Source organism: Myxococcus sp. CA005 (assembly GCF_006518205.1).
GTDB lineage: Bacteria > Myxococcota > Myxococcia > Myxococcales > Myxococcaceae > Myxococcus > Myxococcus xanthus.
Window position 1 is genome coordinate 115343 of the sequence record NZ_SRLV01000004.1, and the last position, 57671, is coordinate 173013.

The following is a 57671-nucleotide window of genomic DNA, read 5'->3' on the forward strand; positions in this document are numbered from 1 at the left end:
CATTAGATGACGGAAGCGAGTCGTCCACCGGTGGCGGCTCACAGGCAGCCAGAAGGGTCAACAGCACCGGGGTCGCACGCCAGGACTTCGTCATCAGCAGCTCCGTGAGGTCGAGAGCATCTTGGAGCGTCAATCTGTGGATGGTGGGGGCTTGCCCCACCTGCCCATGGGTCCTGAACGCCGTTTGTAACGTGACGCTTCACACCGACTCACCGTGTGACGCCTGTCTGTTTCACTTTCTAAGAATAAGTTGAAACAATTGAAAAACAGGACACGCTCCTGGTACTTCGAGTGCACCTCCCCGCGGTACCGGAAAGGTGCACTGTATGCAGCGATGTATCGGAGCAGCCCCACGGCGTTTCCTGTCCCTCTCCCTCCTGTCCGTCATGGCGCTGAGCCAGGGGTGCCAACCCACGGATGAAGACTTGTCTGTCGAGGAGTCCGCGACGGGCGAAGTCGCACAGCCCGTCTCGGTTCCTGGCTTCGCGGAGATGCACCACCACATGTTCGCCGAGGAGGCGTTCGGCGGTGGTTGGTTCCACGGCAAGCACAACGGCTCCCTGGTGAGCTGTGACGGTGGCTTTCCGGAGAGCGACCACGCGCGCGTTCGCATGGACCTGGGCTCCATGCTCAACGTGTGCCCCAACGCAGGCGGAATCAACCTGAGCGGCGTGCCGGTGCTGTCGCAGATGTTCGGGGTGGGCGGCGCGGTGGCGTCGGAAATCATCGGCGAGGTCGAAGGAACGGAGGGCGACACCGGTCTCCACCTGGGGCGGATGAGCGTGCCCACGCAGTGGCCGCGATGGGACACCATCGCGCATCAGCAGGCCTGGGAGGGCTGGCTGCAGCAGGCGCATCAGGGTGGCATGTCCCTGGTCACCATCTCCCTGGTGAGCAACGAGTTCCTCTGCAGGGCGCTGCCGTACCAGAACATCAAGCGTCCATGTGACGAGATGGTGGACGTGGACGTGCAGTTGCAGATGGCGCGTGACTTCGACGCTCGCACGCCGTGGGCGGAGATCGCGCTGTCGCCGGCGCACGCGCGGCAGATCATCGCCTCCGGCAAGCTGGCCATGGTGCTCTCCATCGAGTCGAGCAAGCTGTTCGGCACCAAGAACTGGCAGTCCGAGCTCAACCGCGTCTACTCGCTGGGCGTGCGCTCCATCCAGCCGGTGCACCAACTGGACAACCGTTTCGGCGGCGCGGCGCCCCACAACGCCATCTTCCAGGTCTCGCAGTTCTTGGAGAACTGCCACGTGGACACCGACTGCGGCCTCACGGGCAACGGCTTCACGCTAGGCTTCGATGTGGACGCCAACTGCAAGAACACCAAGGGCCTGACGTCCGAGGGCCGGGCGCTGGTCGCCGAGATGATGAACAAGGGCATGCTCGTCGACGTGGCGCACATGTCCGAGCGCTCCGTGGACGACACGTTCGCCATCGCCCAGAGCCGCAACTACTACCCCATGTACATCTCCCACGGTCATTTCCGTGAGGTGATGCACCCGGGGCTCGCCGCCAACGAGAAGACGACGCCCGCGTCCATCATCCGCTACCTGCGTCAGACGGGCGGCATGTTCGGCCTGCGCACCGCGCACGATGAGACGCGCGACTACACCCGCACGCCGGTCGCCAACAACTGCCAGGGCTCCACGCGCTCGCTGGCGCAGGCCTATGAGTTCGGCCGCCTGGGCCTCAAGGTGAACATGGGCTTTGGCGCGGACCTCAACGGCTTCATCCAGCAGACCCGCCCGCGGTTCGGCCCCCACGGCGCCTGCTCGGCCGGCTTCGCCGCGGAGGCGGCGTTCCAGGCGCAGCAGCAGCTCACCGCTGGCCCGCCGCCGCTGGGCACGGACTTCGACAACTACGGCCTGGCCCACGTGGGCCTGCTGCCGGACGTGGTGCGTGACCTGAAGCAGCTCGGCGTCAACACCACGGGCCTGGAGGGCTCGTCCGAGACGTTCATCCGGATGTGGGAGCGGGCCACCGGAACGCGCACCGGCATGGCGGACAGCGCGGCGAACATCGACACCAGCGGTGTGGCGGCCTACGTGCCGAAGGAGACCCGCGCGGCCCAGTATCCGACCAGCTCCACCTGCACCAACGACAGCGACTGCGCCAGCACCCAGTACTGCGGCTGGGGGCTCAACGCCGGCAAGTGTCAGAACAAGAAGGCCAAGGGCGCCATCTGCGGCAGCGCGCGGGAGTGTCTGTCCAACAACTGCCGGTGGACCCTGACCTGCGGCTGAGGTCGCTAGCTGGCATGTGAGCAAGCCGTGTCAACCCACATGCCAGACCTCCCCGCGGCTGGCCGTTCGCTGAGCGGCGGCCACCGCGGGGCTCCTTCATTCGTTGCCCGCCTGGGGGGCTTCATGGTATCGAAAATGATATTCAATATCGATACCTGGAGCATTCGTGACGACGACGACTGAGCGTGTCTATCGGCGGGGACCGTTCCCCGTGAAGTTCCGCCTCTTGGAGGTGAAGCGGGTGACGCGGGTGACGCCGCAGATGGTCCGCATCACCCTTGCGGGCGAGGACCTGGAGGGCTTCTACAGCCCCGGCGCGGACGACCACGTGAAGCTGCTGTTCCCGGAGGAGGGCAAGCGCATGCCTGTCATCCCCACGGTGACGCCCACGGGGTTGGTGCTGAAGGAAGGCGAGCGCAAGCCGGACGCGCGTGACTACACGCCGCGCCGCTATGACGCCGCGGCAGGCGAGCTGGACATCGACTTCGTGGTGCACGGCACGGGGCCCGCGACGACGTGGGCGAGCAAGGCGCAGGTGGGTGACCTGCTGGCCGTGGGTGGGCCGCGCGGCTCCACGTTCGTGGCGCAGGATTTCAGTTGGTACCTGCTCGCGGGCGATCAGTCAGCGCTGCCGGCCATTGGCCGCATCCTGGAGGAGCTGCCGGAGGGGACGCGCGCCATCGTGTTCTGCGAAGTCCCGGACGCGTCCGAGGAGCAGCACTTCACCACCCGCGCCAACGCGACAGTGACGTGGCTGCACCGCAACGGCGTGGAGGCGGGGCACTCGGACGTGTTGCAGCAGGCCATCCGCGGGCTGGAGTTCCCCGCGGGGGACTACTTCGCCTGGGTGGCGGGTGAGGCGCACACCGTGCGCCCCATCAAGGACCACCTCATCAACGAGCGTGGCGCCAACAAGAGCTGGGTCCGGGTGACGGGCTATTGGAAGCGCGGCACCTCGGACCACCACGACGCGAAGGGCTAGGCCGCCGCCGGCTGCGCGAGGGAGCGGAGGACTTCGCCCGTCATCTCGATGGCGTAGTCAATCTGCTCCTCCGTGTGCGCCGTGCTGAGGAAGGTGACGTCGCGGCGCAGCAGGATGCCCCGGCGGGCCATGCCCGCCTGGAAGGGCTGCATCTGCTTCGCGTGCTCCGTCGGGTCCTTGGCGAACAGGAAGAAGGGAATCGCGTCGTAGCCAATCACGCGCAACGATGAGCCCGCGGCCTCCGCCTGGGCGTTGACGCCCTCGCGCAGCTTGCGGCCCAGGTGGGCCAGGTGCTGGATGTAGGCGCCATCCCGGTAGCCCTTCAGCACCGCGTCGCACACGTACAGCGACAGCAGCTCACCGCCGAAGGTGGTGGACACCTGGAGCTCGCTCAGGCGGCTCAGGTGCTTCGCCGGACCGGCGATGGCCGACAGCGGCATGCCGCCAGCGATGCTCTTGGACAGCGTGACGAAGTCCGCGCGGACGTCGAAGAACTCCTGGGCGCCGCCCACGGCGAGCCGGAAGCCGGTGACGACTTCGTCCAGGGCGAACAGGACGTTGTTCGCGGTGCACGTGGCGCGCACCTGTTGCAGGAAGGCCGGGGTGAGGGGCCGGTTGTAGGGCACCGACAACAGCACCAGGGCGAGCTCGCTGGCGTTCTTCTCGATGCTGGCCAGCAGGGCCGGTTCGTCCGGGGGCGTGAAGAGCGGCATCCGAAGGGTCAGCGCCGCCAGCGCGGCCGGGACGCCCGGCGTGTCGAACATGAAGTGGTCGTGCCAGCCGTTGTAGCCGACGGTGATGATCTTCTGCTTGCCGGTGATGTGGCGCGCCAGGCGCACGGCGGCGGACGTGGCATCCGCGCCCGTCTTGAAGAAGCGCGCCATCTCCGCGCCGGGGATGAGGTCCACCAGCGTCTGGGCGGCGGAGACCTCCACGGGCGTGGGCAGCGAGTGGAGGACCCCTTCCTCCAGGTGCTCCCGGATGGCGTTCACCACGGCTGGGTCATTGTGGCCCAGCATGTTGGCGCCCAGGCCGCCGATGAAGTCGATGTACTCCTGGCCGTCCACGTCCTCCACCAGCGCGCCCTTGCCCTTGGCCAGGAACACGGGGAAGGCGCCGAGCGCGAACATCTCCGGGCGCTTCATCATGGACTGCGTGACGCCGGGGACCAGCCGCCGCGCCTCGGCGAGGAGCTGGTTGGAGCGGTCGAGCTTCAGCTCGCCCTGGATGGGACGAGGCAGGGAAGGGTGCTTCTTGACGGGAGTGTCCATGGACGTTTCCTTCTGTGGGTCGAGACGGAGACTGCGATTCACCGAGGCGTGGGCGCCGCGTTGAGCGGGACGGCGCTACGGCCAAAGGTCCAGAGGATGAAGAGCGAAACGGTGGTGACGCCCACGGCGAGCCATCCGGCCAGCCCGAAGCCCACCAGCGCACCGCCAGGCGTGGTGGCCAGCATCAGGCCGCTGGCCCACGCCGCGAGCCCGGAGGCACCGTCGCTGGCGGCCATGTTCATGGCCATGTACCGCCCGCGCAGCGGCGGCGGCACCTTCGCGGAGATCAACGCGATGGTGGGGATGGGCCGCGTGGACGTCAGGGACATGAAGAGGACGAAGGCGACCATCACCACCGGCAGCGGAGCGGCGGGAAGGTGCGTGAAGCCCAGGTGCGGCACCATAGTGCCCACCAGCAGCAGCCCGAGCACCCGGGCGGGGCCAAACCGGTCCACCCAGCGGCCCACCTGACGCGCCGCGAGCAGCGTGGCGGCGCCGCCAGCCAGGTACACCCAGGGCAGGTCGGTCTGCTTCAGTCCGAGGTTTCCGACCATGAACGCGCTCAGGTACGGAATCAGCAAGAAGCTGGAGAAGGCGACGCTGAACGTCAGCAGCCAGCCCAGCGCGAAGCCCGGCGTGAAGAGCGCCGTGACGGAAGGCGCCTGACGATCCGAGTCCGTGGTGACATGCGCATCCAGTCGCGGAAGCACGGCGAGCAGCCCGAACCACAGGAGCGCCCCAAGGACGCCAATGGCCCAGAAGGGCGCGCGCCAGCCGAGCATGTTGGCCATGCCCAGGCTCAGGGGAACACCCGCCACCGCAGACAACCCGAGCGATGACATCACCGTGCCAATGGCCTGGCCCCGGCGTTCACCGGGGATGGTGTCCGCGATGATGGACATGATGACCGCGCCCATGAGGCCCGCACATCCTCCCGCGATGCTTCGGGCCACCAGCAGCCACGCGTGGCTCTGCGCCGCGCCGCAGGCCAGCGTGGCTGTGATGAACCCTCCCAGGATGACCAGCAACGTGCTTCTGCGGCCAAACCTGTCGACCCACGCGAGCCCCAGCACGCCCATGGCGGCGGAGGCCAACGTGTAGGAGGACACCAACGTTCCGAACTGCGCGGCTGACAGACTGAACAGCCGCATGAACTCCGGCCCCAGCGGCAGGACGATCATGAAGTCCAGCAAGTGGGTGAACTGCACGCCCGCCAGCAGCAGGATGAGCAGACGCTCCTGTCGCGGTGAGAACGAGGCGGTCACGAAAGGCTCCTGCGATTCAGGCCGCACGGGCTTCGTGCGTGCGAAGGGACGGCATGGATTCGGCGACGAGGAAGGCCAACTGAAGGGCCTGGTCCGCGTTGAGGCGCGGATCGCAGTGGGTGTGGTAGCGGCTGGAGAGGTCGTCTTCCGTCACGGGCTGTGGGCCGCCCAGGCATTCGGTGACGTTCTGCCCCGTCATCTCCAGGTGCAGGCCCCCGGGGTGGACGCCTTCCGCGGCGGCCGCGTCCATGAAGCCACACACCTCCGTGAGGATGCGGTCGAAGGAGCGCGTCTTGTAGCCATTGCCGGCCTTGTGGGTGTTGCCGTGCATCGGGTCGATGGACCAGATGACCGGGCGCCCGTCCCGGCGGGTGGCGGCCATGAGCCGGGGCAGCCGTTCCGCGACCAGGTCCGCGCCAAACCGCCCGATGAGGGTGATGCGGCCCGGGATGCCCTGGGGATTGAGGAGGTCCATCAGCCGGAGCACTTCGTCGGGCTCCATGGTGGGGCCACACTTGATGCCAATGGGGTTCTGGATGCCGCGCATGAACTCCACGTGGCCGCCGTCGAGCTGGCGGGTGCGCTCGCCAATCCACAGCATGTGCGCGGACGAGTCGTACCAGCCGCTGCCGTCGGGCTCGGCGCGCGTCATGGCCTCCTCCACGTTGAGGAGCAGGGCTTCGTGGCTGGTGAAGAAGTCGATGGCATTGGAGCCGCTGCGAGGCTCGGGGCTGACACCCAGCGCCCGCATGAACGACAGGGATTCGAGGATGCGGTCCGCCAGCAAGCGGTTGATGCCGCCCTGGGGCCAGCGCTGGGGCTCGGCGAGCTCCTCGTAGCCGCGCTGGGCGAAGGCTCGCAGCAGGTTCAGCGTGGCGGAGGACTGGTGATAGGCCTTGAGCAGCCGGCGCGGGTCGGGCGTTCGCGCCTGGGCGTCGAACTCCATGCCGTTGATGATGTCCCCGCGGTAGCTGGGCAGGGTGACGCCGCCCAGCGTCTCCATGGGGCTGGAGCGCGGCTTGGCGAACTGCCCGGCGATGCGGCCCACCTTCACCACCGGCCGGTTGCCGGCGAAGGTCAGCACCATGGCCATCTGCAACAGCAGCCGGTAGGTGTCCCGGATGTTGTCGGTGGTGAACTCCTTGAAGCTCTCCGCGCAGTCACCGCCTTGCAGCAGGATGGCCTTGCCTTCGGCGACCCTGGCGAGCCGGGCGGTGAGCTGGCGCGTCTCGTCCGCGAAGACGAGCGGAGGCAGGCGGGACAGCTCGGCTTCGGTCTGGACCAGGGCCTGCGCGTCCGGATAGTCCTCCGGCATGTACTTGACGGGCTTGTGCCGCCAGGAGTCTGGCGTCCAGGTGGGGTTCGTCACGGGAGTGCCGTTTCGGTTGGAAGGCGGGTTGCGGGCACGGGCGGCAGCAGGCCCCGCGCAATGCAGTAGTCGAGGTATCGGTACAGCAGCGCACGGTCCGTGGGCGGGCAGGTGATGCCCGTTCCCTCGAGCGCTTGATGGACCCGCTCACAACGGATGGGGCCCAGGCCAAACGCGGGCACGTCCGTGCCCGAGCGCAGGTCGAAAAAGGCGAGCGTGGATTGGTTCTCCCCGGTGCCGGCGCGCTCCGCCACGCGGTTGCGCCACTCACCCACGGGGCAGTGCTCCACGAGGTAGCCGTAGTCACGGACCCAGGCGAACAGCTCACGGAGCTTCACCTCGGGCGTGGGACACAGATTGAACACCGTGGGCGGGCGGGCATCGCGCGCCATCCGGACGATGGCTCCCGCCACGTAGTCCACGGGCGTCCACACCTCGGCGACGTCGAGCTGGGGCAGCGCGCCCACGGGAATTCCCGCCAGCAGGATGCGCCACACCAGGTCCTGCGGATTGACGATGGCGCTGTCGGGCGCACCCACCACGCGGCCCAGTCGATACACGGCCACGGGGAGTCCGCGCGCTCCGGCCTGCTCGACGAGCCGCTCGGCGATCCACTTGCTCTGCTGGTAGCCGTCGCGCAGGCCCGGGTGCGCGGGCACGAAGGCCTCCGGCACGTCGGGGCTGAGGTCGGTCTGCGGCGCCACGGCCAGGGTGGAGACGTAGTGGAAGGGCTTGGCGCGGACCGCGGCGGCCAGGCGCAGCAGCTCGCGGGTGCCGCGCACATTCACGGCCTGGAGGCTGCCGTATTCGCGCACCACGCTGACCACGGCGGCGTTGTGGATGACGGTGTCACACTCCGAGGCCAGCCCGTGGAAGCGCGCCTGGCTCAGGCCCAGCCAGGGCTGGGTGAGGTCCGAGGGCAGCGCCACCACGCGCTCCGTCAGGTGTTCGGGGGAGAGCTGCTGGGACGCCAGCGCGGCCTGGATGCGCTCCAGGGCGTGCGCCTCGTCGCGAGCGCGGACCAGGCACACCACGCGCGCGTCCGTCTGGCGCAGGAGCTGGTGGAGCAGGTGCGCCCCGACGAAGCCGGTGGCTCCGGTGAGGACGACCTGACGCAGCCGCGGAGACTCGGCGGAAGCCACCGTGAGCTTGGGGACGACGTCCTCGGACAGCACGGCGTCGGCGAGCATGCTCTCGGTGAGGCCCCCGGCGTCGGAGGCGCCGTCGGTGCCTTGCTCCAGCGCCTGGGCCAGTCCGGCCGCCGTCGGGTAGCGGAAGACGGTGGCGACGGGAATCTCGCGGCCCAGCTCGATGCTGAGCCGGTTGGCGACCTGGATGCTCTGGAGCGACTGGCCGCCCAGGTCGAAGAAGTCATCCTGCGCGGACGTCGTCGTCACGCCCAGTACCTCTTCCCAGACCTTCAGCACCACACGCTCCAGGGCCGTGGTTCCCGCTGTGGTGGTCGCGGCCTCTTCGGTGGGCAGCAGGCGGCGCAGCTCGGCGCGGTCCAGCTTGCCGGTGCTGGTGCGTGGCAGCCGCTCCGTGAACACGAACGTACCGGGCACCATGGGGGCAGGCAGGCCGTTCAGCAGGTGCTGCCGTAGCTCCGCCACGGTGGGCGCGGGCTGCGTGGTGACGACGTGCGCGCACAGCCGGCGCGAACCGCTGGGGAGCACCTGGCCGACGACGGCCGCCTCGCGCACGCCCGGGTGGCCGAGCAGCGCCGTTTCGACCTCGGACGGGTCGATGCGGTGGCCGCTGATCTTGAACTCGTCGTCGACGCGGCCCACGAAGACAAGTTGGCCGTCCTCGCGCAGTCGGGCCTTGTCACCCGTGCGGTAGGCGCGGGGGCTTCCCGGCAGGGCGTCGAGCGTGATGAAGCGCGTTGCCGTCAGCGCCTCGCGGCCCAGGTAGCCCCGGGCGAGCGCGCCGCCCAGCAGGTGGAGCTCGCCTTCCTCACCCGTGGGGACGATGCGGCCCTTCGCGTCGGCAATCGCCGCGCGCACGCCAGGCAGGGGGCGTCCGATGGGCACGTCTTCCCCGGCGGGCGTCACGTCGGGACCGCCGCTGAGCGTGGCGACAGTGGCCACCACGGTGGCTTCGGTGGGGCCGTAGGTGTTGAGCAGCCGGACCTTGGGACCGGCGGAGGCCCGCCAGCGGGCGACGCGCTCGGGCAAGGCGGCCTCACCGCCGATGATGACGGTGCGCAGCGAGGGCGGCAGCCGGGCCGCGCCCGTGGACATGCTGTAGGCCAGCTCGTGCCAGAAGGCCGTGGGCAGGTCCAGCAGGGTGATGCCATGTGTGGCGCAGGCTTCGAGCAGCCGGGGCACCGACTGGAGCATCTCGTCCGTGCGCAGCACCAGTGTGGCTCCGGCGCACAGGGAGACGAAGATTTCCTCCACGCTGGCATCGAAGTGCAGTGGCGCGAACTGCAGCACCCTGTCTTCGGGCGTCACCTCGTAGCGGAACGTCGCGCCCGCCACGAAGTGGGCCAGTGCGTCGTGGTCAATCTGCACGCCGTTGGGCTGGCCGGTGGAGCCGGACGTGTAGATGACGTACGCCAGCGGCGCGCCCGGCTGGGTCGCCGTGGTCGGCAGCTCCGGGTCGGCGCGCCGGTGCACCGCGAGCTGCCCGGGTGTCTGCGGAGGCATGCCGGCCGTGAGGTCCTTCACGGCGCTGCTCACCGTCAGTCGTGGCGCGGCGTCATCCAGGATGGCCTTCGTCCGGGATTCGGGGCCGAACGGGTCCACGGGGAGGTATCCCGCGCCGGAGAAGAGGACACCCAGCGTGGCCACGATGGCGTCGATGCTTCGGGGCAGTGAGACGGCCACCAGCGTGTCGGGCCGCGCGCCGTCGGCCCTCAGCCGCTCCGCGAGCGCCTGTGCGGACTGGAGCAGCGCCGCATAGGTGAGGTGGTGCTCGCCATGCTCCACGGCGATGGCATCCGGCCGCGCACGGGCCTGCTCCTTGAAGAGCTCCAGCACGGGCCGTTGCGGAATCGGCAGGGGCCCGCCATCCACGACGGAGGGCCGCGCGGGGGCAGGTGCCGCGCGCACGGGCTGCTCGGGCGAGGCCACCAGTGACTCCAACAACTGGAGGAAGCCGAGCTGGTGGGCGTCCAGGACGTCGGGGCTGTAGCAGGCGGGGTTCGCGTCGAAGTCCACGCGCAGTCCGCTGCCATCGGAGCGGGCGTACATGCCGATGGACAGGTCCTCGACGGGACCCGCGGAGAGGTTGTGGGCGAAGGCCGGCATCCCCGCGAAGCGCAGGGCGTAGTCGAACGGCATGATGTTGACCACGGGGCCGAACAGCCGCCGCTGGCCGCCCACGCGCTTCAAGTCGCGGCGAAGCTGCTCGTAGCGGTAGCGCAGGTGCGGCCTCATGGCGCGCAGCTCTGCCGCCACGTCACGGGCCATGGCGAACAAGCCGGCGTCCGGACGCACCGGGACGCGCAGCGGAACGATGTTCATGGCCATGCACGGCACGCGGATGGCGGCCGAGCCCAGGCGGGCCATCACCGGCAGACCCAGCACGATTTCGGGCGCACCGGTGTGCTGGTGCAGCCAGGCCGCCGTCGCCGCGAGCACCAGGTCCGGCCACGTGAGCCCGGCCTGCTTCGCGGCGGCCTGCATCCGCTCCAGGTCCGCGGGCGACAGGTGCCGCGTCTGGCGCACGAATCGCGGCGTCATGGGCGCGGGCTCCGCGAGCGTCACCGGCGTGGGGCCATGGGTGAAGCGCTCCACCCAGAAGGCGTGGTCCGCGGCGTGCTGCACGCCCCCCTGGTAGGCGGCGTCCTCATCGATGACGGCGCGGAGGGAGCCGAACCCGTTCGTGGCGGGCTTGCCCGTCACCCGGGCCGTGTAGAGGTCCGCCACGCGGCGGGCCACCAGCGAGAAGCCGAAGCCGTCCAGGGCGATGTGGTGGGCCCGCTGGAACCAGAAGTAACGGTCCGGCGCCGCCTTGAACAGCGCCTCAGCGAACAGCGGGCCCTGGCCCAGGTCCACCGTGCGCGTCAGGTCCTCGTGCATCCAGATCTGGGCCGCGGCCCAGGGGTCGGGCGTGTGGCTGACGTCGGCGACGTGTAGCTGCCACGACGCGCGGGGCTGCACGAACTGCACGGGGCCGGAGGCGCCGGGGACGAAGCGCGCGTGGAGCGCCTCCGCCTCGTCGATGGCCTGACGCAAGGCAGACTCGAAGTGCTCCACGACGAGCGGCCCGCGGATTTCGATGCACTCACCCGCGTTGTAGATGGCGCTCGTGAGGTCGAACTGCTGGCCGACCCAGATTCCATGCTGGGCCGCGGACAGCGGCCAACCTGCTTCGTGTGTTTCGCCCATCGCCAGGGACTCCCGTGTGTTCATGCGTCAGGGGCGCGAGGTGACTCGCGCACGGCGGAGCTACGCGGCGTTCCGGGAAGCGGGCGTGTTGCCCAGGGAGAGCAGCGTGAACCAGTCGGCGAGCGTCGGCCGTTCGGCCAGCTCCACGAAGGTGGTCTCCGCGCCAGCGGCCCGCCACTTCTCCACCAGCGTCATCAGCCGGATGGAGTCCATTCCGCGCTCGAGCAGGTTGTCGTCGTCACCCAGCGCCTCCGGCGACTCCTGGAGCAGCTCCGCCACCTCTGCGCGCACCTGCTCGCGGGTGAGTGTGCTGGACGTGGAGACGGGGCCCAGCGCGTCGAGCACCTGCTGCGTGGTGGTGGTGACGGCGCACAGCTGGGCTGCGTAGCTCAACGCGAGCTGGTGGTGCGCCAGGGAGAAGTCACCCAGCGCGTCGGCGATGAGGAAGGGCCGCACGTCGCTCATGAAGGCGTCGCTGGCCGTCTGCAGGCAGCCGATGTGCGCGTAGATACCGGAGATGAGGATCTGATCGCGGCCCAGCTTCTTCATCTGGTCCATCAGGTCCGTCTTGCGGAACGCGCTGTAGCGCCACTTGGTGAGCTGGATGTCGCCTTCGGCGGGCGTCAGCGCGTCGATGATGCGCTTCTGGTCCGGTCCGCCGTTGATGCCGCCGCCCCAGAAGTCCAGCAGCAGGCCGCGCTGCTCGGGCGTCTGGCCACCCGGTTGGGCCGAGTACACGACGGGGATGCCCAGCGCCGTGCAGTGCTGCCGCAGCCGCTGGATGTTGGCGACCAGCTCCGTCACGGGCGACTGGCCCTGCGTGAAGGCCTCCACGAAGTAGCGCTGCATGTCGTGGATGAGCAGTACGGCGCGGCTCGGGTCCGGCGTCCAGGAGACCTTGTTCTTCGGCAGGTCGGTGGTGCCGGGCATGGGATAGGGAGCGATGGCGGGGAGCGCCATGGGGAGTTCCTTTCAGCGCGTCGCGCGCGAAACCGGAGTGGGGGAGGGAGCGCCGGCGAGCACGTCGCGCAGCGCCTTCTTGCTGACCTTGCCGACGCCCGTCTTGGGGAACGCCTCGACGAACTCGACCCGGTCGGGAATCTTGAAGGCGGCCAGACCACGCTGGCGCAGGAAGGCCGTGAGCACATTGGGCGCTGGCGGCGTGCCGCGCGCGATGACGAAGGCGCAGGTGCGCTCGCCGAGGAACGCGTCCGGAACGGCGACCACCGCGGCGTCGTGCACGTCGGGGTGGGCCAGCAGATGGTTTTCCACCTCCTCGGCCGCGACCTTGTCGCCGCCCCGGTTGATCTGATCCTTGGCGCGGCCCTCCACCACCAGGTAGCCCTGGGGCGTCACGCGGACCACGTCACCGGTGTGGTAGAAGCCGTCGTCGGTGAAGGCCTTCGCGTTGTGGGCCTCCGCCTTGTAGTAGCCGCGGATGGTGTACGGCCCGCGCGTCAGCAACTGGCCCGTCTCGCCCGGCGCTACGTCTTCGCCGTCCTCGTCCACCACCCGGATTTCGTCGTCCGGGGAGATGGGCCGGCCCTGGGTGCTGACGATGACGTCCTCGGGGTCATCCAGGCGCGTGTAGTTGACCAGGCCCTCGGCCATGCCGAACACCTGCTGGAGCGTGCAGCCCAGCGTGGGCTTCACCCGCATGGCCGCCTCGGTGCTGAGGCGCGCGCCACCGACCTGGAGCACCCGCAGGCTGGCGAGCTGGTGCCGGCGCGTCTTGGCCGCGTCCATCCAGACCATGGCCAGTGGTGGCACCACCGCGGTGATGGTGACGCGCTCACGCTCGATGATCGGGAACACCGTGTCCGGGCTGGAGTTGGGCGCCAGCACCGCCGTGCCGCCCGCGTAGAAGGTGCCCAGCACGCCCGGCGAGCTGAGCGGAAAGTTGTGCGCCGCGGGCAGCGCGCACAGGTACACGCTCGTCTCGTCGAGCTGGCAGATGTCCACGCTGCCGCGCAGGCTGTAGATGTAGTCGTCGTGCGTGCGCGGGATGAGCTTGGGCACGCCCGTGCTTCCGCCGGAGAGCTGGAAGAAGGCCACGTCGCTGGGCGCGGGCCCTGGCGGCAGCGCCGTGGGCGCGGCGTACAGGCTGCTCAGTGCCGTGAAGGGGCCTGCGTCACCGGCGACGATGACGTGTTTCAGCGTCGGGCAGGTGCCGCGCACCTGCTCAGCCAGGGTGCGGTAGTCGAAGCCGGCCTGCTTGTCCGCGATGACGTAGGCCACCGCCTCCGTGAAGGCGCAGAAGTAGCCAATCTCCGAAGCGCGGTGCGCGGGAAGCGCGAACACCGGCAGCGCGCCCAGTCGGAAGAGGGCGAAGATGACCTCGAAGAACTCGGCCACGTTGGGCAGCTGCACCACCACCCGGTCCCGAGCCTGGATGCCCAGGGCATGGAAGCCGGCGGCCAGCTGGCTGACGCGGGCGTCCAGGTTGGCGTAGGTGAGGCGACGCTCTCCGGCCACCAGTGCGGTCCGCTCGCCGTGACGCTGGGCGCGTTCGTGGAGGAGCTGGCCGAACGTTTCACTGCGCCAGTAGCCAGCCTCGCGGTAGCGGGCGGCGTAGGCCTCCGGCCAGGTGGGGCAGCCAGGGAGGGCGGGGGACGTCATGACTGCACCCCGGCACCGTGGCCCAGGCCCATGGCGTGGAGCATGGTGCGGAACTTGGCCTCGGTCTCCGCCAGCTCGGACTCGGGCGTGGAGCCCACCACGATGCCCGCGCCCGCGAAGATGCGCAGGGTGCGCTCACTGGCCTCCGCGCAACGGATGGTCACCGCCCACTGCCCATCACCCGTGGCGTCGCACCAGCCCACCGTGCCGGTGTAGTAGCCGCGCTCGAAGGGCTCGATGGAGCCAATCGCCTCGTGCGCCAGCCGTGTAGGATAGCCGCACACCGCCGGCGTCGGGTGCATGGCCGCCGCCAGCGTCAGCGAGGAGATGGAGGGGTCGGCCAGCTCACCGGTGATGCGGCTGGACAGGTGCCACATGGTGGCGGTGTTCACGAGCGACGGACCGGCGGGCACGTTCAGCGTCTTGCAGTACGGCCGCAGCGCCTCCGCGACGGCGTCGATGACCACCGCGTGCTCGTGCAGGTCCTTGGGCGACTTCAGCAGCGCGGCGGCGCGCTCCTGGTCCTCCAGCGGATCCGCGCTGCGGGCCGCGGAGCCGGCCAGGGGATTGGCGACCACCTGGAACCCGGAGCGGGACACGAGCAGCTCGGGGCTGGCGCCAATGAGCGTGCGAAGTCCCGCGCCGCGGGTCCCATCCTGCTGGGGGAGGTCGGCGGCGAAGGTGTAGCCCGACGGGTTGCGCTGCGCGAGGTTGCGCAGCAGCTGCCGCAGGTCGATGGGGGCGGCGGCGTTGAGGTGCAGCGAACGTGACAGCACCACCTTCTGGAGCGGCCCGCTCTGCATCAGCTTCAGGGCCTGCGCGACGCCGTTCAGGTACGCGGCGGGCTCCGGCACCGGCTGGACGGTGTAGCTGGCGCTGAACGGCCGCTGCACCGGGACGTCCTTGTCGAACACCAGCGGCCCGGCGCGCTGGAGCGTCAGCGGCACCACGAGCTGTGCGGGTACCGAGCCGTCGAAGGGCACCGCGCCCACCGCCACGGGGATGTCGTGGTCGGCCTGGCGCGCGTCATTCAGCACCGCCGTCACGCGCACGGGGAGCCGCGCCAGGGCATCCGCGCCGCCCTGGTGTGGCACGGTAGCAAAGGTGCCGCGCGCCAGCAGCGTGCGGCGCGGCGTGGCGAAGAAGAACGAAGAGCCAGCCTCGTAGCTCTCGAGCAACTGCGCGGCGAGTGTCTGCGGTCCCATGGGGTGTTCCTGTTCCTTCGGCTCAGCGGGCGTCATGCACAGGGCGCCACATGGCGGCGCCTCGGTGGTAGTTGGTGAATTGGATCCTAGTAATCATTATCAACTCCGTGGCGGACGAGGGCCTGGGCGGGCCGCACGAGGGTGGGGTCAGGCGTCGAGTGTCGCGCCCCCGTCGACGCGGAGGTCGTGCAGGGTGATGTGGCGTGCCGCGTCCGAGACGAGGAACCGCACCGCGTTGGCGATGTCCTCGGGGGTGGCGATGCGTTGCAGGGGGATGCCCAGGCGATAGGCCTCGGGCGAGCCGGCAATCACCGCCTGCGCGCCGGAGTCATCCGCCCAGAGCGCGCGCTGCATGGCGGTGTCCGTGGAGCCGGGGGACACGACGTTGCAGCGGATGCCGTGCGGGGCCAGCTCCAGGCCCAGGCACTTGGTGAACATGCTGGAGGCGGCCTTGGAGGCGGCGTACGCGGCCATCTGCGTGCGGGGCACGGCGGCGGCGTTGGAGCCCACGGTGACGATGACACCGCTTCGGCGGGGCACCATGCGCCGGGCCACGGCGCGGGACACCTGGAACACGCCCAGCGTGTTGACGGAGAAGGTGAACGCCCAGTCCTCGTCGCTGTAGGACAGGATGGGGCCCGTGCGCAGGACGCCCGCCACGTTGGCCAGCACCTCGATAGGGCCCAGCTCCCGCTCGATGCGCTCCACCACGGCGTCGACCGCGGCGACATCACTCACGCTGGCCGGGTAGGCCACCGCGTGTTGATGCTTCTGCCGGAGCTCGGCCACGAGGGCGCTCAGGCCGTCCGCGTTGGTGTCGACCGCGGCGATGAGGGCTTCGCCCGCCAGCGCACGTGCCACTGCCGCGCCAATACCTTGTGCGGCACCTGTGACGAGTGCCACCCGGGTGGGCGTTCCCATGTCCCTGCTCCTCCTTCTGGATGCCTGCGCCCGCTTGTTGCGTCCGTAAGTAGATAATGAGAATGATTTTCATTATCGAGTCGGCGCAGATATGTGCCACGCAGCGTCAGGGGTGTCAAGAAGGGAAGTAAGGGATTGCGGGTAACGCATATTGCAATGGCCGCGCGGTCGGGCTGTCACGCATCGGGTTCCACCGTGGCGCCACGCTTCTTTTGGCCGCGTTGGAAGCGGACCGGGCTCTTGTCCGATGATGGGATTTCGCGTGCCACAGGCGAACGCGAATCACGTCCCGGCCGGGTGTACGAAGGGCCCTGTCAGGCGCGACGTTGGATGGCGTTGGAGTTGCAGTGGAGTCTGTCCTTCATGTCCCAGCTTCTTCAGGACGTTCGATTGTCCCTGCGTCGCATGCGGCGCGAGGCCACATTCACGCTGGTCATCATCACCACGCTTGCGCTGGCCATTGGCGCCACCACCGCCGTCTTCAGCGCGGTGTACCAGGTGTTACTGCGGCCGTTGCCGTACCGGGCGCCGGAGCAGTTGGTGTCGCTGTACCAGTCGACGCCCCAGCGCGAGCGGCTGGGCGTGTCGCTGCAGTCACTCCAGGCCTGGCGCGAGCGTGCGTTTGCGCTCCAAGGACTGGAGGGGCTGTCGATCCGCGACATCACCTTGGCGGGTGACGGCGAGCTGGAGCGGGTGCGGGCGGGGCGGGCAACAGCGGGCTTGTTCTCGCTCCTGGGCGTGCGGCCCTTGCTCGGACAGGACTTCCGCGCGGACAGGGACGCCAATGGCCTGCTCCTGTCGCATGCGCTGTGGCAGCGGCGCTTCGGTGGCCGCCCGGACGTGGTGGGACAGACGTTGATGGTGGATGACCAGCTCCACACGGTGGTGGGGGTATTGCCCGCGGGTTTCCGCTTCGCACCGGACGTGGAGGCGTGGAAGCCGTTGGTCCTGGGGACGGATGAGTCGGCCGGAGGGGTGTGGCTGCGCGTGGTGGGGCGCCTGCGCGAAGGCGTGTCCGCGGAGCAGGCACGCACGGAGATGACGGCCCTGGGCGCCGCGCTGGTGCGCGAGCCGGGCTTCACGGAGGAGCCTGCTGGGGTGCGGCTGGTGCCCTTGCACACGCAGGTGGTGGAGGGCTCCCAGGCGCGGCTGTGGCTCCTGGCCGGCGTCGTGGCGTTGGTGCTGCTGGTGGCCTGCGCCAACGTGGCCAACCTGTTGCTGGCGCGGGCTTCCGCGCGGGAGCGCGAGGTGTCAGTGCGCGCCGCCCTGGGCGCGGGCCGAGGGCGGCTGGTGCGGCAGTTCCTGGTGGAGAGCGGGATGCTGGCGCTCGTGGGCGGCGCCGCCGGACTGGTCCTGGCGATGTGGGGCATGGATCTGCTGCGCGCGCTCATGCCGCCTCAGTTCGTGGATGCCGAGGCTCTCCGCCTGCAGCCGCATGTCCTGGGCATCGCGCTGGTTCTCTCGGTGGTGACCAGCCTGCTCTTTGGCCTGGTCCCCGCGCTGCGGGTGTCGCGCGCGGATGCGCGGGGCGCGCTGGGCGGGCTGCGAGGTGGCGCAGGGGCCACGCGGGGCGAAGGCGGGCGCGTGGTGCTGGTGGTCGCGCAGGTGGCCTTGGCACTGATTCCGCTGGTGGGCGCGGGCCTGATGCTGCGCACCGTCCATGCCTTGAGCGTGGTGCCGCTGGGCTTCAATCCCCAGGGCGTCACCGTGGTGGACCTCTCCCTGCCATCGGCGAAGTACCGGGACGAGACCGTCCAACGGGCCCTCTTCTCCAGCGTGTTGGAGCGGGTGCGCGCGCTTCCAGGCGTGACGTCCGCGGGCATGTCCAGCACGGTGCCCCTGTGGGGACGCAATGGTCTGGCGCCGGTGCTGCTGCCGGGCGAGGCGGCATCACAGGCGGACTCCCGGGAGTTGGTCCACTTCCGCACCACCAGCGACGGCTACTTCAACACCCTGGGCATCCCGCTGAAGGAAGGGCGCACCATCGAAGCCTGGAATGGGCCGGGCACCGCGCCGGTGGTCGTGGTGAACGAGACGTTCGCCCGGCGCTACTTCCCCGGGCGGAGCGCGGTGGGACAGCGCGTGCAACTGGTGCTCGACGGTGAGGCCTTCCGCGAAATCGTGGGCGTGGTGGGGGATGTCCAGCACAACAGCCTGGATGCGCCCCCGGTCAGCGAAGCCTTCGTCCCCATGGGACAGCTCTGGGGACTGCACATGCTGCTCACCGTGCGAGCCTCGCAGGACGCTGTTGCGCTTGTCCCGGTGCTGCGCGAGCAGCTTCGCGCCGTGGCCCCCGAGCTCCCGAGAGTCTCCGTGCGCTCTCTGGAATCGGTCGTGGACGCCAGCCTGGGCCACACGAAGGTGCTGGGTTCGCTGCTGGTGGCCCTGGCGGTGCTGGGGCTGGTGCTCGCGGGCGTGGGGCTCTACGGCGTGTTGTCCTATTCGGTCAGTCAGCGGACGCGCGAGCTGGGCATCCGCATGGCATTGGGCGCGACCGGGCAATATCTGGTGTGGCGCGTGGTGGGGCAGGGGCTTCGGATGGCCGTGGCCGGCGTCCTCCTGGGGCTTGTCGGCGCCGCCGTGTTCGCGCGCAGCCTGTCCAGTGTCCTGTATGGCGTGAGCGCGTTCGACATCGTCACCTTCGCGGCCGTGCCCGTGCTGCTCGCCGCAGTGGCGTTGCTGGCCAGTTGGCTGCCCGCGCGCCGCGTCACCCGCGTGCCGCTGCACGAGGCGCTGCGCTCGGACGACTGAGGAAGTCTCCGGGACGTTCGATGCACGCTATCGGCGATTCGCGAGCCGGCTTAGGACTGGGGACAACCTGGCTGGAGGTGCCGCGCGATGAGGAAGGTGAGTCCCACCGGAAAGCCCGTGCCGGGAAACCGTGGTGCCCTGGTGGCAGTCTTGCAGCGGGACTTGTCGGGCACCCTCCGGATGGGGACCGTCTTCGGTGTCCTCGGGCTGGTGGCCGTCGTGGCTGGCTGGACGTCCATGGAGCAACTGATTGACGCCGGGCGTCGTGAGTTGGCGTATCGCGTGTTGCTCGTCTTCTTGGGGGTGCCCGCCATCATGGGTGGGCTGCTGTGCTGGTGGCTCGCGCCCCGCAAAACGCGCAGGCTCGTGCGAAGCGTGGAATCGGACGAGCGGACCCCGATGCTGATGTCGGTGGAGCGCAAGGTCTTCGGGAGTGGAAGCGACGAAATCGTCCACTTCGTGGCCACGCTGTACAGCCTGAGCGCCCATCATCTGGTGTTGAGGGACGTGCGCCTGCGCCACGGGAACAATTGCCTGGCGTATCCCTACGACGAAGGTGTCTCCAAGGTGCCGGTGGATGTCTATGGAAGGCCTGGCGAAGGGCCGGTCGTCATCGATGCGGGCTGGGGATTCCTGCTCCCCTCCAACCGGACCTATCCCTGGTTCTAGGAGCCCGCGGGCCCGCCTTCCTCAGTCGTACTTGAGCGCGATGATGGGGTCCACGCGCGAGGCACGCAGCGCGGGCACCCAGGTTGCCACCAGTCCCACGCCCAGCAGCACCAGCGGCGCGGCGACGAAGGACAGCGGGTCCAGGGCGCTGACGCCGTGGACGAAGCCGGACACCACCCGCGTCAGCGCCAGCGCACCCGCGCACCCCAGCACCACCCCGCCCGCCACCGAGCCCAGGCCCTGTCGGAGCACCAGCCTCACCACATCGCCCCGCGTAGCGCCGAGCGCCAGTCGCACGCCCATCTCCCGCGTCCGCTGGCTCACCAGATAGGACAACACGCCGTAGATGCCCACTGCGGCCAGCGCGAGCGCCAGCGCCGCCATCATCCCCAGCAACATCATGTTGAAGCGCTCGGAGCCGAGCGAGCGCGCGACGTGGTCCTCCAACTTCAGCGTCTCCATCACCGGTTGCTGCGCGTCCACCGCCCACACCTCGCGCTGGGCGGCCGTTACGATGTCCGCGTGGCCGCCCCTGGCGCGCACCAGCAGGTTCTGCGGAATCATCCGCACGATCATCGACGCGACGCCCTGCGACATCTGTCCCGGCGGCAGGTACAGCACCGGGGGAGCCTCGTCATTCAGGCCGTCCTCGCGCACGTCCCGCACCACGCCCACCACGACGCGGGGCACCACGTCCCGGAGGGACGGCACCGAATGCGCCACCCGGATGCGCTGGCCGAGGGGGTCCTCGCCCGGCCAGAACCTGCGCGCCGCCGTCTCGTTGATGACCACCACCGGCTCCGTGCCCGCCACGTCGTTCTCCGCCAGCAGCCGCCCGCGGACGAGGCCGATGCGCATCACACCGAAGTAGTCCGGCGTCACCGGGCGGTACTGCCCCCAGCCCGCGCCGGGGCCGTTGTCATCCCCCGTGTACTTGCCCTCGATGGAGAACGACATGCTGGGGCCCCGGTCCATGGGCAACGACGTGGCGAACCCGACCGCCTCCACGCCAGGCAACGACCGCACGCGCTCCACCACCTGCGTCTCGAAGCGCTCCAGTGCCTGCAACGTGCCGTAGCGTCCCTCCGGGAGCGACAGCCGCAGCACGTGGACGCCGTGCGGGTCGAAGCCCGGCTGCACGCGCTGGAGCGCGGAGAACCCGCGGATGAGCAGCGCCGCGCCCACCAGCAGCATCACCGCCAACGCCACCTGACCCACCACCAGGAACGCGCGCGTGCGCCCACCCCCTGGGCCCAGGGTCGCCCGCTGGCTGCCCTCGCGGAGCGCCATCTGGAGGTCCGTGCGCGACGCTTGCCACGCGGGCAACAGCCCGAACAACAGGCCCGTGAGGAGCGACGCGGCCAGCGAGAAGCCCAACACCGTGCCATCGATGCCCACCTGCGCGCCCGCGAGCCCTCCGTCCCCGGGCAGCAGACCCGAGGTGTCCGGCGCCAGCGACAACAACCCGGGCATCACCGCCATGGCCAACAGCACCCCGAGCCCTCCGCCGGCCACGGAGAGCAAGAGGCTCTCCGTGAGCATCTGCCGCGCGAGCCGCCCCGGCGCCGCGCCCAACGCCGCGCGCACCACCAGTTCGCGGTTGCGCGCCGCCGCCCGCGCGAGCTGGAGGTTTGCCAGGTTGACACATGCGATGAGCAACACCAGGCTCACCGCGCCCATCAGCACCCAGAGCGCCAACCGCGTGTCGCCCGCGAGGAACGCCCGCAGGTCCACCGGGGCGAACTCCTGGCCCTCATCAAGCAGGGCCGGGTTCTCCGCGCGCACGCGTCCCCCCAATGTCTCCAGCGCCGCCGCCGCGCCGTCGGTCGAGATGCCCGGGCGCAGCCTGCCGGTGACGAAGAGGAAGTGGGAGTTGGTCCGGTCCGTGAGGTCGAGCTGGAGCGGCGTCCACAGGTGCACGCCCGTGGGGTACGCGAACGACGCGGGCGCCACGCCCACCACCGTATAGGGCTCGTCGTTGAGGACGATGGAGCGGCCCACCACGTCCGGCGCGCCGCCGAAGCGCCGCCGCCACAGGCTCTCGCTGAGGACGACCACGCGAGGCCCGCCCACCACATCCTCCTCCGGCAGGAAGCCGCGTCCCAGCCTCGGCCTCACGCCGAAGGTCTCGAAGAAGTCCGCCGTCACGCGCATGCCCGGCAATCGCTCCGGCATGCCGTCGCCCACGGCGCTGAAGCCCGAAGGCAGCACCTCGTAGGCCGCGACGCGCGAGAAGGGCGACCCCTCCGCGGACATCCACACGTATCCGGCGATGGACTGCGACGCCGACCGCCCGTGGTCCTTGGTGACTCGCACCACCTGCATCAGCCGGTCTGGCTCCGGGTACGGCAGCGGCCGCAGCAGCACTCCGTTCACCACGCTGAAGATGGCCGTGTTCGCCCCGATGGCCAGGGCCAGCGTCAGGAGACAGACCAGCGTGAACCCACGATTCTTCAGCAAGAGCCGGAGAGAGAAACGGACATCCTCGATAAGGGCGGACACGGGGGAACCTCGGGGGGCGTGTGTTTGCCCTACGGCGCACGATGAGGGCCATTGCACTGGCGGCTGGACAAGCGGTGGACCCGCAACTTACCTGAGTGTGGCGCTTCCCTCTTCGCGGAAGAGGAAGGTCACCTTGCCATTCGGTTCGAGGAATGCCGCGTGTACGGCACTCAGGTCGCCACGGCCATGCGCGCGCAGGTGGCTGAGAAGCTCCTTGTGGGAGATGCGCGTCTTGCGCAGGTTGCCGTGCACCAGGGCAAGGTCGAAGCTTACGTAGCGGCTCAGCTCCTTGCGTCCAACCAACCGCAGGACGAACTGCACGAAGAGGAACACCAGCGAGACGCGGATGATGACCTCAAAGGGGTGCAGGTCCGGCACCCAGAGGCCATGCCAGTCAATAGGCTTCATGTTGGAATGCTGCCCACGCGCGCCCCCTCCGGTTGGCGTGGGAGCTCTCACCCAGACATCCCCAGGGCAGCCGGAGCGGGCAAGGACTCTCTCAAGGATGATGGGGGCGGGGGCTGATGCACGGGGAGAGACCATGGTCCAGAGGCTCAGCGAGGCGGTGCCCATCGAGCGCTGCGAGGTTTCTGCGTACGAGGTCCCAACGGACGCGCAGGAGGCGGACGGCACCATCGAGTGGGACAGCACGACGCTCGTGGTGGTGGAGTTGACGGCGGGAGGCACGCGCGGGCTCGGCTACACGTACGCGGACGCGTCGGCGGCGAGCCTCATCCGCTGCTCGCTCATCCGGGCGCTTGAGGGACACGACGTGATGGACGTGCCGGCGCGGATGCGCTCATTGCTGAGGCAGGTCCGCAACAAGGGGAGGCCGGGGCTGGTGGCCATGGCGCTCTCCGCGGTGGACGTGGCGTTGTGGGACACGAAGGCGCGCTTACTGGACGTGCCGCTGGTGCGGTTGCTGGGCGCCTCAAGGGATGCGGCACCTGTCTACGGCAGCGGGGGCTTTACCTCGTACTCCATCGAGCGGCTCCAGGCGCAGCTCGCCGGCTGGGTGGAGCAGGGGATTCCACGAGTGAAGATGAAGGTGGGCAGCCACCCCGAGGAGGACCCAGCCCGGGTGGAGGCCGCGCGGCGCGCCATCGGGCCACGCGCGGAGCTCTTCGTGGATGGCAACGGTGCATACACGGTGCCGCAGGCCCTCTTGCTCGCGGAGCGCTTCGTAGCGCACGGCGTCTCCTGGTTCGAAGAGCCCGTCTCCAGTGATGACCTGGAGGGGCTCCACCGCCTGCGAGCTCGCGTCCCCGCCGGCATGGCCGTGGCGGCGGGCGAGTATGGGGACAGCGGCCTCTACTTCCGGCGCATGCTGGAGGCAGGCGCGGTGGATGTTCTCCAGGCGGACGCCACGCGCTGCCTGGGCATCAGCGGGTTCCTTCAGGCAGACGCGCTGTGCGATGCGTTCGGCGTGCCTCTCTCTGCCCACTGCGCCCCCGCGCTCCATGCCCATGTGGCGTGCGCGGCGCGGCGACTGGTGCACATCGAGTACTTTCACGACCACGCACGTTTGGAGCGGATGCTCTTCGACGGCGTGGCTTCGGTCAGGCATGGGACGCTCGCGCCGGACCTGTCACGTCCGGGCCTGGGGCTGGAGTTGAAGCGGGCGGACGCGGCCCGCTACGAGGTGGGCGCCCCCTCCTGAGGCACGTCATCCTGGGCGGGCTGCTCGACGCTCTCTACCCGCTGTAGACACGGCTCAGACGGCGCCGTGGTGCCGGACGGGCGCGCGAGGTGCTCAGCCGCCGCAGGCCCAGGAGCAGCAGGCCCCCCAGCACCACCGCGGTGCGTGGGCGCCGAAGCGGCGGCCGCCCCAGCCCCTTCGTCACCCAGCCGCGCTCGGGGAAATCGCCCGAGGGGCCCGTGCTCCCGTACGCCTTGGCCATCTGCACCACCTGCGCGATGTGCAGCGCCCGGCGGTTCGTGTTCTGCGCAATCTGCTCCCGGCAACTGAAGCCGTCGGCGATGACGAGCGCGTCCCGGGGCGTGGCGCGCACCTTGGGCAGCAGCACGCGCTCGCCCACCTGCTGGGAGACCGTGAACTTCTCTCCAGCTTCAAAGCCGAACGAGCCCGCCATGCCGCAGCAGCCCGTCTCCGGGAATTCGTAATCCAGCCCCAGCTTGTCGAGCACGGCCTTCTCGTCCGTCATCTGGAAGAGTGACTTGTGATGGCAGTGGCCGTGCACCACCGCCTTCTTCGCCATGTGGGGCAGGGGCACGTCCTTCGCGTACCGGGTGAGGAACTCGCTGAAGAGGAACGTCTGACGGCGGAGCTGTGTGGCGAGCTCCCAATCCGGGAAGAGGTTGCGCAGCTCATCTCGAAAGACGGACACGCAGCTCGGCTCCAGACCCACCAGTGGCACGCCCGCCTCAATCTCCCGGCGGAGGCTCTCCAGCGTGCGTCGCAGCATCCACTTCGCCGTCGTCAGCATGCCGAAGTCGTAGAGCGGCCGGCCGCAGCACAGGAACCCCTGGGGAACCACCACCTCGAAGCCCGCGTCCTCCAGCACGTCCAGCGCCGCTGCCGCCGTCTCCGGAAAGAAGTGGTTGTTGAAGGTGTCCGGCCACAGCATCACCCGCTGGTGGCCATGCTGGTTCGACACCGGCCGGCGCGCCACCCATCGCTGGAAGGACTCGGGCGCGAAGCGCGGCATCTTCCGCTGCGTCGACATGCCGGCCAGCCTCTGGAGCAGCATACGGGTCGGTGGGAAACCGGTGAGGACATTCACCAGTCGAGGGGCCCGCATGGCTGCGCGGGCCCAGAGCATGATGAGGCCCATGGCGTAGGCGGGCCGCGGGCGCAGGTGCCCCTGGTAGTAGTGCGACAAGAACTCCGCCTTGTACGTCGCCAGGTCCACCTGCACCGGGCAGTCGCCCTTGCAGCCCTTGCACGCCAGGCACAGATCCAGTGACTCCTTCACCTTGTCGTCGCGCCAGCCGTTCTTGATGACCTCGCCCTGGAGCATCTCGAAGAGCAGGTGGGCGCGGCCGCGCGTGGTGTGCTTCTCCTCCTTCGTCACCATGTAGCTGGGGCACATGGTGCCGCCGCCGTCCCGCCGGCACTTGCCCACGCCCACGCAGCGCTCGGTGGCCCGGTACAGCAGGCCGTCGTCGTCCGGGTACTTGAAGTGCGTCCGCGGCTTCCAGGTGCGCGCCCGGAAGTCCCGGCCCAGGCGCAACTCCTGGTCGATGGGGTTCGGGTCCACCACCTTGCCCGGGTTCATCTTCCCCTGCGGATCCCAGATGCTCTTGAACTCGCGGAAGGCCTGCACCAGCTCCAGGCCAAACATGCGCGGGAGGAACTCGGCGCGTGACTGGCCATCGCCGTGTTCGCCGGACATCGAGCCTCCCATGGACACGCAGAGGTCCACCGCTTCCTCGATGAAGGCGCGGTACTGCTGGATGCCTCTGGATGAGGTGAGGTCGAAGTCGATGCGCGTATGGACGCACGCCTGGCCGAAGTGGCCATAGAGCGAAGCATCATACCCGTACTTGTCGTACAGCTTGCGCAGGGCGCGCAGGTAGGCCCCCAGCTTCTCGGGAGGCACCGCTGAGTCCTCCCAACCGGGACCGGAGTCTGGCTTGCCTGGCACTCGCGCGGTGGCGCCCAGTCCCGCCTCGCGAACCTTCCACGCGTGTTCGATGTGTTCCCTGTCCGAAAACAGCCGCATGTCCACGGGAGCGCCGCGGCCCGTGCGCAGCGCATCCATCAGCTCGCGGGCTCGCTCGAGTGCCTCCTCCCGCGTGTCGCCGCCGAGCTCGAGCATGAGGTAGCCCTGGCCCTGTGGGAGGATGTCGAGGAACTCGGCGTGCGAGCTCATGGGATGGAGGGACTCCATCTGGCTGGTGCGGCCCTTCAGGACGACGTTGTGGATGAGTTCGTCATCCAGCCCCTCCAGCGCGAGCGGGTGGAAGCGCTCGGCGAGCTCATGGGCGTGGTCTCCGGCGATGTAGATGTCCGGATAGCCGAGCATCACCACCACCCGGTGCGGCGGGCTGGGCACGAGCTTCAACGTCGCCTCCAGGATGGTGACGCACGTGCCCTCGGTGCCCACCAGGGCGCGCGCCACGTCGAAGCCGTGCTCGGGAAGAAGTGCGTCGAGGTTGTAGCCGGAGATGCGCCTCGGAATCGGCGGGTAGCGGCGCCGAATCTCCTCCGCGTACCTGTCTCTCAGCTCGCGCAGCTTGCGGTAGATGTCCCCGCGCCGGCCGCCGGCGCGGATGAGGGCTTCCAGCTCCGCGTCGCTGGTGGGACCCACCTTCAGGCGCAGGCCGTCATGGGTGAGCACGTCCAGCGCCCGCACGTTGTGCGAGACGGGGCCGGCCATCTGGGCATGAGAGCCGCACGAGTTGTTGCCCAGCATGCCGCCGAGGGTGCAGTGGTTGTGCGTGGCGGGATCCGGGCCGAAGGTGAGGTGGTACTGCTCGGCCGTGTCGCGCAGGTGGTCCAGGATGGTGCCGGGCTGAACGCGGGCCGTCTTCGTGCCGGGATCCACCTCCAGCACCCGGCCCAGATACTTCGTCCAGTCGATGACGACGGCCACGTTGCAGCACTGGCCGGCGAGGCTCGTGCCTCCGCCGCGCGACAGCAAGGGGGCGTCGTATTCACGGCAGGCACGCACGGTGGCGAGGACGTCGTCGAGGCTGCGGGGGACGACGACACCTAGGGGGACCTGCCGGTAGTTGGAGGCGTCCGTGGCGTAGAGCGCACGGCTCCCATTGTCGAAGCGGACCTCGCCCTCCACGGAGCGGCGCAGCGCTGCCTCCAGCCCTTGGACGTCCACGGCGACGTCACCGCCCTGTGTGCCTGGGAGCGGATGGGCGGCGGGCCGCTTGCGCGAGAGCCGCGAGAGGGTGCGTTGGATGGCGTCCGTAGAGCGCATTATGGGTTCCTCTCCCGTTCAGGTGCGTGCCCGAGGCGGAGGCACGCAGAGAACCTGCGCACCGCGCGCGCGGCACGGACATGCCGGGGCGGCGCGGCGCACGTCTTCCCGCCTCGTCTGGTACGGCTGGGACGAGGGCCCCCGGGCGGGACTGCCGCGTGCCGGTTCCCCGCATCTCCAGGGGATGCCCAGCTTCGAGAGGCACCCCTTCGCTCCCAGCCCCGAGGAGTTTCAATGAGCGCCACCGTCGCCGATTATCTGCTCTACCGCCTGACCCAGTGGGGCATCCGCCGGCTCTATGGCTATCCGGGCGATGGCATCAACGGCATCATCGGCGCGCTGGGGCGTACCACCGAGCTCCGGTTCATCCAGGCGCGCCACGAGGAGATGGCCGCCTTCATGGCGTGCGCGCACGCGAAGTTCACGGGAGAGGTGGGCGTTTGTCTGGCTACCTCCGGCCCCGGTGCCATCCACCTGCTCAATGGGCTCTACGACGCCAAGCTGGACCACCAGCCCGTGGTGGCCATTGTCGGCCAGCAGGCACGCTCGGCCCTGGGCGGCCATTACCAGCAGGAGGTGGACCTCACCACGCTCTTCAAGGACGTGGCCAGCGAGTACGTCACCATGGTGACGAAGACCTCCGCCGTCCGCCACGCCATCGACCGGGCAGTGCGAATCGCGCTGAACCAACGCTCTGTGACGTGCGTCATCATCCCGAACGACTTGCAGGAGCTGGAGTACCAGAAGCCTCCGCGGAAACACGGCACCGTCCACTCCAGCGTGGACTTCAGCCCGCCGTACGTCATTCCCCAGGAGAAGGACCTGCGCCGCGCCGCCGCCGTGCTCAATGCCGGCAAGAAGGTGTCCATCCTCATCGGCGCGGGTGCGATGAACGCCGCCAACGAGGTGGTGGAGGTGGCCGACCTGTTGGGCGCTGGGGTGGCCAAAGCGCTGCTGGGCAAGGCGGTGCTGCCGGACGCGCTGCCGTTCGTGACGGGCGCCATCGGCCTGCTGGGGACGAAGCCCTCGTGGGACATGATGATGGACTGCGACACGCTGCTGATGGTGGGCACGAGCTTCCCGTACTCGGAGTTGCTCCCACCAGAGGGCCAGGCGCGCGGCGTGCAGATCGACATCGACGGTCGCATGCTCGCCATCCGCTACCCCATGGAGGTGGCGCTCGCGGGGGACAGCAAGGAGACGCTGCGCGCGCTGATTCCCATGCTTCAGCGCAAGCAGGACCGGAGCTGGCGCGAGCAGCTCGAGAAGGGCATCCGCCAGTGGTGGAAGATGCTGGAGGCGCAGGCGATGAATTCGGCCGACCCCATCAACCCCCAGCGCGTCTTCTGGGAGCTGAGCCCCAAGCTGCCCGACGGCGTCATTCTGACCGCGGACTCGGGCTCGGGGACGAACTGGTTCGCTCGCGACTTGAAGATGCGCAAGGGGATGCTGGCGTCGCTGTCGGGCAACCTCGCCACCATGGGCTGCGGCATGCCGTACGCGATTGGGGCGAAGTTCGCATTCCCACACCGGCCGGTGCTCGCCATGGTGGGTGACGGCGCGATGCAGATGAACGGCAACGCGGAGCTCGTCACCGTGGCGAAGTACTGGAAGGAGTGGAAGGACCCGCGCTTCATCGTCCTGGTGCTCAACAACCGCGACCTCAACCAGGTGACGTGGGAGCAGCGTGTCATGGCCGGTGACCCGAAGACGCCGGCCACGCAGACGCTGCCGGACTTCCCCTACGCGCGCTACGCGGAGTCGCTGGGCCTGCGCGGCGTGCGTGTGGACCGCCCCGAGCAGATTGCCCGCGCCTGGGACGAGGCGCTCTCCGCGAACAGGCCCGTGCTGTTGGAGGCCTACACGGACCCCGACGTACCGCCGCTGCCGCCGCACATCACCTTCGAGCAGGCCCGGAACTTCGCAGCGGCGCTCCTGGAAGGGGACGAGGACGCGCCGGGCGTCATCAAGCAATCCCTCAAGGGCATGGTGGACAAGCTCCTCCCGCACAAGGGGTAGCGGCCGGAAGGGCCGTCGCAACACGTCGCAGGCAGGACCTCTCAGGTTTCATCCGTGGTGAAATGAAACGGGGCCCGACGCGAAATCACCGCGTCGGGCCCCGGAGGATGACGCGCCTTGGGCGGCGCGAGTGACTCAGTTGTAGGTGGCGGTGTAGGTGCCGGCCAGCGCGCCGTCGATGAAGGCGAAGTCCACGCCCTTGATGGTGCGCGTCACCGTCGTCACAGCGGAGCCCGCGCGGGTGACGGACAGCAGCGTGCGGCCCGTCGTGGTGCGGGTGGGCACCATGAGGGACAGGTTGCGCGCGGGGCTCGTGAGGTTGAAGGTGAGCACCGTGCCGGTGAAGGCCACGGTGGACACCTGGGTGGCCTCGCGGGCATCGAGCCACTCCAGCAACTGCTTCGCGGTGATGACCGGCACGCCGTCACGCTTGGCGGACGCGATGATGGCGGCCGAGCCGGAGGCGCCGGCCGATGGCTGCGAGTCGACGTGCATGTTGGCGTTGAAGGCGCCGTAGTAGCCCGTGGGCCCCAGCGCGTTGTCCAGCAGCGTGTCGATGTGCAGCGGGTAGGACTGGCCGGACTCGTCCGTCATCTGCGTGGCGAGCTGGTAGACGTCCAGCGGAGTGCCGTCCAGGTCCGCGAAGCGCATGGCCAGGCCGGAGCCAGTGAACATACCCGGGCGGTCCTGCACCCAGTAGTCGGGCCAGTAATAGTAGTTGGTGTCCAGGCGGATGCCGTGCAGGCGCGACACCTTGGGCTGGGTGGACCAGTCGCTGAACGCGATGCAGTGCGTGCGGTTGGTGACGGGCGCGGGGACAGCGGGGAAGGCGGACGCGAAGCTGGCGAGCTGTGGGGTGAAGAAGTTCGGGTCCAGCGTGTTGGCCGTGTAGTCCGCGCAGCCGGTGTTGATGTGCAGGGCGTACTCGAAGCCCTGGGCCACGTAGGTGTTGGCCTGGGTGGCGCTCAGGCCGCCCACGTAGTCGTAGATGGTGCCTCGGATGCACTCCCAGTCGTCCACGCTGCATCCGGTGGGGCTGTCCGCGAGGTACTGGTTCCAGCGCTGGGTGGTGGCGCCACCCGGGTGTCCGTCGCCCGTCATCACCACGACGGCCTTCTTGGCGCTGGGGAAGTACCAGAGGCGCGGCAGCGGCGTGGTGCTCGTCTGGTGCAGCACGTTGGCGAGCAGGCGCTGCTGCTCGTCCGCCTGGGGAATCTGGACCTTGGCCAGGTTCACCCAGTCCGGCTGCGGGTCGAAGGACGCGTTGCCGTAGAACATGTCGTTGGCGCGCGCGCCCGGGCCAATGGAGGAGCCGTCCCGGTTCTGTCCCTGCCAGGCCGGGTTTCCCTGCCGCGTGTAGATGACGGACTTCGCCAGGTCATACATGAAGGCGGTGGCGGTGCCGCTGCCCACGGTGCGCTGGCTGACGGCGGTGAACGTCGTCGCGGTGGTGGCATCCGAGTAGAGCGTGGCGACGGTGCGCGTGCCGGTGACGACGGTGCGCTTGTCCGCGAGCCCGTGGTACTGCATCGTCTCCGCGGTGATGCCCGTGCCCGGGGCCTGGGTGTCGTTGACCAGGATGTAGCCATTGGCCTGCGTGCCCTGAGAGGCATTGAGCCCGAGCAGCGACTGGAGGTTCGCCGCGGGCCGCAGGGCGATGAGGCTGCCGCCAGCGGTGACCCAGTGGGTGATGAGCGTCACCTGGGCCGCGCTCAGCGTCTGCTCGCCGAGCACCAGCACTTTGTAGTCATCAAGGGAGACGGAGACGCCCAGGTTGCCGGCGTCGGTGGTGGCGAAGGCGGCGATGCCCTCGGCCTCCAGGATTTCGCGAAGGTAGTCGGTGAAGGGGTTGCCGGGAGCAGTGGCCACCAGCACGGGGCCCGCGCCGTGGACGCCCGGACGGGGCGGCGGTCCGTAGGTCTCGAAGACGACGTCCACCCAGTAGTTGGAGTTCTGGTGGCTGCCGTTGGGGAACGTGGAGGTGGAGGCATAGGCGAAGACGCCGTTGCCGCCTGATGTGGTGGCGCCAGGCAGGGCGTGCAGCGGAGGGGCATCCACTCCGGTGGCCAGGCCGTTGCTGTCGAACGAGTAGCCGCCGAGCGGCGCGAAGTACGACGCCACGTAGGTGGTGCCGGCGGTGATGGCGACGGGAGAGGAGAACGTCACCTCCTGCCAGCCGACGGCCGTTTCGTTGGTGAAGGTGGCGGAGGCGAGCGGCTGGCCCGTGGCGCTCCACAGATTGCCCACGTGGGTGCCGTTGTTGCCGCTGCCCTTGTAGAAGCGCACGCCCGTCACCTGTCCGTCCACATCCGAGCGGAACTTCACGCCCACTTCGATGGCGGCGGTGTCAGAAGCGGTGGCGGTGCCGGGCGTAGCGGTGGGGGCGAAGATGCGGAAGGTGTTGTCCGGGGGCTGTGTCGGGGGCGGTGCGCCGGTGGCCTGGAAGACGACGTCCACCCAGTAATTGGAGTTGCCGAAGCTGTTGATGGGGAAGGAGCCCGCGGCGCCGTAGGTGAAGACGCCGTTGCCGCCGCTGGTGCTGCCGGGCAGCGCGAAGAGGGGCGGGGTGTCCTGGCCGCTGGCGAGGCCACCGTTGTCGAAGGCGTACGAGCCGACGGGGGCGTGGTACGAGGCGACGTAGGTGGTGTTGGCGGCGATGGCGACAGGGGTGGAGAACGTCACCTCCTGCCAGCCGGTGGCCGTCTCGGAGGTGAAGGTGGCGAAGGCCAGGCGCTGCCCGTTGGCGCTCCAGAGACTTCCCACGTGGGTGCCGGTGTTGGCGGCGCCCTTGTAGAAGCGCACGCCCAGAACGTTGCCGCTCACGTTCGTCTTGAACTTCACGCCCAGCTCCACGGGGTCGGAGTCATTGGTGACGGAGGCGACTGCGGGCATGGCGGTGACAGGCCACAGGGTGACGGGCTCCGCCGGGCGGAAGACGACGTCCACCCAGTAGTTGGAGTCGCCGAAGCTGGTGCTGGGGAAGGAGCCCGCGGCGCCGTAGGTGAAGACGCCGTTGCCGCCGCTGGTGGCGCCCGCGAGCGCATGGAGGGGAGGGGCGTCCACGGCCGAGGCCAGTCCCGCGCTGGTGAAGCCGTAGGCGCCGCCAGGCGCGTGGTACGAGGCGACGTACGTGGTGTTGGCACTGATGCGCACGGGCGTGGAGAACATCACCTCCTGCCAGCCGGTGGCCGTCTCGGACGTGAAGGTGGCGAAGGCGAGGCGCGCGCCAGCGGCACTCCAGAGACTTCCCACGTGGGTGCCGGTGTTGGCGGGGCCCTTGTAGAAGCGGATGCCGAGGATGTCTCCCTCGATGTCGGACTGGAACTTCACGCCCAACTCCACCGGGGCGAAGTCATTGGTGACAGAGGGGACGGCCGGGGTGGAGGTGGGGGCGAACAGCGTGTACGTCGGCTGGGCGCGCGCGGCGGTGGGCAGCGCGAGCAAGACGGCCGCGAGCAGCGCCAGCGCGTGGGCGCGTGGCGGCCTCGCGACCCAGTTGGGCCGTGGCTTCGAAGGTGTCATTCGGACTTTTCCTTGGGGGGATGGCACGACGAGACAGAGCAGCGGCGGCATCTTGCTGTCTGTCCCTGACGTGGACAATGACGCGAGACGTAGGTCCGCGAGTCATTGCCGCATGCCGCGATTTTTGGCTTCCTGGCGGTCAGACTGTTCCGGTGTCTGTTGTCCTCGGTCGTGATGGGGGCCTTGATGCACTGCATGGCGTTGCATTGACGCATCCATATTGCAGCGACCAGGTTGGGGAAGCGCAGATGCGCTGCGGCTGGTATGAAGGGGGATGTTCCATTTTTTAGCAACGAGGGTTGTCCAGCTCGACGAAATCAAGGTCCGCTTCGAGGCCGCGAACGAAGCGGAGACCTTCGGCTGGTTCGTCGAGCACTTCGAGCGGATTCAGGATCGCGCCCAGCAGCAGAATCAGCCCGCTGTCGAGATCCATCTGGCGACTGGGCTCGTGCGTGCCGACACGCTCGCCCCTGCGTCTCCGTGGATTCTCGTTGTCGATGGAGATCTCGAGGTAGCGAGTGACATCGACCTGTCGACCCAGCCTTACGACATCAGTTTGTTCGTGGTGCTCGGCAGCGTGCATTCGAAGAACCTGCGCTTCAGCGGAAGCGCGTGCTGCTACGTGACGAAGTCGGTCGAGCTTGCGGGCGGCTGCTTCGGAGATCACGGCGACGAGGCGGCCGAACTCCACACCATCCGTCTGAAGGCGCGCGTATTGATGCTCGACGGCAACACCGGAGTGAACGCTCAGCATCTCGATGCGGTGGTGTTCGCAAGCAAGGGCTGGGGCCTGCCTCGACACTTCACCGACGATGACGTGACCGCAGATTTCTTCGTCGCCGAGGCGCTGGACGAGGACGGTGGAATTGACGAGGGTGCGGTGTGGGAGTTGATGACGAGCGGGAAGGACCCGTTTCAGCCCGGAGCACTGGCGGCGCTCAGCGCGAGGCGCGTCGATGCCGAGACGCGACTCAAGCCTCAATGAGTCGTGCCGAAGCTCCGCAACGCGTTGTCGGCGAGCTGATCGCGGCCCAAGCTCGGCCTCTCCGTCTCGGGAGGCGACAACACGGCCCGGCCGGTCAGCCGAGGCGGCAACCTTCCTGACACAGGGGGCATCAGAGCGCCGCGAAGATGTCGCCGAGGGTGGCGAGCATCGACTTCGAGTCCCGCACCTGGAACGTCGCCGCCTGGACGCTCGCGGATTCGATGCGGTCGACGCGGAGCATGCGCACCGCTCCGCGCAGGTGGTCCCAGACGAGCAGGTACCACGCGGGCCAGCTCAGCAGCAGGTAGTGCGGCTCCACGATGCGCACCGTGCGCACGTCGTTCGAGCGGTACGTCAGCTCCAGGGCGTGCTGCTCGAAGAAGGACTCCTGGAGGGGACGTAGCACCGCCGCTCGGGGAGGCTTCCAGGTCGCGGTGACGTTCCGTGAAGTGGGGCCGACGAGGATGCGACGGCGCAGCTTGCCGACGCGTGCGCGCTCCTCCGGTGGGAACGAGGCGGCGAGCTTTTGACGCAGGCTCTTGAGTGTCGAGAGCAGGAGCGGAGACTCGAGTCGCTCGGCGAGCGCCAGGGCGAGCAGGAGGTCAAGCAGCTCCTGGGCGCTGAGCTGCACGCGCCCGAGCCCCGTTCGGGGCGGTACCCGAATGCCGCCGCCTCGGCCTGCGTCCGACTCGATGGGGACGCCGCGGGCGGAAAGCCGGGACAAATCCCGTCGAACGGTACGCACGCAGACGCGGAGCTCCTCCGCCAGCTCCGGGGCTGTCCAGGACGGCCGGGAGGCGAGGAGGCCCAGGACACGGTCCAGGCGGTCGGTGACGGGCTCACGCTTCAAACGTGACTCATTCTGTCATGTTCTGGGGCCATGGTCATGGGGTCGCGAACGGGCGCGGCCAGGACACGAGAGAGCCCCATGAACACCTTGCGCGGATTGTGCACCTTCAACCTCTGGGCGGATGACCTTCGGGCGGCGACGCGCTGGTACGCGGAGCAGCTCGGCGTGGAGCCTTACTTCAGCAGCGAGGCCGCCGGACGTGGTCTCGGGTATGTCGAGTTCCGCATCGGCGACTACCAGCATGAGCTGGGTATCATCGACCGGCGATTTGCTCCGCCGGGGCTCGCCACGGCTCGGGGCGGTACGGTCGCCTACTGGCATGTCGACGACATCGCCGCCACGCTCGATCAGTTGCTCTCACTGGGGGCCCAGCTCCTCGAGGGCGTCACCGAGCGTGGCCCCGGCTTCGTCACGGCGTCGGTCATCGACCCATTCGGGAACGTGCTGGGCGTCATGTTCAACCGTCACTACCTGGACGTCCTGGGAGGTGCCCGTGGCCAGCGTTAGGCAGGAGGGGCGTGGGGGCGCGGCATGGATGCGCCGGTGATTGCGTTCCGGGGTGCGGCGGAGTTCGAGGCCTGGCTCCATGCGCATGCCGATGCTCCTTCTGGCGTCTGGTTGAAGCTCGCGAAGAAGGGGACGGACATCCCGTCGCTCACCGATGACGAGGCGGTCGACGTGGGGCTCTGCTTTGGATGGATTTCGGGGCAACGGAGGTCGCTCGATGCGCGCTTCTATCTGCAGAAGTACGTCCCGCGCCGGCCGCGCAGCCGCTGGTCCTGTGTGAATGTGAGGAAGGTCGAGGCGCTGCTACGCGCGGGCAGGATGCGGCCCTCGGGGCTCGCCGAGGTCGAGGCCGCCAAGGCCGATGGACGCTGGGCCGCGGCCTACGCGTCCCAGAAGAACGCCACGGTGCCGGAGGACCTGACGGTGGCGCTGTCTGCGAGCCCGCGTGCCGCGCGGGCGTTCGAGGCGCTTGGCAAGACGCGGCGGTACGGGCTCATCCTCAAGGTGATGACAGCGCGTACCGAGAAAGGGCGCGCGAGTCAGGTCCGCCGTGTCGTCGCGGAGCTGGACGCGGCGGCGGATTGAGCGCGGGTGGGGCACCCTGGGGGCACATGCTGCCCACCAGGGGCAATCCGCTCACGGGCGCGAGCGGCTCCGCTCCTGGATGAAGCGCTCGAGGTCCTCGTCCTGCCCCAGATGGCGGAGCGCGCGCGCCTGGTGGCCCGCGTGGCGAAAGCCGGCCTTCTCCAGCACACGCCGGGAGCCGGGGTTGCGGGAGAAACAACTGGCATGGAGGGATTCCAGCCCGAGCGTTTCGAAGCCGTAGCGGACCAGGGTCTGGGCTGCCTCCGTCCCAAAGCCCTGTCCCCAGTACGCGCGGCCGAGCCAGTATGAGAGCTCGGCCGTGCGAGGGCGCTCCTCGTCGGCCTCCACCAGCCCGGCCAGGCCCATGAACTCGCCAGACTCGGAATGGCCGAGCGCGAAGACATGCGAACGTGCATCCAGCGAGGCAATCCAGGCTTCCGCCATGCCGTCCTCGAACGGATGTGGGATTCCCGCCGCGTTCGCCGCCACCTCGCGGTCACCCGCCAGGCGCTGAATGGCGCGGGCGTCGTCAGGGAGGAGGGGACGGAGAATCATCCGGGCACTCACGAGGGCTCCCTCCCCGCGCTCAGGGGCGAGCGCGCGCCGGATGACAGGGCGCAGGTCGGCCGCACCGAGCGCGTCCAGGGCAAGCTCCCATCGGCCCTCGGCGCAGAGCCCGCTCAGGCCGCCGTCGTCATAGGCCCGCAGGGCCACCGTCCGCAGCGCTTCGCGAACCGCCTCGGCGACCGCGTGCCCTGCTTCGTCACAACGCTTGCAATCGAGCTCAACACCGAGGCGGCTGCGCCTCCCGTCCTCGGAGAGGACCCAGGGGCGCACCATCCAGGGCGGGTCATGGCGCATGTGCTGCCGGTGGCCACACTTGAGGTCAGCCACCCAGTGGTCTTCCCGGTCGAGGTGGAAGCCTGTGATTTTCTGCTTCATGGGTCCCTGTGTCGTTGGAGGCGGGTGACACGATAGGGATGGAGTCGCGGCGAGTGGAAGCGCCGCGACAACGTCGCAAGACCTTCTCTGGAAATGCCAGCTTGCGGCTCAGGGGCGGACGACGCAGCGGAACCCGATGTGCGACGTGCCGCTGTCCACGGCCTGCGGTGAGCGCGCCGCCGGGCGGTAGCGCAGGCAGTAGTTCGGCGCGCACAGGTGGCTGCCGCCCTTGAGGACGCGCCGGGGAATCTTCACCTTCGGCAGGCACGGGTCCAGGCTGCGATCCGACGTGGCCGGTCCCCGTGGATTGACGGGGATGCAGCAGGGCTTTCCGCCATTCCCCTCGTGCCGCTCCTGGTACCAGTCCGAGGTCCACTCCCACACGTTGCCGGCCATGTCGAAGAGGCCGTAGGCGTTCGGTGGGAAGTTGCCCACCGGGGACGTGCCCTCGAAGCCATCCGTGTTCAGGTTCTGCCAGGGGAACTCCCCCTGCCAGGTGTTGGCCATCAGCTTGCCACCCGGCGCGAACTCGTCGCCCCAGACGTAGACCTTCCGGTCCAGGCCTCCGCGCGCGGCGTACTCCCATTCCGCCTCGGTGGGCAGCGTCTTGCCCGCCCAGAGCGCATAGGCGAGCGCGTCCTCGAAGCAGACGTGAACCACCGGGTATTGTTCGCGCCCCTGCCAGGTGCTGCCCGCGCCTTCGGGGTACTTCCAGCAGGCGCCCGCCGTATAGAACCACCACTGCGTCAGGTCGCGCAGGTCCACGCGAGCGAGCGTCTTCTTGAAGACGAGCGAGCCCGGGACGAGCAGCGCTGGATTCGCGCCGGGAAAGTCGTCGGGGTTCAAGGGGCGCTCGGCCACGGTGACGTAGCCGGTGGCCTCCACGAAGCGCGCGAAGTCCGCGTTCGTCACCAGTTGGCTGTCCATCCAGAAGTCCGTCACCGTCACCTGGTGCGTCGGCCGCTCCTCCGGATAGTGATGGTCCGAGCCCATCCAGAACGTCCCACCGGGGATGTAGACCATGCCCGGCAGCGAGCGGGCTTCCTGCCCCGCGCCGTCCTCGAGGGGCCGGCCGCCCTGGGCCGGGACTTCGTCGATGACGTCGATGCTCATGTGCGTGCCTCCTTCCCTGCGAGAACGGAGGGGCGCGCCGTGCCCCGGTAGCAAACGTGGGGGGCCACGCGGCACGGAACAATCCGGCCCTCAGGGGTAGGCCTCGTGTCCGCGCCTGCTCCTGCCGGTCGTCGCCCGGCCGGGGGGCGCTTGTGGGTTCCTGGACGCAGCCCCACCGTGGAGACGGCGCCCTCATGGACCCGCACTCGACGATTGCCGAATTCTCCCTGGTGAAGGGCGGGCTGCTCTTCGAGACCGAGCGCCGGCTCCGGCGGGGTCCGCGCAAGCGTTATGACCCCGTGTTGCGGGCGCTGGCCTTCTCGGCGATCGGCTGGCTGCCCTTGCTGATCTTCACGCTGCCTTCGGGTGGGCCGACCGTGGGCTCCCTGTTCATGGAACTCCAGGTCCATGCGCAGTTGCTGGTGGCGCTGCCCGTGCTCCTCGCCGCGGAGCCCTACATCGACGGCCGCCTGGCTTTCGCGGTCCGCCAGTTCCTCAATTCGAACCTGGTGGCGACGGACGGCCTCCGGACGTTCGAAGCGGATGCCCGGCGCGCCATGCACTGGCGGGACAGCTATATCGTGGAGGCGCTGCTGCTCATCCTGGCGTATGCCCTCACGTTCATCACCCCGGCCGACGCCACCCGGTCGTGGACCCTCAGCGGCGATGGGTTCTCCATGGCGGGGTGGTGGAACCTCGCCGTGAGCCAACCCCTGTTCCGTTTCCTGGCGCTCCGGTGGCTATGGCGTGGCGTCGTGTGGAGCGCCTTCCTGCTGCGTGTGTCACGTCTGCCGTTGACCCTGGTTCCGACACATCCGGACATGATGGGCGGGCTCGGGTTCCTGCCTGTCTGCCAGGCCTGTTTTTCGCCCGTGGTGTTCTCCCTGGCCGTGGTGGTGGCGGCATACACGTCCCGGGTGGAGCCCAAGGACCTGTCGGCCAACCCCGCGGCCTACGTGATTCCGCTGGTGGTCATCGCGGCCGGCGCGGTGGTGCTGGTGTTCGCGCCGATGAGCTTCTTCGTGCCCCAGCTCGTGCGGGCGAAGCGGATCGGTGACGAGGACTTCTCGAAGGTCGCGGCCAAGCACTCGCGGCAGTTCGAACACAAGTGGTTCCGGGGCGGACCGGAGCCGGAGCTGCTGGGCGCGCCGGAGATGTCCTCGCTGGCGGACATCGGCACGGCCTTCACGCTGGAGCGGAGGATGCGCCTGTTGCCCTGGGACAAGATGGCCCTGCTGGCCGTGGTGGGGGCGGCGCTGGCGCCACTGGTCATGTTGCTGGTGATGGACCGGCAGTTCATCTCCGTCCTCAAGTTCATCCACGAGGGCTTGAGGTGACGCGGGCCCGGAGGGCTCCGGGCCCGGTCATGCCGATGCGCTCAGAACGTGGCGCCGACGTTCAGCGTGGCGTTGTAGCTGGAGCCTCCCGCGAACGTGACGTCTTTCACGGGTTGGTTCTCTGCGGGCGGCAGCGTGGGGACGAGCTCCTGGTTGAAGAGGAGGTTGTAGTTGGCCCGCACGTCCGCGGTGAAGGAGCCGGTGTAGAAGCGCAGCCCCGCGCCCAGCGGTACGGCGCCAGCGGTGTCGTCGCGGTAGCCCAGCGCTTCCGCGCCGCGGCGGACGTTGTACCAGTTCATGCCGAGGCCGCCGAGGAGGTACGGCTGCACGGGGGTCGCCGTCAGGCCGATGGTGGCCACGGCCTGGCCTCCGTTGCGGACGATGTCCGGGTTTCGAGCCAGGTCCTCCAGGCCGCGCCGGTCGAGCTTGTTGATGGCGCCGGTGTAGCCCAGCTCGATGCCCAGCACGGTGGACGGTTTGAGCGTGGCCGTGGCGCCGTACGCCGCGCCCGGATCGATTCGGGGGGCCAGCCCACCGCTGTAGCCCTCCACGCCACCGCCCACGGTGACGGTGAGCCCGCGCATGTCGGGCTTGTCCTTGGCCAGCGCCGTGCCTCCGCACAACGCGCCCGCGATGGCCAGTGCCTGGATTCGTTTCATTTCGAGCGCCTCCAACAGACGGGGTTGTTCCGCCAGGAAGCTGGGGCCGCGGACAGGCCGGTTCAAGGCAAGCCGGCAAGGCATCTCCGCGAGCCCTCCCAAGCGTGCCTGTGTCCCACCGCCGGACACCCCACCTGGTGCGGTGGCATTGTCCGGCCGGGTTGAAACGGGAATCGCGTGGCTTTATAGAGGGGGGCGCCAGCGGCCTCATCGTGAGGGTGTCTGGCCCGGACGAGGCGCGCCGTACCCGGTCAGGACAAGACGACGCGACAACGGGAGTCGTACGTCATGTCCTGGATTCTACTCGTCATCGCGGGGTTGCTCGAGGTCGGTTGGGCCATCGGTCTCAAGTACACCGAGGGCTTCACCCGGCTGGTACCAAGCGTCCTCACGGGCGGCGCCATCGTCGCCAGCATGGTGCTTCTGGGGATCGCCACGAAGAACCTGCCCATTGGCACGGCCTATGGTGTTTGGGTCGGCATTGGCGCCGTGGGCGCGGCCATCATGGGCATCGTGCTCTTCAATGAGCCGGCCACGCCCGCGCGCGTGTTCTTCCTGGTGCTGCTCCTCACCTCCATCGTGGGCTTGAAGGTCACCAGCGGCCGGTAGGTGGCCCTTCGGTGCTGATTTCCCAGGCGCTGCCTTGTAGGCAGCGCTACACGTGGGAGTCATGCGCGATGCGTTCCTGGGTGGAGGTCGTCCGAAGCGGCGGGGCCTGTGGCGGTATGCCCTGGGCGTGATGGGGCTGGGCGCGGGCGTGGGTGCCCTCCTCACGTGGACGACGACGGACGGCCTCCAGTCTTTCGGGGCGCGGGCAGATGGGGCGCGCCTGGAGCGGATGAAGGCATCGTCGCGCTACCAGGCCGGCATCTTCATCAACACCGCCGGTGCCAGGCTGCCGCAGAATGGGCCGGACTGGGGCACGTTGAAGGAGATGCTCTTCGGCACCCAGCAGCGTACGCCGCCGTCCGCGCTGCCCATGGAACGGGACGTGGCCGCGGCGCTGGCGAAGCCGCCGGAGAGCGGCCTGCGCGTGACGTGGCTGGGCCACTCCTCGCTGCTGGTGGAGATTGACGGCTTCCGCATTCTCACAGACCCCATCTGGGGCGAGCGCGCGTCGCCGTCCACCATTGCTGGGCCCAAGCGGTTCCATCCGCCTCCGCTTCCGCTGGAGGCGCTGCCGGACGTGGACGCGGTGCTGCTGTCGCATGACCACTACGACCACCTGGACATGCCCACCATTCGGGCGCTGGTGCCGCGTCAGGTGACGTTCTACGCGCCGCTGGGCGTGGGAGCGCACCTGGAGAAGTGGGGCGTTCCGGCGGAGCGCGTGGTGGAGCTGGACTGGTGGCAGGAGGTGTCACTGGGGGAGGGGGAGGGCCGCCTGCGCATGGTGGCCACGCCCGCGCAGCACTTCTCCGGCCGGGGCCTGACGGACCGCAACAGCACGTCCTGGACGTCGTGGACGCTGCTGGGCTCGCAGCATCGGGTCTTCTTCAGCGGGGACACGGGGCTGACGGAGGAGTTCGCGGAGGTAGGGCGCCGCTTCGGTCCGTTCGACGTCACCATGTTCGAGGTGGGCGCCTTCCATCCATCTTGGGGAAGCATCCACCTGGGGCCGCAGCAGGCGCTGAAGGCGCATGAGATGGTGCGGGGGCGCACCTTGCTGCCCATCCACTGGGGGACGTTCAGCCTGGCGCTGCACGCCTGGGATGCGCCCGCGAACGAGCTGGCGGCCGGGGCGCGCGAGCGGGGCGTGAGTCTGCTCACGCCCGTCTTGGGCCGCCCCGTGGAACCGACGCGGGAGCGCGCGGACACGGCGTGGTGGAGCACGGTGCAGGCCGCTGCTGTCGTTGGCGACGCGCCTTGATGTATCGCCGAGGCCCCGACGTCACCCGGAGTCAGTCGGTACCCTGACAATCACGTCCTGAACAATCGGTGGCCGCGTATGACTGCTTTGTCGTGCTTCGGCCGGTATGCAAGGTCTCCCGACGATGCATTGAGATGTCTGTCGTTGGGTATGGGACGTGCAGTGCGGCCGGGTATGATTCGAACAGTACTCGTGGCGATGCTCCTGTTCGCAGGCACCGGGAAGGCTCAAGGCGTGGAGGCCGCGTCGGTGCCGCAGGCACCTCGCGCGGAGCGTGCCGGGCTGGCCATCTGGACGGCCTCCGTCATCGATTGGAGCCTGCTTCTGGTGGGGCCAATCCTGGGCGTGGGCCTCAATGTCGCGCTGCCAGTGGGCATGAACGTGCCTTTGACGGATACAACGGATGGCGTTTTCGAACTCCGACCCATGCTGGCGCGCAAGAGGTGCACCAACATCCACGGAGACGCCATGCCCCGTTGCGGCACCCTGCAAGCCCTTCGGGCCACGGTGGGCCTGGCGTGGACGCCCTGGCCGGGCGAGCGGGGCGATGGCTTCTTCATCCAGCCCAAGCTGAGTGGCATGGTGACGCATCAGACCGTGCGTGGGACGGAAATCCCAGTGACGGCGGAGGGCACGAGGATGGAGACGGGCGGACAGGTCTCCCTCGGGTTCGACGTGGGGTACCGGAAGACGTCCCGCCGCTCGCGTTCTTTCCTGGCTCCGGTGATAGGCGTTGGCGTGGGCTATAGCTGGAACCAGCAGCGCGGGCGGGTCGACCCGGGATGGCTCTTTGCTCGGGAGCAGGCACGTGGCTGGAAAGACAAGTTCATCGTGGACCTGAACCTGGACCTCTTGCGGTTCGGGGCCACGTTCTAACGACCGCGGGGCTGCGTCAGTCGGCGTCGTCGGTGATGTCGAAGTGCAGCACGTCTTCGCGCGTGGCCAGTTGCGGCAGGTGAAGTCCATGCCCGGCGTGAATTTGCGCTGGGAAAGCAGTCGCCCGTGTCCGCGGAGTAAGGGGTTCCCGAGGGATTGCACCCCCGCACGCTGGCGCCCACAATGCGACGCGTCTGGATTGTCAGATGGAGCATCATTTCCCGTTTTGAGCCCGGATCGGGCACGGCCGGATGCGACTCTCACTCACCCATAAAATCACCCTGGCGCCCATCATCGTGGCGCTCCTGTTCGTCCTTCTCTCTCAGGGCTACACCGTGCCTCGCCTCCAGGAGGCCTTCGAGGCGCAGGGGCGGGAGCTGAGCGGCGCGCTGCCTGCGGTGCTCGCCGCCGCGGTGGCGGACGGCATGAAGCGGAGCGCGCACGACGAGGTCCAGCAGACGCTGGAGGCCGTGGCTCGGCATGGTGGGGCGGCCTACGTCGCCGCGTTCGACGCGGGGGGGACGTTGGTGGGCGTGGCCGGTGAGAAGGCCCAGATGCTACGGGATGCCCGCGAGCAGTTGAGGTCCTCCGAGGGAGGGCTCGTCCTGCGGGATGGGGACACGGAGCTGCAGGACCTGGTGGCGCCGGTACCAGGTGACGCCGGCTGGGTCCACGTGGGCTTCGACCGCACCCATGCGCGTGGGCTCGTGGAAGGGGCGCTGGCGAACGTGGGCATCACCGTGCTGGTCGCGCTGCTCGTCTTCACCGCGGCGGCCTTCCTGGTCAGCCGCGCCATCGTGTCGCCCCTGAACCAGCTCTCCTCCGCGGTCCGCCATATCGCCGAGCGCGGCGACCTGCGGCAGACTATTCGCATCGACTCGGATGACGAGGTGGGGCAGCTCGCGCGGGCCGTGGGCATGCTGGTGGGCAAGCTGAAGGAGCTGCTGCATCAGCTCCAGTCCTCGACGGAGCTGCTGAGTGACTCGGTGTCGGGGCTGACGGAGTCGGCGGATCAGCAGAATGAGATGGTGACGCGCCACGCGGCCGCACTCCAGGAGACGCAGGTGACGGCTCAGGAGATTCGCCAGACGGCGATGCTGGCGTCGGGCTCCGCGGAGTCCGTCATCCAGGTGGCCGAGCGCGCCGAGCAACTGAGCCGCACCGGCGAGGAGGCCGTCTCGGCGAGCATCGACGGCATGGAGGAGGTGCGCAATCAGGTGGCAGAGATCGCCGCGCGCATCACCTCCCTGGGCGAGCGGACCAGGCAGATCAGCGGCATCACCGAGACGGTGAAGGACCTGGCGGACCAGTCCCACCTGCTGGCCGTCAACGCCGCCATCGAAGCGGCGCGCTCCGGGGAGCACGGCAAGGGCTTCGTCGTGGTGGCGAAGGAGATTCGTGCGCTGGCGGACCAGTCCATCCGGGCCACCAACCAGGTGCGGCGCATCCTCCAGGACATCAATCAGGCCATCATCGGCACGGTGGAGATCACCGTCGAAGGCACCGAGCGCATGGAGGCGGGGCTGGCGCAGGTCCGCACGTCCGGCGAGACGCTGAAGGAGCTCACCGCCATCGTCGAGGACAGCACCGCGGCGGCGCGGCAGATCGCGCGGACGGTCAGCCAGCAGGCCACGGGCATCGAGCAGATCTTCACCGCGGTCAACGAGCTGAACACCCTGATGACGGACACCGTGTCCCGCATCTCCACGACCAGTGACTCCGCCATGTCCCTGAAGATGCTCTCCGAGCGCGTCTCCCAGGTCGTCCGCGCCTACAACGTCTGACGCCGCCGCAGGAGAAGCGGTGAGCTTCTTCGGCCGCTACGACGCGGACGGAGCGGCCTTCTTCCGTGACGCGTGTTTCGTGGCGTGGGGGCGCTTCGCTTCCACCCCGTCTTCAGGAGGCTGCTGCGCGGAAGGGTAAGCACGACCCCGGGGGACGGCGAGTCACCTCCGTCAGCGGGACTCCGCCTTCTTGTAGCGCAGGCGCTTCATGGCCTCGAAGCGGGCCCTGTCCTTGGGCGGCGTGGTGGCCACCAGCCCGTCGAGCATGCGCTTCGAGCTCTGGAAGATTTCCTCGACGGCGACCTCGAAGGCGTCGGTGTTCTGCTTCGACGGCGTCCGCGTCCCGGCAATCTTCCGGACGAATTGAAGCGCCGCCGCGCGGATGTCGGCATCGGTGGCGGGAGGCGCGAAGTTGAACAGGGGCTTGATGTTCCGGCACATGCCCTCAGGGTAAAGCGAGTCCGGAGAACAGGCCATTGCGCATCACGGAGTCCTCGTCATGGGCGTGTCCTTCCCGGCACCGAAGACCGAGTAGAGGACTGGGAGCACCACGAGGGTGAGCAGGGTGGACGACAGGACGCCTCCAATGACGACCGTGGCCAGGGGCCGCTGGACCTCCGCGCCGACGCCGGTGTTGAGCGCCATGGGCACGAAGCCGATGGCGGCCACCGCGGCGGTCATCAGCACGGGCCGCAGCCGGGACACGGCCGCCTGGCGAATGGCTTCGCCCAGGGCCTGACCTTGCTCCAGCAAGGCGCGGACCCGTGAGACGAGCACCATGTCCCCCAGGACCGAGACGCCCGACAGGGCGATGAAGCCCACGGCGGCGGAGATGGAGAAGGGCAGGCCCCGCAGCAGAAGCGCGAGCACGCCGCCCACGAGCGCGAAGGGGACGCCCGCGAAGATGCGCACGGCGTCCAGGACGCGCTGATAGGTGAGGTAGAGCGGCAGGAAGATGAGTGCCAGCGCGACCGGCACCACGATGAGCAGGCGCGTCTGTGCGCGTTCGAGGTGTTCGAACTGACCGCCGTAGCGGACGTAGTAGCCCGCGGGCAGCTCCAGCTTCTCATCGAGTGTTCGGCGGACCTCCGCGACGAAGCCGCCGAGGTCGCGTTCTCGCACGTTGGCCTGGACCACCAGCCGCCGTTTGCCCCACTCGCGCTGGATGGTGGTGGGGCCGGATGTCTCCTTCATGGTCGTCAGCCGTCCGAGGGGAACGCGCTCGCCGCCGGGCGCGGCCACGGGGATGGTGGCGAGCTTCGTGGGTTCCTCGCGGTACTCCTCGGAGAGGCGCACGGCCAGGTCGAAGCGGCGCTCGCCTTCGCGCACCTCCCCGACGATGCGCGTGCCCACTGCTTCCACGACGTCGAGGACGGAGCGAGCGGGAATCCCGTAACGGGCCACCGCCGCCCGGTCCACCGTGATTTCCAACACGGGCTGGCCCGTCACCTGCTCCACGGTGACGTCGGCCGCGCCGGGGATGGCCCTCACCAGGGTCTCCAGCTCACGGGCCTTGGCCTTGAGCACGTCGAGGTCATCCCCGAAGAGCTTGATGCCGACGTCGCTTCGCACGCCCGCGATCATCTCGTTGACGCGCATTTCAATGGGCTGAAGGAAGGCCATGCGCATGCCTGGGAGGTCCGCCAGTTCGGCCTTCATCTCGTTCACCAGCTCCTCCTGGGTGGTGGCCCGCTTCCACTGCTCCCGAGGCTTGAGGGTGATGAAGACGTCGGAGAGCTCGACGCCCATGGGGTCCGTGGCCACCTCCGCGGTGCCGGTCCGGGTCCAGACGCGTCGCACCTCGTCTGGGAACCGGGACAGCAGCAGCCGCTCTATCTGGCTGCCGTAGCGGATGGATTCGGAGAGGGAGACCTCCGCCAGGCGCACGGTGTTGATGACGAGCGTGCCTTCGGACAGGCGGGGGACGAACTCGCTGCCGAGGCGCGTGGCGGCGAGGGTGGCTCCCACGATGAGGAGCGCGGCGGCGGTCAGGGTGACACGCGCATGGGCCAGCGCCCATTCGAGGACGGGCCGGTAGATTCGTTGGAGCCAGCGCATGAGCCGTGGCTCATGGTGAGGGCTGCCGCCGCCTCGCTTCAGCGCGAAGGAGGCCAGTACCGGCATCAGCGTCATGGAGAGCAGCGCACTGCCCAGGAGCGCGAAGATGACCGTGAGCGCCATGGGGCGGAACAACTTCCCCTCCACGCCTTCGAGGGCGAGGATGGGCAGGTAGACCACCATGATGATGAGCTCGCCGAAGAGCGTGGGCTTGCGGACCTCGACGGCGGCATCCCGCACCACCTCCAGCAGGGAGCGTCCGTCCCGGGCCTCGGAGAGTCGCCGCTCCGCGTTCTCCACCATGATGACGGAGGAGTCGACGACGAGCCCGAAGTCGATGGCGCCCAGCGACATGAGCGTGCCGGCGATGCCGAAGCGCAGCATCGCGTTGAAGGCGAACAGGAGCGACAGCGGAATGGCCGCCGCCACGATGAGGCCGGCGCGCCAGTTGCCCAGGAAGATGAAGAGCACCGCGATGACGAGCAACGCGCCTTCCAGCAGATTGGTCCGCACGGTGCGCAGCACGTGGTCCACCAGCTCGGTGCGCTCATAGACGGGCTCCACGCGCACGTCCTCCGGCAGCGTCCGCTGGATGTCCTCCAGCCGCTGGGCGAGCGCCTTCGTCACCGTGTGGGAGTTTTCGCCTACCAGCATGAAGCCCAGGCCCAGCACGGCCTCGCCCTCGCCATCCGCGGTGGTGGCGCCGCGCCGGATTTCATGGCCCACCTCGACGCGCGCCACGTCCCGGATTCGCACGGGAACGCCGTGGTGCGCCGCGATGACCACGTCCTCGATGGCGTTGCCGTCCGTGAGCACTCCCACCCCGAGCACGAGCGTCGCCGCGCCGCCCCGCTCGAGCACGCCGCCCCCGACGTTGGCGTTGTTCTCCTCCAGCGCCCGGTAGATGTCTCCGAGGGACAGGTTGAACTGCTGCATTCGGAGGGGGTCGACGATGACGTGCCACTGCTTCTCCTCGCCGCCCCAGGCATTCACCTCCGCCACGCCCGGCACGCTGCGCAGTTGGGGCGCGATGACCCAGTCATGCAGGGTGCGCAGCTCCTCGAGGCTCTTCGTCCGGCTCTTGACGAGGTAGTGGAAAACCTCGCCCAGGCCGGTGGCGACGGGCCCGAGCGTCGGGGGCGCGATGCCCGCGGGTAGCTGCACTCGGCTCAGCCGTTCGGACACCTGCTGCCGCGCGAACCACAGGTCGGTTCCGTCTTCGAACTGGAGGGTGACCTGGGAGAGGCCGAACTTGGAGATGGAGCGCAGCTCGCTGACGCGAGGCAGGCCCGCGAGCGCCTGCTCCACGGGGACGGTGAGCTGGCGCTCCACTTCGTTGGGCGTGAGCGCCGGTGCGACGGTGTTGACCTGCACTTGCGTGGGCGTCGTGTCCGGGATGGCGTCGATGGGCAGCGCCCGGAAGGCGAGCAGACCCGAAATGACGAGGGCCCCCGTTCCCAGGAGGACGGCCCAGCGGTGGGACAACGACCATTCGATGAGCCGGGTGAGCATGGCGGCTACTCGCCTCCCGCCGTCTCGCAGCAGCCCGCGCCGATGGAGTCCTTGAGGATCTCCGTCTTGAGCAGGAAGGCACCGGTGGTGACGACCTCCACCCCCGCCGAGAGGCCCTTGACGATTTCCACCTCCTCGCGCGTGCTGGCGCCCAGCTCCACCGCGACGGGCTCGTAGAGCCCCGGCTGCTTGCGCACGAAGACCAGCGTCTGGCCTTCCGCGCGCTGGATGGCCGCGTGGGGAACCAGCACCGCCTCATGTTCCGGGGCGACCTGGACCCTTGCCCTGAGGAAGAGCCCGGCCTTGAGGGCGCCGTCGGGGTTGGGCAGTTCGACCCGGGCGCGCACCGTGCGGGAGGCCCGGTCCACCGACGCGCTCACGCGGGTGAGGGTGGCGTCACGCGTCTGTCCGGGCATGCTTTCGAAGGTGAGGGTGACGCGCTGTCCCGCGCGAACCTGGAACGCGTCCGCCTCCGGAATCTCCAGCAGGGCCCACATGGTGCTCAGGTCCGCCACCTGGATGAGCGGCTGTCCAGCGGATGCATGGCGTCCGGCGACGGCGTCTCGCGCCACCACCGTCCCCGCGAAGGGCGCCGACAGGGCATAGGTCCCCTGCGGGCCCTGGCCGTTGGCGCCCGCGGCGGAGAGCGCTGCGCGGGCGGCATTGCGCTCGGCCTCGGCCGCCGCGACCTCCGCCTGGGCGGTCTCCACGTGTTTTCGTGCGCGGATTCCGCTCGTGGCCAACTGCTGCTCGCGCTCGAGCGCCGAGCGCGCCACCGTCAGCCGCGTCTGTGCCGCCGACAGCCGTCCCTGGTCCGCGCCCACGGCCCCCGAGGTGACCAGCACCAGTGGCTGGCCCGCCTTCACCTCGTCGCCGACGTCCACGCGGACGTCCGTTATCAGCGCCTCGCTGCGGGCGGACAGCTGCGCCAGCCGGTTCTGGTTGAAGTCGAGCTGCCCGACGACGTCCAGGGTCCGGGCAAAGGGCCGCTTCACCGCGCGACGTGTCTGGATGCCAGCCTCGCGGGCCGTCTCGGCGGACGCGAGACGGACGCGTGTGCCCGGCTCGGGGAAGGTGGGGGGCTGGGCACCCGCGGCCTTCACCAACTCCGGGTGGCAGTACGGGCAGACGGACTCCGGGAAGCCGTGCTCCCGGCAGTAGTCACCGGCCTCGATGAACTTCGCGACCAGCGACGGGTTGCATTTGGTGCAGCGGGACTCGGGGACCGCGTGCTCCTTGCACCAATCCTTGGGGGTGGTGTCCCGCGCGGTGAAGGTGAGGCCCGGGTTGCATTGGAAGCACTGGGATTCGGGGACGCCGTGCTCACCGCACCAGTCGTCCTGGTCCTTGAAGACGTCGATGAGGTCGGGGTTGCACCGGGTGCACAGCTCCGCGGGGACGCGGTGCTCACAGAGTGCGACCTCGGACGGGGTGGACGTGCCTCCCGAGGCGACTGGCGGCGGTGAAGGCGCCTTCGCCGTGGGGGGACTCGCTTGTTGGCTGCAACTGGCGGCGCTCAGTGCCAGCAGCACCGCCAGGACGCTGGGGCCGACTCGGGAGGCACGCATCTACTTCACGCCCTTCTTGGAGAGTTCCGGGTTGCAGAGGACGCACTGGGATTCGGGCCGCGCGTGCTCGGGGCACCAGTCACCCTTGGCCTTGAAGACGGGAGCCAGCTTCGGGTTGCAGCGGGCACAGAGGCTCTTCTGGACGCCGTGCTCGCAGCGCGGCTTCTCGGACCCGGCCGTCTGGGGCTGCTGGGCGGGCTTGCTCTCGTCGGCCAGGACGGGGGCGGCGAACAGGGACAGGACGACGGACAGCGTACGCAGCGAGTGCATGATGAGGCGCTCCTGCCGGGGCGCGTGCCCACGGCGGTGGTGGCCCGCGCGAAGGTGCGCGGGAAGGTCGGACAGGGCTTGGGCGCAGCGGGAGGACGTTCGCGCACGTCCGGCCACGGCCCTCGCAAGACACACGTCTCCCGTGAAGGGCGGTGTCAGGCTCTGGGCGGCTGGAAGATGTCGGTCCCTACGCCGGAGAGCGTGGGCTCCTCCACGCGCGAGGGGATGGGCAGCGGCCGGGGCGGCGGGATGAGACGCGCGTTGGGCAACGCGGGAGCGGGGGCGGCTCTCAGCGGGCAGCACACGCACAGCACGCAGTTGGGCGAGCAGTCCTCGCACTCGTCGGATGCCTCTTCCGCGCATTCGTCGTGCACGTCCGACGCCAGGGCCAGCGTCTGGAAGACGCCGCCCGTCATCAGGACGAGGAGCACGGCGAGAAATCGCAGAAGGGACTGCATCCGGGACCGGCTTATTAAATGGGGCTTGGCGGTGTCAATCCAGCGGGCGAGGCGCTGAGGGTGAGGGTTCGCGTATCAGGCGCTCCAGCAGACGGCGCATCGCGCCGGCATCCCATTCCCGCGGGCCCGAGAAGCGGGCGACCTGGCGGCCGTCGACCAGGAGGACGCTGACGGGGAGCTGGTCCGCGCCGAACGCGTCACCGGCCCGTTTGTCCACGTCGAGGCGCAGGTGAAGCGGCGTGGGTGGAGGCCCCTTGAAGAAGGACTCCACCGCCTGGGGCGTCTCGTCATGGCTGAAGACGACGACCTGGAGGTCCTCGGGGGGCGCTTGGGCCAGGGCGACGAGCTGGGGTGTCTCCTGCCTGCAGGGCGGACACCACGACGCCCAGAACACGATGAGCAAGGCGCGGGAGGGCGGCACGTCCGCGACGGTGGGCGCGGTCCCCTGGAGCCGGACATAGGCCGGTGGGGGCTCGCGCTTGCATGCCCAGGTCAGCGGCGACAGGCCGAGCAGGAGCAGGCTCAAGGCGGTAGGCGTGCGCATCCTGAGGGTGATACCTCAAGACGCGGCGCCTGCCATGCGCGCCTGGGACCAGGCCGGAGCCCACGAGGGAGCTCCGGCCCGGTGGGGTTCAACGACTAGAGCTTGGCTGCCGTCGCGCTGAAGGCCGCGCAGGCGGCGGGCACCGCGAAGCCGTTGGTGGGCGTCGTGCCGCCGGAGCCGCTGGACACGGCGTTGGTGCCCATGCCGAACGCGGCGAAGGCCGTCCACAGGCGGCAGACGTCCTCGCCACCGTGCAGGGTGGTGGCCGCGGTGATGATGCCGTCACGCACCTGGGTGAAGGTGGGGCTGCACGGCGTGTTCTTCAGGCCCTGGGTGAAGTACAGCATCATGCGCTGGTTACCCGCGGTGCCCGTGGCGTCGTACAGGTTGGCGCTGAAGCCGTGGTGGTTGACCAGGGCCCAGTAGGCCTCCCACATGCCCTGGGCGAACACGGCACCCACGCCGTGCGGAACCGCCATGCCGTTGATGCTGGCGTAGGTCCAGGTGTTGACGGCGCTGCTGGTGCTGTAGCGCTGGGGACGGATGCCCACGCCCGTGGTGGGCTGGTTCAGGGCGTAGGTGCCCACGCCGCGGCCCTGCGCGCCGGTGTCCGTCGCCTTCGCGGTGTAGAAGAGCGACAGGAAGTCGCTGATGCCCTCGCCCGGCTGCTGGCGGTTCGACAAGCAGGACACGTTGCTGGGGCCGCCCACGAGGCGGTTGGAGATGCCGTGGCCGTACTCGTGGACGATGATGCCGGCGTCCAGGTCTCCGTCCTTGTTCGGCGTCACCGTGTTCCAGCGGTACATCTGCATGCGCGGCCGTTGGCCATCCGGCGGGGTCATGAAGTTGGCGTTGTTCATGCCGCCGCCGTCCTGCGCCTCCGCGCGGACGTCGTCGTTGCCGGCGCCGCCCCGGCCGTAGTTGTTGACCTGGAAGTTACCGGACGCCTCATCGAAGCCGTACTGGTACTGGACGTCGTGGATGATGTTGTTCCAGTAGAACAGGTTGGTGACGGCCGCGGGGATGTACGTGGACGGCGCGCCCGTGAGGGTGATGGGGAAGTCGCAGTGGATGAGCGAGGTGCAGTCGGGCTGCACGGCGGGCGGCAGGCCATCGTTGTTGGTGTCCTCGTAGGCGTGGACGTTGTTGCCGCGGAGGGTGGTGTACTCCGCGCCGGCCGCTCCGTTCGTATCGTGCCAGCCGTAGGGCGACGCCGTGGCGTTGGCGGGGTTGGAGACCAGCACGCGCCCATCCGCTGGCGGCAGCGGCGTGGTGTGGTTGGGGCTCTCCACCGGCATGGGATAGACGCGGTAGGCATCATCGGCCGCCACCCAGTCGAAGCGGGTCCAGACCTCGCCCGTGGACGCGTCCACCGTGACGTCGTAGGCGTGGTCGGTGTCCAGGGTGTGGACCTGGAAGCGCCACACCAGCCGGGCCTCGCCTCGGCGGACCGGCAGCACCGCCAGCTCCGCGTCGATGGGCTCGGTGGACAGGCCTTCCACCGCCACGCGCGTGCGCTGACGCGCGCCGGGCTCGGCCTTCAGGGACTGCGGCGCCGCGGAGAGGCGGACGCCCAGGTGCTTCGCCACGCCCACCACCGCGTCCGCGGCGCTCAGGCGCGGCGTGGTGCCAGCGAGCGAGGACTCCAGGGCCGGGAGGAAGTCGCTGTGCACGCTGAGCACGCGGCCGTCGCGGTCCACGTTGATCTGAAGCTGGCCGTTGTAGACGGGCAGGCCCCGGTACGTCTGGCGCAGGTACAGGTTGGTGGTGCCGCTCACCTTCGAATAGACGCGGTCCGTCACCTCGAGGTTCGCCAGGTCGTTGAGCCCCAGCCCGAGCGCGTCCCGGTGCTTCTGGACGAAGTCCAGGCCAATGGCCATCGGGTCCCCGCTGCGCGGATCGGAGAGCGCACCCACCGGATTGGTGAGCGAGCGCACCAGGCCGTTGGACTCGTCGAACTCCACCATCAGTTCCGGCACGGCCTGCCGCAGCGCGGCCTGGCTGGACGTCTGGGCAGACGAGATGCCAAACCGTGCCTGCGCGTTGTAGGCATCTCGCGCATCGTAATTACGAACGCCTTCCTCTGAATGGACTGCCATTGCAGCGGAACCCGAGAGGGTTCCCACGAGAAACACCGCATGAAAAAGGCGCCTTCGGTAAGGACCTGAGGACATGTCGTGCTCCTGCACTGCGGGTTGACCGCGCTCCTCTGGGAGCTACGGTGCTGGAGCGGCAGAAATCACACTTTGAGTGAAAATAGCAAATCACCAACTAATCTGGAATTCTGCGGTTTTGTGCAACGGATTTGCACAGTCCCGCAGTATGACAAGCAATGACGCTGTTGCGTCTTTTGAATGTCAATCATCCAACGCTGCGCGGTGAGCAGGAATTGGCCGCGGGAGCAGGCGCGACAGCAGCGCTCTCACGGAGCGCACGGGGTGGGCGCCGGGCTCGGGGATGCGCGCCGTCAACAGGGCCGCGCCCAGGCGGGCCACCGAGGACAGCACGAAGAGCGCGTGCAGGTTCACCCAGACGTGGCCGCCCAGGGTGAACTGGGTGGGCAGGGCGGCGGCGATGGCGCCTCCCAGCGCGGCCGCGGCGGTATAGGCCAGGCCGCCGGCGGTGGCGAAGGCCGCCAGGTAGAAGGGGCGGTTCTTCCGGGGGGCGACGGTCAGGGGCAGCTCGAAGATGGCCAGACCGTGACCGCTCCACAGCGCCCCGGCGAGGACGACGTCGAAGAGCAGGGGCCACAGCGTCCCCGCGGAAGGCAGCAGCCACAGGGCGGGGATGGCGGCGATGCCCAGTGAGCACGCCATCAACACGGGCTGGGCGCCGCAGCGGTCAATCACGCGGCCCCAGAGTGGCGCCGCCAGGATGCGCACGCCCGCCACCGACGCGGCATGCAGCGCCATGATGACGAAGGTCATCTGGAGGTTCTGGAGGCTGTGTAGCGCGAAGAAGGGCGCGGACACCCCCACCGCCGCGTTCCAGGCCACCTGGTAGGTGAGCACCCGGCGCGCGTTGTCATCCTTGAATGGGACCAGCGCGCCCTTGAGATCCAGGGGCGGGGTGGTGCCCGGGGGCGCCGGGTCGTGCTGCGAGGCCATGAACAGGGTGGTGACGATGCCCATGACGCACGCCCCCAACGCGAGCAGGGGCAGGGCCACGCCCACGCCGTCCGTGGGGCGCAGCCGGTCCATCAGGAGGCCCGCGCCGAGGGAGGCGAGTGTGCCCGCCAGCGTGGTGAGCGCGGTGCGGCGTCCGAAGAAGCGGCCCCGGACGGCGCGGGGCACCAGTTCCCCCATCCACGCCACCCAGGCGTTGTTGCCCACCACGCTCAACGCGGCGGAGACGCCGGCAACCGTCAGCAGCAGGCGCTGCTGGGATTCGAAGGGCAGGCCCAGCCAGGGCAGCACCGCCAGGGGGAACATCACCACGCGGGACAGACACACCGCGGTGAGGGCCACGCGCCGGTGGCCGAAGAGGCCCGTCAGCCAGGCCGCGGGGAACTGCACGAACTGCGCGAAGAAGGGCAGGGCCGTCATCACGCCGACGAGGAAGGGCCCCAGCTTCAGCGCGATGGCCCAGGCGGTGAGCACCGTCGCGCCCGCGCACGCGGTGAAGACCTCCGAGAACATGCCCTCCACCACGGAGACGCCCAGCGTTCGGCGCAACCGTCCGTGATGGGGGCGGACCCTCGGTCCGGGCCCGTCCGCGGGCGGTGCCCCCAGGAGCGGTGCCGACGAGCCGGGCAGGGACGCGCCGGGGCGGAACAGCGGAACCGCGGAAGCAAGGGAGGCGAAGCTGAAGCTGCGGAGGAACTGTCGACGGGAGGCTGCGCGGGTCACAGGTCCGCTCTCTGTCGCACGCTCCGCTGGGCCCTCTCAATCCACCCCCGGTGGGCCCCAGGGTGCTCGGTCGCTCTCCGGGCGGGAGCGGCGCGGCTGTCCCACATGCTCCGGCACCCGTTCACGTCTGGCTGCTGGGCAGCGCTGGAATCAGGTGCAGTTCAAGCGGTCTTGAACTATATGAACGAACGAGGAGACGGCGCACTATGGATCTGGCTCGGGAGCTGACGGATTTTCTGGGGGCGGTGGAGCAGCGGCTTGGCAGCACCCTGGTGGATGGCGATGCCGGTCCGGACGTGAAGGGCGACACGCTGATGGAGGCGGCCCGCCACCTGTGCCTGGGCAGCGGCAGCAAGCGCGCGCGCCCCATGCTGGCGCGGCTGTTCGGCGGCGCGGTGGGCGTTCCGGCGGAGCGGCTGGTGGACGTGGCCGTGGCCGCGGAGCTCATCCATTCCGCCAGCCTGCTGCACGACGACGTGGTGGACGCGGGCATGTTCCGCCGGGGCCGGCCCACGGTGAACGCGCGCTGGGGCAACATCGTCGCGGTGATGAGCGGCGACCTCATCCTGTCCACGGGCCTGTTCCAGCTGTCCCAACTGGACGCGCGGCTGACGCGCAGCGCGCTGTCGGTCGTCTCCGAGATGACCCGCGCCGCCATCGCCGAGGTGGAGGCTCGCGGCGACCTGGACCTGCCGCTCAATCGGCTGCGCTTCATCGCCGAGGGTAAGACGGGCTCGCTGTTCGGCTGGTGTGGCAACGCGGCGGCGACGCTGGCGGAGCACCCCGAGGCGGTGGAGCGTTTCGACGGCTTCGGGCGTCACCTGGGCGTGGCGTTCCAGATTGCCGACGACATTCGCGACATCCTGGGCACGGACGTAGGCAAGCCGCGTTACGCGGACGTGCACTCGCGCACGCCGTCCATGCCCATCCTCCTGGCGGTGGCCAAGGATGAGTCGCTGCGGCGCAAGCTGAAGGACGCGTGGGCGTTTTCGGCGATCACGCCAGATCGCACGAAGGAGATTGGCGCGGCCATCGAGGCCACGGGCGCCGTGGATGCCTCGATGGCGCGGATGAACGTCGAAATCGAGGCGGCGCTCGACAAGCTGGGCCACTTCGCCAAGGAGCCCGCGGGCGCGGAGCTGGTGAGCTGGGCGCGGAAGCTGTCGGCCGGCATCGCCGAACAAGTCCAGGGGCGCGCTGCATGAAAGGCTACCTGTGGACGGGGGGACCCGGGAGCCCTGCCTCGGAGGCGCCGCCAGCGGATGGCCGGCTGGCGCCCTGGGAAGCCATCGCGGTGGACGCGGTGGGCAATGTCATTGAGTTCTGGGGGTTCAAGCGCAACCAGGGACGGGTCTGGGCCCTGCTGTACCTGCGCGGTGAGCCCCTGACGGCGGGAGAAATCGAGCGCGAGCTGGACCTGTCCAAGGGCGGGGTCTCCATGCTGCTGCGCGACCTGGAGCGCTGGGGCGTCATCCAGCGCGTGCGCCTGCCCCAGGACACCGTCTGGCGTTACGGCGCGGAGAACGACCTGGTCCGGATGGTGACGCACGTCATCGAGGAGCGGGAGGCGGGCTTCGTCGCGCGCATTCGCGCCGACCTGGCGGAGGCCCGGCGGCTGGCGGAGACCCAGTCGGGGCTTCCACCGGACCGGCTTCAGCGACTGGAGAAGATGGCCACGCTGGCCGAGCACGTGGAGCGCGCGCTGCGGCTGTTCATCAAGACGTCCCGGCTGGATGTGTCCGGTGTGCTGTCCGTCTTCCGGGACGAGGCCACTGGGGCGCGCCGGGGCTCGAAGTAGTCTCAGTCAAAGGGGCGGACATGGATTCGCACTATGATCAGGTGATGAAGGCGCGTGCGGGCGCGGACCCGTCGGCCACGCGCCTGTACTTCGCGTACTCGACCATCCTGGACCGCGCCGCGTTCGAGGAGTGGCGGTCCCAGCACAGCTACGACTTCTTCGAGCTGCCCGAAGGGCGGCTGGCCGAGGCCGTGGATGTGGATCTGGTCTATGACTTCCCGTCGCGCTGGTGGGGTGGGCGCGTCGCGGGGCTGACGGATTCCGCGGGCCAGAAGGTGTACGGCCGCCTGTTCGAGATTCGCGGCCAGGACTGGCCCATCATCCAGCACAAGGAAGGCTTCGTGACGAGCATGTGCGTGGAGCGGCCGGTGCGCGTGCGCGTGGATGGGCAGGAGCTGGAGGCCACGGCGTTCGTCACGAATCCGCGGCGTACGTCGGCGGACGGCCCGGTCAGCACCCGTTTCGTGGACGCGCTGGTGCGCGGTGCCCAGGCCGCGGGCCTGCCAGCGGCCTACGTGGAGCGGCTGAAGCGCGGCGAGTAGCCCGCGAGGACGTTCCGTAAGTCCTCGGACAAAACCCAGCGAGGTGCCTTCCCTCCTCGCTGGGAGTGCACAGCTTGGGCGGCGCGTATGTTCTTCTTCTTCTCGAACCGGCTCGGCTGTATCGGCAGCATCCTGGTGTCGATCGCCCTGAGCGCGGTGCTCTACTTCCTGTTCATGCGCTGAGGCCCAGCCCCTGGGCTCGGCTCACGGATTGCCGTGCCACAGGTCGTCCGAGTCCTCGGAGTCCAGTGGATGGATGGTGATCTCGCGCCCATCCTTGTCGGGCGTGCTGCGCACCGCCTCCGTTTCGTCCGGCGTTCGAGGTGCCCGCTCAGAGAAGTTGTCGTTTTGAAGGTGGCGCTGACGCTGCTCACTGGTCCCGCCGTACCCTTCAATGATCCTCTTCTTCGTCATCCCCGTCCTCCTGGTGAGTCGATCGCCCAGAAGTAGGCTGGGGTCGGATGGAGGAGGGAGCAAGCGGCGTCGCCTGCTCGCCCGGTGTGCGGGCGATGTGTCGGAGCCTTGTGGGGCAGTGCCTACATGCACGAACCATCAGGTATTTTTAGGACGGCATGAGACCGTCGTTCCTACATGAACATCAGGGCAGGGAGCCCAACGTGGCTGATCGGGACAGATTTCCTGTCTGTATGTTCAGTGGGTCATGCGGTGTTCGGCCAGGCCATGCCTACATGAACGAACTATCAGGCATTCTCGGCCTCATCATCGCGGCGCCGCTGTGAGCGGGGCTTCGGTCGCGCGCCGGGTTCGGTCGCTCTCGGATTGCTGATGACGCGTTCAGTGGGGCGAGGACCCTCGATTGTGTCAATGCCCACATGGTCGCGTGTTCAGTGTCGTGCGGAACTCTGATCGCGGCCTGCTTGCTGATGATATGTTCAGTAATTTGGATGGCGCCGTGGATGTAAGCGCCTACATGATAGCACGTTCAGTTGTGTTGCATGGTTGAACGCCGTTTTTGACTGACTGGA

General features: G+C 69.0%; 42 protein-coding genes and 1 riboswitch. Of the genes, 17 read left to right on the forward strand and 25 right to left on the reverse strand.

The window, feature by feature from the left end; all coding sequences use genetic code 11:
* Positions 1-326 precede the first annotated feature (326 nt).
* Both FMQ63_RS02795 and FMQ63_RS02800 read left to right on the forward strand, forming a co-directional pair.
* On the forward strand, positions 327-2249 hold the full coding sequence (locus FMQ63_RS02795; protein WP_011553656.1) for a membrane dipeptidase: 1923 nt from the start codon (positions 327-329) through the stop codon (positions 2247-2249).
* A 166-nt stretch (positions 2250-2415) separates the two neighbouring features.
* Complete coding sequence (locus FMQ63_RS02800; RefSeq protein WP_011553657.1) at positions 2416-3231, forward strand: siderophore-interacting protein; 816 nt, start codon at positions 2416-2418, stop codon at positions 3229-3231.
* Here the strand turns inward: FMQ63_RS02800 and mxcL are convergent.
* The 8 genes from mxcL to FMQ63_RS02840 form a co-directional block, all read right to left on the reverse strand.
* Positions 3228-4502, reverse strand: a complete 1275-nt coding sequence (gene mxcL, locus FMQ63_RS02805) for a myxochelin B biosynthesis transaminase MxcL (RefSeq protein WP_011553658.1) — start codon at positions 4500-4502, stop codon at positions 3228-3230. The two genes, FMQ63_RS02800 and mxcL, sit on opposite strands and share 4 nt — an antisense overlap.
* A 38-nt stretch (positions 4503-4540) precedes the next feature.
* Entirely contained in the window at positions 4541-5767 is a 1227-nt protein-coding gene (gene mxcK, locus FMQ63_RS02810; protein WP_011553659.1) for a myxochelin export MFS transporter MxcK, read from the reverse strand.
* Between the two features lie 16 nt (positions 5768-5783).
* On the reverse strand, positions 5784-7136 hold the full coding sequence (locus tag FMQ63_RS02815; RefSeq protein ID WP_011553660.1) for a class II 3-deoxy-7-phosphoheptulonate synthase: 1353 nt from the start codon (positions 7134-7136) through the stop codon (positions 5784-5786).
* Complete coding sequence (gene mxcG / locus FMQ63_RS02820; protein WP_020478742.1) at positions 7133-11473, reverse strand: myxochelin non-ribosomal peptide synthetase MxcG; 4341 nt, start codon at positions 11471-11473, stop codon at positions 7133-7135. Before mxcG ends, FMQ63_RS02815 begins: the two co-directional genes overlap by 4 nt.
* Positions 11474-11533: 60 nt before the next feature.
* Positions 11534-12433 carry an isochorismatase family protein gene (locus FMQ63_RS02825; RefSeq protein WP_011553662.1) on the reverse strand — a complete coding sequence of 300 codons (900 nt, stop codon included), beginning with the start codon at positions 12431-12433 and terminating at the stop codon, positions 11534-11536.
* A gap of 12 nt (positions 12434-12445) precedes the next feature.
* On the reverse strand, positions 12446-14092 hold the full coding sequence (locus tag FMQ63_RS02830) for a (2,3-dihydroxybenzoyl)adenylate synthase (RefSeq protein ID WP_011553663.1): 1647 nt from the start codon (positions 14090-14092) through the stop codon (positions 12446-12448).
* Positions 14089-15333 carry an isochorismate synthase DhbC gene (gene dhbC, locus FMQ63_RS02835; protein ID WP_011553664.1) on the reverse strand — a complete coding sequence of 415 codons (1245 nt, stop codon included), beginning with the start codon at positions 15331-15333 and terminating at the stop codon, positions 14089-14091. Before dhbC ends, FMQ63_RS02830 begins: the two co-directional genes overlap by 4 nt.
* Before the next feature lie 111 nt (positions 15334-15444).
* Positions 15445-16218 (reverse strand): 2,3-dihydro-2,3-dihydroxybenzoate dehydrogenase, encoded by a 774-nt coding sequence (locus FMQ63_RS02840; RefSeq protein WP_011553665.1) that lies wholly within the window; start codon positions 16216-16218, stop codon positions 15445-15447.
* A 363-nt stretch (positions 16219-16581) separates the two neighbouring features.
* On the opposite strand from FMQ63_RS02840, the gene FMQ63_RS02845 reads away from it, so the two are divergent.
* Both FMQ63_RS02845 and FMQ63_RS02850 read left to right on the forward strand, forming a co-directional pair.
* Positions 16582-18969 (forward strand): ABC transporter permease, encoded by a 2388-nt coding sequence (locus tag FMQ63_RS02845; protein ID WP_026114229.1) that lies wholly within the window; start codon positions 16582-16584, stop codon positions 18967-18969.
* Positions 18970-19110: 141 nt separating this feature from the next.
* Complete coding sequence (locus FMQ63_RS02850; RefSeq protein ID WP_225909266.1) at positions 19111-19638, forward strand: hypothetical protein; 528 nt, start codon at positions 19111-19113, stop codon at positions 19636-19638.
* A gap of 21 nt (positions 19639-19659) precedes the next feature.
* On the opposite strand, the gene FMQ63_RS02855 is transcribed toward FMQ63_RS02850, so the two are convergent.
* Positions 19660-22197, reverse strand: a complete 2538-nt coding sequence (locus tag FMQ63_RS02855) for an ABC transporter permease (RefSeq protein WP_011553668.1) — start codon at positions 22195-22197, stop codon at positions 19660-19662.
* Positions 22198-22227: 30 nt separating this feature from the next.
* A complete protein-coding gene (locus FMQ63_RS02860) occupies positions 22228-22548 on the reverse strand; it encodes a YetF domain-containing protein (RefSeq protein WP_020478740.1) in 321 nt (106 codons plus the stop codon).
* 97 nt (positions 22549-22645) lie between these two features.
* Here FMQ63_RS02860 and FMQ63_RS02865 point away from each other — a divergent pair, with 97 nt between their 5' ends.
* A complete protein-coding gene (locus FMQ63_RS02865; protein WP_011553670.1) occupies positions 22646-23800 on the forward strand; it encodes an enolase C-terminal domain-like protein in 1155 nt (384 codons plus the stop codon).
* Positions 23801-23834: 34 nt separating this feature from the next.
* Here FMQ63_RS02865 and FMQ63_RS02870 read toward each other — a convergent pair whose 3' ends face one another.
* Entirely contained in the window at positions 23835-27038 is a 3204-nt protein-coding gene (locus tag FMQ63_RS02870; protein ID WP_011553671.1) for an FAD-binding and (Fe-S)-binding domain-containing protein, read from the reverse strand.
* A 234-nt stretch (positions 27039-27272) separates the two neighbouring features.
* Between FMQ63_RS02870 and FMQ63_RS02875 the strand changes: the two genes are divergently transcribed.
* Positions 27273-29057 carry a thiamine pyrophosphate-requiring protein gene (locus FMQ63_RS02875; protein ID WP_011553672.1) on the forward strand — a complete coding sequence of 595 codons (1785 nt, stop codon included), beginning with the start codon at positions 27273-27275 and terminating at the stop codon, positions 29055-29057.
* A 135-nt stretch (positions 29058-29192) separates the two neighbouring features.
* Here the strand turns inward: FMQ63_RS02875 and FMQ63_RS02880 are convergent, their stop codons facing one another.
* Positions 29193-32579 carry a DUF4082 domain-containing protein gene (locus FMQ63_RS02880; RefSeq protein WP_044274636.1) on the reverse strand — a complete coding sequence of 1129 codons (3387 nt, stop codon included), beginning with the start codon at positions 32577-32579 and terminating at the stop codon, positions 29193-29195.
* Between the two features lie 274 nt (positions 32580-32853).
* Here FMQ63_RS02880 and FMQ63_RS02885 point away from each other — a divergent pair, with 274 nt between their 5' ends.
* Positions 32854-33564 carry a hypothetical protein gene (locus tag FMQ63_RS02885; RefSeq protein ID WP_011553675.1) on the forward strand — a complete coding sequence of 237 codons (711 nt, stop codon included), beginning with the start codon at positions 32854-32856 and terminating at the stop codon, positions 33562-33564.
* A 130-nt stretch (positions 33565-33694) separates the two neighbouring features.
* Here the strand turns inward: FMQ63_RS02885 and FMQ63_RS02890 are convergent, their stop codons facing one another.
* Positions 33695-34414 carry a YafY family protein gene (locus tag FMQ63_RS02890; protein WP_011553676.1) on the reverse strand — a complete coding sequence of 240 codons (720 nt, stop codon included), beginning with the start codon at positions 34412-34414 and terminating at the stop codon, positions 33695-33697.
* A 78-nt stretch (positions 34415-34492) separates the two neighbouring features.
* On the opposite strand from FMQ63_RS02890, the gene FMQ63_RS02895 reads away from it, so the two are divergent.
* Both FMQ63_RS02895 and FMQ63_RS02900 read left to right on the forward strand, forming a co-directional pair.
* Entirely contained in the window at positions 34493-34921 is a 429-nt protein-coding gene (locus tag FMQ63_RS02895; protein ID WP_020478147.1) for a VOC family protein, read from the forward strand.
* A gap of 24 nt (positions 34922-34945) precedes the next feature.
* Positions 34946-35506, forward strand: coding sequence for a YdeI family protein (locus FMQ63_RS02900; protein ID WP_011553678.1), 561 nt, complete (start codon positions 34946-34948; stop codon positions 35504-35506).
* A 51-nt stretch (positions 35507-35557) separates the two neighbouring features.
* Here FMQ63_RS02900 and FMQ63_RS02905 read toward each other — a convergent pair whose 3' ends face one another.
* Positions 35558-36448: a GNAT family N-acetyltransferase gene (locus FMQ63_RS02905; RefSeq protein ID WP_011553679.1), complete on the reverse strand. Its 891-nt coding sequence runs from the start codon at positions 36446-36448 to the stop codon at positions 35558-35560.
* A gap of 108 nt (positions 36449-36556) precedes the next feature.
* On the reverse strand, positions 36557-37561 hold the full coding sequence (locus tag FMQ63_RS02910; protein ID WP_011553680.1) for a formylglycine-generating enzyme family protein: 1005 nt from the start codon (positions 37559-37561) through the stop codon (positions 36557-36559).
* Positions 37562-37755: 194 nt separating this feature from the next.
* Here FMQ63_RS02910 and FMQ63_RS02915 point away from each other — a divergent pair, with 194 nt between their 5' ends.
* The gene (locus FMQ63_RS02915; RefSeq protein WP_216608549.1) at positions 37756-38898 is read left to right on the forward strand and encodes a hypothetical protein; all 1143 of its coding nucleotides are present in this window, start codon (positions 37756-37758) and stop codon (positions 38896-38898) included.
* A 41-nt stretch (positions 38899-38939) separates the two neighbouring features.
* On the opposite strand, the gene FMQ63_RS02920 is transcribed toward FMQ63_RS02915, so the two are convergent.
* Positions 38940-39557: a hypothetical protein gene (locus FMQ63_RS02920; protein ID WP_225909267.1), complete on the reverse strand. Its 618-nt coding sequence runs from the start codon at positions 39555-39557 to the stop codon at positions 38940-38942.
* Between the two features lie 200 nt (positions 39558-39757).
* Positions 39758-39828, forward strand: a riboswitch (guanidine-III (ykkC-III) riboswitch).
* A 17-nt stretch (positions 39829-39845) separates the two neighbouring features.
* On the opposite strand from FMQ63_RS02920, the gene sugE reads away from it, so the two are divergent.
* The 4 genes from sugE to FMQ63_RS02940 all read left to right on the forward strand — a co-directional run bounded on the left by sugE (position 39846) and on the right by FMQ63_RS02940 (position 44087).
* Positions 39846-40166: a quaternary ammonium compound efflux SMR transporter SugE gene (gene sugE / locus FMQ63_RS02925; RefSeq protein WP_011553683.1), complete on the forward strand. Its 321-nt coding sequence runs from the start codon at positions 39846-39848 to the stop codon at positions 40164-40166.
* Between the two features lie 61 nt (positions 40167-40227).
* A complete protein-coding gene (locus FMQ63_RS02930) occupies positions 40228-41427 on the forward strand; it encodes an MBL fold metallo-hydrolase (protein WP_020478146.1) in 1200 nt (399 codons plus the stop codon).
* A gap of 174 nt (positions 41428-41601) precedes the next feature.
* On the forward strand, positions 41602-42303 hold the full coding sequence (locus FMQ63_RS02935; protein ID WP_225909268.1) for a hypothetical protein: 702 nt from the start codon (positions 41602-41604) through the stop codon (positions 42301-42303).
* Between the two features lie 251 nt (positions 42304-42554).
* Entirely contained in the window at positions 42555-44087 is a 1533-nt protein-coding gene (locus FMQ63_RS02940; RefSeq protein WP_011553686.1) for a methyl-accepting chemotaxis protein, read from the forward strand.
* 171 nt (positions 44088-44258) lie between these two features.
* On the opposite strand, the gene FMQ63_RS02945 is transcribed toward FMQ63_RS02940, so the two are convergent.
* From FMQ63_RS02945 to FMQ63_RS02980, 8 genes are all read right to left on the reverse strand, one after another.
* The gene (locus tag FMQ63_RS02945; RefSeq protein ID WP_026114134.1) at positions 44259-44528 is read right to left on the reverse strand and encodes a DUF2277 domain-containing protein; all 270 of its coding nucleotides are present in this window, start codon (positions 44526-44528) and stop codon (positions 44259-44261) included.
* Between the two features lie 42 nt (positions 44529-44570).
* Positions 44571-47657, reverse strand: a complete 3087-nt coding sequence (locus FMQ63_RS02950) for an efflux RND transporter permease subunit (RefSeq protein WP_011553689.1) — start codon at positions 47655-47657, stop codon at positions 44571-44573.
* A 5-nt stretch (positions 47658-47662) separates the two neighbouring features.
* Positions 47663-49225: an efflux RND transporter periplasmic adaptor subunit gene (locus FMQ63_RS02955; RefSeq protein WP_011553690.1), complete on the reverse strand. Its 1563-nt coding sequence runs from the start codon at positions 49223-49225 to the stop codon at positions 47663-47665.
* Entirely contained in the window at positions 49226-49495 is a 270-nt protein-coding gene (locus FMQ63_RS02960) for a hypothetical protein (RefSeq protein WP_020478144.1), read from the reverse strand.
* Positions 49496-49650: 155 nt separating this feature from the next.
* Positions 49651-49953, reverse strand: a complete 303-nt coding sequence (locus FMQ63_RS02965) for a hypothetical protein (RefSeq protein ID WP_011553692.1) — start codon at positions 49951-49953, stop codon at positions 49651-49653.
* A 34-nt stretch (positions 49954-49987) separates the two neighbouring features.
* Positions 49988-50497, reverse strand: a complete 510-nt coding sequence (locus FMQ63_RS02970) for a TlpA disulfide reductase family protein (RefSeq protein ID WP_011553693.1) — start codon at positions 50495-50497, stop codon at positions 49988-49990.
* Between the two features lie 95 nt (positions 50498-50592).
* On the reverse strand, positions 50593-52596 hold the full coding sequence (locus tag FMQ63_RS02975; protein ID WP_225909269.1) for a M36 family metallopeptidase: 2004 nt from the start codon (positions 52594-52596) through the stop codon (positions 50593-50595).
* A 258-nt stretch (positions 52597-52854) separates the two neighbouring features.
* The gene (locus tag FMQ63_RS02980) at positions 52855-54345 is read right to left on the reverse strand and encodes an MFS transporter (protein ID WP_011553695.1); all 1491 of its coding nucleotides are present in this window, start codon (positions 54343-54345) and stop codon (positions 52855-52857) included.
* Positions 54346-54551: 206 nt separating this feature from the next.
* Here FMQ63_RS02980 and FMQ63_RS02985 point away from each other — a divergent pair, with 206 nt between their 5' ends.
* Genes FMQ63_RS02985 through FMQ63_RS02995 form a run of 3 tightly spaced genes read left to right on the forward strand, consistent with a single transcriptional unit; the run spans position 54552 to position 56685 of the window.
* The gene (locus tag FMQ63_RS02985; protein WP_011553696.1) at positions 54552-55550 is read left to right on the forward strand and encodes a polyprenyl synthetase family protein; all 999 of its coding nucleotides are present in this window, start codon (positions 54552-54554) and stop codon (positions 55548-55550) included.
* Entirely contained in the window at positions 55547-56143 is a 597-nt protein-coding gene (locus tag FMQ63_RS02990; protein WP_011553697.1) for a GbsR/MarR family transcriptional regulator, read from the forward strand. Before FMQ63_RS02985 ends, FMQ63_RS02990 begins: the two co-directional genes overlap by 4 nt.
* A 20-nt stretch (positions 56144-56163) precedes the next feature.
* Positions 56164-56685 carry a gamma-glutamylcyclotransferase gene (locus FMQ63_RS02995; protein WP_011553698.1) on the forward strand — a complete coding sequence of 174 codons (522 nt, stop codon included), beginning with the start codon at positions 56164-56166 and terminating at the stop codon, positions 56683-56685.
* A 204-nt stretch (positions 56686-56889) separates the two neighbouring features.
* On the opposite strand, the gene FMQ63_RS03000 is transcribed toward FMQ63_RS02995, so the two are convergent.
* Positions 56890-57099 carry a hypothetical protein gene (locus tag FMQ63_RS03000; RefSeq protein WP_020478143.1) on the reverse strand — a complete coding sequence of 70 codons (210 nt, stop codon included), beginning with the start codon at positions 57097-57099 and terminating at the stop codon, positions 56890-56892.
* Between the last annotated feature and the right edge of the window lie 572 nt (positions 57100-57671).

Bases quoted from the DNA above. Each gene is read 5' to 3' on its own strand.
- FMQ63_RS02795 (WP_011553656.1), top strand. From the start codon at position 327: ATGCAGCGATGTATCGGAGCAGCCCCACGGCGTTTCCTGTCCCTCTCC.
- mxcL (WP_011553658.1), bottom strand. From the start codon at position 4,502: ATGGACACTCCCGTCAAGAAGCACCCTTCCCTGCCTCGTCCCATCCAG.
- mxcG (WP_020478742.1), bottom strand. From the start codon at position 11,473: ATGGGCGAAACACACGAAGCAGGTTGGCCGCTGTCCGCGGCCCAGCAT.
- FMQ63_RS02825 (WP_011553662.1), bottom strand. From the start codon at position 12,433: ATGGCGCTCCCCGCCATCGCTCCCTATCCCATGCCCGGCACCACCGAC.
- FMQ63_RS02830 (WP_011553663.1), bottom strand. From the start codon at position 14,092: ATGACGTCCCCCGCCCTCCCTGGCTGCCCCACCTGGCCGGAGGCCTAC.
- dhbC (WP_011553664.1), bottom strand. From the start codon at position 15,333: ATGACGCCCGCTGAGCCGAAGGAACAGGAACACCCCATGGGACCGCAG.
- FMQ63_RS02840 (WP_011553665.1), bottom strand. From the start codon at position 16,218: ATGGGAACGCCCACCCGGGTGGCACTCGTCACAGGTGCCGCACAAGGT.
- FMQ63_RS02845 (WP_026114229.1), top strand. From the start codon at position 16,582: ATGTCCCAGCTTCTTCAGGACGTTCGATTGTCCCTGCGTCGCATGCGG.
- FMQ63_RS02860 (WP_020478740.1), bottom strand. From the start codon at position 22,548: ATGAAGCCTATTGACTGGCATGGCCTCTGGGTGCCGGACCTGCACCCC.
- FMQ63_RS02865 (WP_011553670.1), top strand. From the start codon at position 22,646: ATGATGGGGGCGGGGGCTGATGCACGGGGAGAGACCATGGTCCAGAGG.
- FMQ63_RS02870 (WP_011553671.1), bottom strand. From the start codon at position 27,038: ATGCGCTCTACGGACGCCATCCAACGCACCCTCTCGCGGCTCTCGCGC.
- FMQ63_RS02875 (WP_011553672.1), top strand. From the start codon at position 27,273: ATGAGCGCCACCGTCGCCGATTATCTGCTCTACCGCCTGACCCAGTGG.
- FMQ63_RS02880 (WP_044274636.1), bottom strand. From the start codon at position 32,579: ATGACACCTTCGAAGCCACGGCCCAACTGGGTCGCGAGGCCGCCACGC.
- FMQ63_RS02885 (WP_011553675.1), top strand. From the start codon at position 32,854: ATGTTCCATTTTTTAGCAACGAGGGTTGTCCAGCTCGACGAAATCAAG.
- FMQ63_RS02895 (WP_020478147.1), top strand. From the start codon at position 34,493: ATGAACACCTTGCGCGGATTGTGCACCTTCAACCTCTGGGCGGATGAC.
- FMQ63_RS02900 (WP_011553678.1), top strand. From the start codon at position 34,946: ATGGATGCGCCGGTGATTGCGTTCCGGGGTGCGGCGGAGTTCGAGGCC.
- FMQ63_RS02905 (WP_011553679.1), bottom strand. From the start codon at position 36,448: ATGAAGCAGAAAATCACAGGCTTCCACCTCGACCGGGAAGACCACTGG.
- FMQ63_RS02910 (WP_011553680.1), bottom strand. From the start codon at position 37,561: ATGAGCATCGACGTCATCGACGAAGTCCCGGCCCAGGGCGGCCGGCCC.
- FMQ63_RS02915 (WP_216608549.1), top strand. From the start codon at position 37,756: ATGGACCCGCACTCGACGATTGCCGAATTCTCCCTGGTGAAGGGCGGG.
- FMQ63_RS02920 (WP_225909267.1), bottom strand. From the start codon at position 39,557: ATGAAACGAATCCAGGCACTGGCCATCGCGGGCGCGTTGTGCGGAGGC.
- sugE (WP_011553683.1), top strand. From the start codon at position 39,846: ATGTCCTGGATTCTACTCGTCATCGCGGGGTTGCTCGAGGTCGGTTGG.
- FMQ63_RS02930 (WP_020478146.1), top strand. From the start codon at position 40,228: ATGCGCGATGCGTTCCTGGGTGGAGGTCGTCCGAAGCGGCGGGGCCTG.
- FMQ63_RS02935 (WP_225909268.1), top strand. From the start codon at position 41,602: ATGATTCGAACAGTACTCGTGGCGATGCTCCTGTTCGCAGGCACCGGG.
- FMQ63_RS02940 (WP_011553686.1), top strand. From the start codon at position 42,555: ATGCGACTCTCACTCACCCATAAAATCACCCTGGCGCCCATCATCGTG.
- FMQ63_RS02945 (WP_026114134.1), bottom strand. From the start codon at position 44,528: ATGTGCCGGAACATCAAGCCCCTGTTCAACTTCGCGCCTCCCGCCACC.
- FMQ63_RS02950 (WP_011553689.1), bottom strand. From the start codon at position 47,657: ATGCTCACCCGGCTCATCGAATGGTCGTTGTCCCACCGCTGGGCCGTC.
- FMQ63_RS02955 (WP_011553690.1), bottom strand. From the start codon at position 49,225: ATGCGTGCCTCCCGAGTCGGCCCCAGCGTCCTGGCGGTGCTGCTGGCA.
- FMQ63_RS02960 (WP_020478144.1), bottom strand. From the start codon at position 49,495: ATGCACTCGCTGCGTACGCTGTCCGTCGTCCTGTCCCTGTTCGCCGCC.
- FMQ63_RS02965 (WP_011553692.1), bottom strand. From the start codon at position 49,953: ATGCAGTCCCTTCTGCGATTTCTCGCCGTGCTCCTCGTCCTGATGACG.
- FMQ63_RS02970 (WP_011553693.1), bottom strand. From the start codon at position 50,497: ATGCGCACGCCTACCGCCTTGAGCCTGCTCCTGCTCGGCCTGTCGCCG.
- FMQ63_RS02975 (WP_225909269.1), bottom strand. From the start codon at position 52,596: ATGGCAGTCCATTCAGAGGAAGGCGTTCGTAATTACGATGCGCGAGAT.
- FMQ63_RS02985 (WP_011553696.1), top strand. From the start codon at position 54,552: ATGGATCTGGCTCGGGAGCTGACGGATTTTCTGGGGGCGGTGGAGCAG.
- FMQ63_RS02990 (WP_011553697.1), top strand. From the start codon at position 55,547: ATGAAAGGCTACCTGTGGACGGGGGGACCCGGGAGCCCTGCCTCGGAG.
- FMQ63_RS02995 (WP_011553698.1), top strand. From the start codon at position 56,164: ATGGATTCGCACTATGATCAGGTGATGAAGGCGCGTGCGGGCGCGGAC.
- FMQ63_RS03000 (WP_020478143.1), bottom strand. From the start codon at position 57,099: ATGACGAAGAAGAGGATCATTGAAGGGTACGGCGGGACCAGTGAGCAG.